Origin of the sequence: Periweissella ghanensis, from assembly GCF_918814755.1 — a bacterium.
GTDB classification, from domain to species: domain Bacteria; phylum Bacillota; class Bacilli; order Lactobacillales; family Lactobacillaceae; genus Periweissella; species Periweissella ghanensis.
Genome location: NZ_CAKKNT010000003.1, coordinates 1 through 57,671 on the forward strand (window position 1 = coordinate 1; position 57,671 = coordinate 57,671).

Annotated in this window: 48 protein-coding genes and 2 pseudogenes (1 of these 50 running past the window's edge); 12 read left to right on the forward strand and 38 right to left on the reverse strand. The window is 41.3% G+C overall.

The annotated features are described in order from the left end of the window. Positions 1-169: 169 nt before the first annotated feature. Both LQZ76_RS01700 and LQZ76_RS01705 read right to left on the reverse strand, forming a co-directional pair. Positions 170-619, reverse strand: a complete 450-nt coding sequence (locus tag LQZ76_RS01700) for a universal stress protein (RefSeq protein WP_230098037.1) — start codon at positions 617-619, stop codon at positions 170-172. 12 nt (positions 620-631) lie between these two features. Beyond that, positions 632-1,996: an Nramp family divalent metal transporter gene (locus LQZ76_RS01705; RefSeq protein ID WP_230098038.1), complete on the reverse strand. Its 1,365-nt coding sequence runs from the start codon at positions 1,994-1,996 to the stop codon at positions 632-634. Positions 1,997-2,405: 409 nt separating this feature from the next. On the opposite strand from LQZ76_RS01705, the gene LQZ76_RS01710 reads away from it, so the two are divergent. Continuing rightward, the gene (locus LQZ76_RS01710; RefSeq protein ID WP_230098039.1) at positions 2,406-3,257 is read left to right on the forward strand and encodes a hypothetical protein; all 852 of its coding nucleotides are present in this window, start codon (positions 2,406-2,408) and stop codon (positions 3,255-3,257) included. 107 nt (positions 3,258-3,364) lie between these two features. After that, positions 3,365-5,061 (forward strand): annotated as a pseudogene (locus LQZ76_RS01715) (glycoside hydrolase family 13 protein). 33 nt (positions 5,062-5,094) lie between these two features. Here the strand turns inward: LQZ76_RS01715 and LQZ76_RS01720 are convergent. The 9 genes from LQZ76_RS01720 to dcm all read right to left on the reverse strand — a co-directional run bounded on the left by LQZ76_RS01720 (position 5,095) and on the right by dcm (position 15,564). Beyond that, positions 5,095-6,186 carry a YdcF family protein gene (locus LQZ76_RS01720; RefSeq protein ID WP_230098040.1) on the reverse strand — a complete coding sequence of 364 codons (1,092 nt, stop codon included), beginning with the start codon at positions 6,184-6,186 and terminating at the stop codon, positions 5,095-5,097. Positions 6,187-6,250: 64 nt separating this feature from the next. Further along, positions 6,251-7,267: a YdcF family protein gene (locus tag LQZ76_RS01725; protein WP_230098041.1), complete on the reverse strand. Its 1,017-nt coding sequence runs from the start codon at positions 7,265-7,267 to the stop codon at positions 6,251-6,253. A gap of 335 nt (positions 7,268-7,602) precedes the next feature. Then, positions 7,603-8,145 carry a hypothetical protein gene (locus LQZ76_RS01730; RefSeq protein ID WP_230098042.1) on the reverse strand — a complete coding sequence of 181 codons (543 nt, stop codon included), beginning with the start codon at positions 8,143-8,145 and terminating at the stop codon, positions 7,603-7,605. Positions 8,146-8,276: 131 nt separating this feature from the next. Beyond that, the gene (locus LQZ76_RS01735; protein WP_230098043.1) at positions 8,277-9,578 is read right to left on the reverse strand and encodes a UDP-N-acetylglucosamine 1-carboxyvinyltransferase; all 1,302 of its coding nucleotides are present in this window, start codon (positions 9,576-9,578) and stop codon (positions 8,277-8,279) included. A 206-nt stretch (positions 9,579-9,784) separates the two neighbouring features. Then, a complete protein-coding gene (locus LQZ76_RS01740; RefSeq protein WP_230098044.1) occupies positions 9,785-9,979 on the reverse strand; it encodes an immunity protein in 195 nt (64 codons plus the stop codon). Between the two features lie 93 nt (positions 9,980-10,072). Beyond that, positions 10,073-12,598 carry a MucBP domain-containing protein gene (locus LQZ76_RS01745; RefSeq protein ID WP_230098045.1) on the reverse strand — a complete coding sequence of 842 codons (2,526 nt, stop codon included), beginning with the start codon at positions 12,596-12,598 and terminating at the stop codon, positions 10,073-10,075. A gap of 155 nt (positions 12,599-12,753) precedes the next feature. Beyond that, positions 12,754-13,278, reverse strand: a complete 525-nt coding sequence (locus tag LQZ76_RS01750; RefSeq protein ID WP_230098154.1) for a DoxX family membrane protein — start codon at positions 13,276-13,278, stop codon at positions 12,754-12,756. Positions 13,279-13,483: 205 nt separating this feature from the next. After that, entirely contained in the window at positions 13,484-14,068 is a 585-nt protein-coding gene (locus LQZ76_RS01755; protein WP_230098046.1) for a hypothetical protein, read from the reverse strand. 227 nt (positions 14,069-14,295) lie between these two features. Next, positions 14,296-15,564, reverse strand: a complete 1,269-nt coding sequence (gene dcm / locus LQZ76_RS01760) for a DNA (cytosine-5-)-methyltransferase (RefSeq protein ID WP_230098047.1) — start codon at positions 15,562-15,564, stop codon at positions 14,296-14,298. A 148-nt stretch (positions 15,565-15,712) separates the two neighbouring features. Between dcm and LQZ76_RS01765 the strand changes: the two genes are divergently transcribed. After that, positions 15,713-17,170, forward strand: coding sequence for a MutH/Sau3AI family endonuclease (locus LQZ76_RS01765; RefSeq protein WP_230098048.1), 1,458 nt, complete (start codon positions 15,713-15,715; stop codon positions 17,168-17,170). Positions 17,171-17,257: 87 nt separating this feature from the next. On the opposite strand, the gene LQZ76_RS01770 is transcribed toward LQZ76_RS01765, so the two are convergent. From LQZ76_RS01770 to LQZ76_RS01795, 6 genes are all read right to left on the reverse strand, one after another. Then, on the reverse strand, positions 17,258-22,753 hold the full coding sequence (locus LQZ76_RS01770) for an ATP-binding protein (RefSeq protein WP_230098049.1): 5,496 nt from the start codon (positions 22,751-22,753) through the stop codon (positions 17,258-17,260). Then, complete coding sequence (dptG, locus tag LQZ76_RS01775) at positions 22,734-24,071, reverse strand: DNA phosphorothioation-dependent restriction protein DptG (RefSeq protein ID WP_230098050.1); 1,338 nt, start codon at positions 24,069-24,071, stop codon at positions 22,734-22,736. Before dptG ends, LQZ76_RS01770 begins: the two co-directional genes overlap by 20 nt. Next, positions 24,071-26,452, reverse strand: coding sequence for a DNA phosphorothioation-dependent restriction protein DptF (dptF, locus tag LQZ76_RS01780; RefSeq protein ID WP_230098051.1), 2,382 nt, complete (start codon positions 26,450-26,452; stop codon positions 24,071-24,073). Before dptF ends, dptG begins: the two co-directional genes overlap by 1 nt. A gap of 368 nt (positions 26,453-26,820) precedes the next feature. Further along, positions 26,821-27,687 (reverse strand): DUF3427 domain-containing protein, encoded by an 867-nt coding sequence (locus LQZ76_RS01785; RefSeq protein ID WP_230098052.1) that lies wholly within the window; start codon positions 27,685-27,687, stop codon positions 26,821-26,823. Positions 27,688-27,851: 164 nt separating this feature from the next. Beyond that, positions 27,852-29,165, reverse strand: a complete 1,314-nt coding sequence (locus LQZ76_RS01790; RefSeq protein ID WP_230098053.1) for an N-6 DNA methylase — start codon at positions 29,163-29,165, stop codon at positions 27,852-27,854. After that, positions 29,165-29,779, reverse strand: a complete 615-nt coding sequence (locus LQZ76_RS01795) for a restriction endonuclease subunit S (RefSeq protein ID WP_230098054.1) — start codon at positions 29,777-29,779, stop codon at positions 29,165-29,167. Before LQZ76_RS01795 ends, LQZ76_RS01790 begins: the two co-directional genes overlap by 1 nt. Before the next feature lie 409 nt (positions 29,780-30,188). Here LQZ76_RS01795 and LQZ76_RS01800 point away from each other — a divergent pair, with 409 nt between their 5' ends. Genes LQZ76_RS01800 through LQZ76_RS01810 form a run of 3 tightly spaced genes read left to right on the forward strand, consistent with a single transcriptional unit; the run spans position 30,189 to position 32,993 of the window. Then, positions 30,189-30,626, forward strand: a complete 438-nt coding sequence (locus LQZ76_RS01800; RefSeq protein ID WP_230098055.1) for a CopY/TcrY family copper transport repressor — start codon at positions 30,189-30,191, stop codon at positions 30,624-30,626. A 42-nt stretch (positions 30,627-30,668) separates the two neighbouring features. Next, the gene (locus tag LQZ76_RS01805; RefSeq protein WP_230098056.1) at positions 30,669-31,040 is read left to right on the forward strand and encodes a cupredoxin domain-containing protein; all 372 of its coding nucleotides are present in this window, start codon (positions 30,669-30,671) and stop codon (positions 31,038-31,040) included. Between the two features lie 24 nt (positions 31,041-31,064). Continuing rightward, on the forward strand, positions 31,065-32,993 hold the full coding sequence (locus LQZ76_RS01810) for a copper-translocating P-type ATPase (RefSeq protein ID WP_230098057.1): 1,929 nt from the start codon (positions 31,065-31,067) through the stop codon (positions 32,991-32,993). Between the two features lie 310 nt (positions 32,994-33,303). On the opposite strand, the gene LQZ76_RS01815 is transcribed toward LQZ76_RS01810, so the two are convergent. From LQZ76_RS01815 to LQZ76_RS01895, 17 genes and pseudogenes are all read right to left on the reverse strand, one after another. Further along, the gene (locus tag LQZ76_RS01815) at positions 33,304-34,650 is read right to left on the reverse strand and encodes a transposase (protein ID WP_230098058.1); all 1,347 of its coding nucleotides are present in this window, start codon (positions 34,648-34,650) and stop codon (positions 33,304-33,306) included. Further along, positions 34,650-34,835 (reverse strand): annotated as a pseudogene (locus LQZ76_RS01820) (transposase); the annotation flags it as partial. The gene LQZ76_RS01815 and the pseudogene LQZ76_RS01820, both read right to left, overlap by 1 nt. Before the next feature lie 64 nt (positions 34,836-34,899). Continuing rightward, a complete protein-coding gene (locus tag LQZ76_RS01825; protein ID WP_230098060.1) occupies positions 34,900-36,018 on the reverse strand; it encodes an ImmA/IrrE family metallo-endopeptidase in 1,119 nt (372 codons plus the stop codon). A gap of 263 nt (positions 36,019-36,281) precedes the next feature. Next, the gene (gene aroE, locus LQZ76_RS01830; RefSeq protein ID WP_230098061.1) at positions 36,282-37,082 is read right to left on the reverse strand and encodes a shikimate dehydrogenase; all 801 of its coding nucleotides are present in this window, start codon (positions 37,080-37,082) and stop codon (positions 36,282-36,284) included. Positions 37,083-37,094: 12 nt separating this feature from the next. Continuing rightward, complete coding sequence (gene aroC / locus LQZ76_RS01835; RefSeq protein WP_230098062.1) at positions 37,095-38,273, reverse strand: chorismate synthase; 1,179 nt, start codon at positions 38,271-38,273, stop codon at positions 37,095-37,097. Positions 38,274-38,307: 34 nt separating this feature from the next. Further along, a complete protein-coding gene (locus LQZ76_RS01840) occupies positions 38,308-39,531 on the reverse strand; it encodes an MFS transporter (RefSeq protein ID WP_230098063.1) in 1,224 nt (407 codons plus the stop codon). A 12-nt stretch (positions 39,532-39,543) separates the two neighbouring features. Next, positions 39,544-40,332 carry a shikimate kinase gene (locus tag LQZ76_RS01845; protein WP_230098064.1) on the reverse strand — a complete coding sequence of 263 codons (789 nt, stop codon included), beginning with the start codon at positions 40,330-40,332 and terminating at the stop codon, positions 39,544-39,546. Further along, positions 40,329-41,156: a prephenate dehydrogenase gene (locus LQZ76_RS01850; protein WP_230098065.1), complete on the reverse strand. Its 828-nt coding sequence runs from the start codon at positions 41,154-41,156 to the stop codon at positions 40,329-40,331. The genes LQZ76_RS01845 and LQZ76_RS01850 overlap by 4 nt, the downstream gene beginning before the upstream one ends. Continuing rightward, positions 41,149-42,459, reverse strand: coding sequence for a 3-phosphoshikimate 1-carboxyvinyltransferase (aroA, locus tag LQZ76_RS01855; protein WP_230098066.1), 1,311 nt, complete (start codon positions 42,457-42,459; stop codon positions 41,149-41,151). Before aroA ends, LQZ76_RS01850 begins: the two co-directional genes overlap by 8 nt. 349 nt (positions 42,460-42,808) lie before the next feature. Continuing rightward, complete coding sequence (locus tag LQZ76_RS01860; protein WP_230098067.1) at positions 42,809-43,387, reverse strand: anthranilate synthase component II; 579 nt, start codon at positions 43,385-43,387, stop codon at positions 42,809-42,811. Further along, positions 43,384-44,748: an anthranilate synthase component I gene (gene trpE / locus LQZ76_RS01865; protein WP_230098068.1), complete on the reverse strand. Its 1,365-nt coding sequence runs from the start codon at positions 44,746-44,748 to the stop codon at positions 43,384-43,386. Before trpE ends, LQZ76_RS01860 begins: the two co-directional genes overlap by 4 nt. Further along, positions 44,735-45,511 carry a tryptophan synthase subunit alpha gene (gene trpA, locus LQZ76_RS01870; RefSeq protein WP_230098069.1) on the reverse strand — a complete coding sequence of 259 codons (777 nt, stop codon included), beginning with the start codon at positions 45,509-45,511 and terminating at the stop codon, positions 44,735-44,737. Before trpA ends, trpE begins: the two co-directional genes overlap by 14 nt. A 2-nt stretch (positions 45,512-45,513) precedes the next feature. Beyond that, positions 45,514-46,083: a phosphoribosylanthranilate isomerase gene (locus LQZ76_RS01875; protein WP_230098070.1), complete on the reverse strand. Its 570-nt coding sequence runs from the start codon at positions 46,081-46,083 to the stop codon at positions 45,514-45,516. Positions 46,084-46,088: 5 nt separating this feature from the next. Continuing rightward, positions 46,089-46,886, reverse strand: a complete 798-nt coding sequence (trpC, locus tag LQZ76_RS01880; RefSeq protein ID WP_230098071.1) for an indole-3-glycerol phosphate synthase TrpC — start codon at positions 46,884-46,886, stop codon at positions 46,089-46,091. After that, positions 46,883-47,908, reverse strand: a complete 1,026-nt coding sequence (trpD, locus tag LQZ76_RS01885; protein ID WP_230098072.1) for an anthranilate phosphoribosyltransferase — start codon at positions 47,906-47,908, stop codon at positions 46,883-46,885. Before trpD ends, trpC begins: the two co-directional genes overlap by 4 nt. After that, positions 47,901-49,094, reverse strand: coding sequence for a tryptophan synthase subunit beta (gene trpB / locus LQZ76_RS01890; RefSeq protein ID WP_230098073.1), 1,194 nt, complete (start codon positions 49,092-49,094; stop codon positions 47,901-47,903). The genes trpD and trpB overlap by 8 nt, the downstream gene beginning before the upstream one ends. A gap of 642 nt (positions 49,095-49,736) precedes the next feature. After that, positions 49,737-50,033: a hypothetical protein gene (locus LQZ76_RS01895; protein ID WP_230098074.1), complete on the reverse strand. Its 297-nt coding sequence runs from the start codon at positions 50,031-50,033 to the stop codon at positions 49,737-49,739. 195 nt (positions 50,034-50,228) lie between these two features. On the opposite strand from LQZ76_RS01895, the gene LQZ76_RS01900 reads away from it, so the two are divergent. Next, positions 50,229-50,579, forward strand: a complete 351-nt coding sequence (locus tag LQZ76_RS01900) for a hypothetical protein (protein ID WP_230098075.1) — start codon at positions 50,229-50,231, stop codon at positions 50,577-50,579. Between the two features lie 91 nt (positions 50,580-50,670). Then, entirely contained in the window at positions 50,671-51,024 is a 354-nt protein-coding gene (locus tag LQZ76_RS01905) for a hypothetical protein (RefSeq protein WP_230098076.1), read from the forward strand. Positions 51,025-51,076: 52 nt separating this feature from the next. On the opposite strand, the gene LQZ76_RS01910 is transcribed toward LQZ76_RS01905, so the two are convergent. The 4 genes from LQZ76_RS01910 to rpe form a co-directional block, all read right to left on the reverse strand. Then, a complete protein-coding gene (locus tag LQZ76_RS01910; protein WP_230098077.1) occupies positions 51,077-51,574 on the reverse strand; it encodes a YbhB/YbcL family Raf kinase inhibitor-like protein in 498 nt (165 codons plus the stop codon). Positions 51,575-51,653: 79 nt separating this feature from the next. Beyond that, on the reverse strand, positions 51,654-52,892 hold the full coding sequence (locus tag LQZ76_RS01915; protein ID WP_230098078.1) for an MFS transporter: 1,239 nt from the start codon (positions 52,890-52,892) through the stop codon (positions 51,654-51,656). Positions 52,893-53,061: 169 nt separating this feature from the next. Next, entirely contained in the window at positions 53,062-53,982 is a 921-nt protein-coding gene (locus LQZ76_RS01920) for a ribokinase (protein WP_230098079.1), read from the reverse strand. After that, the gene (gene rpe / locus LQZ76_RS01925; RefSeq protein ID WP_230098080.1) at positions 53,969-54,652 is read right to left on the reverse strand and encodes a ribulose-phosphate 3-epimerase; all 684 of its coding nucleotides are present in this window, start codon (positions 54,650-54,652) and stop codon (positions 53,969-53,971) included. Before rpe ends, LQZ76_RS01920 begins: the two co-directional genes overlap by 14 nt. Before the next feature lie 252 nt (positions 54,653-54,904). Here rpe and LQZ76_RS01930 point away from each other — a divergent pair, with 252 nt between their 5' ends. From LQZ76_RS01930 to LQZ76_RS01940, 4 genes are all read left to right on the forward strand, one after another. Then, complete coding sequence (locus tag LQZ76_RS01930) at positions 54,905-55,855, forward strand: PTS transporter subunit IIC (protein ID WP_349304826.1); 951 nt, start codon at positions 54,905-54,907, stop codon at positions 55,853-55,855. Then, a complete protein-coding gene (locus LQZ76_RS10045; RefSeq protein ID WP_349304827.1) occupies positions 55,824-56,171 on the forward strand; it encodes a hypothetical protein in 348 nt (115 codons plus the stop codon). The genes LQZ76_RS01930 and LQZ76_RS10045 overlap by 32 nt, the downstream gene beginning before the upstream one ends. Positions 56,172-56,435: 264 nt before the next feature. Next, entirely contained in the window at positions 56,436-57,389 is a 954-nt protein-coding gene (locus LQZ76_RS01935) for a LacI family DNA-binding transcriptional regulator (protein WP_230098081.1), read from the forward strand. A gap of 86 nt (positions 57,390-57,475) precedes the next feature. Then, positions 57,476-57,671: the 5' end (the start) of a sucrose-specific PTS transporter subunit IIBC gene (locus tag LQZ76_RS01940; RefSeq protein ID WP_230098082.1), read on the forward strand. The gene runs 1,781 nt beyond the window's last position; only the first 196 of its 1,977 coding nucleotides appear in the window; it begins with the start codon at positions 57,476-57,478; the stop codon falls past the right edge of the window.

Here is a 57,671-nt window from a genome sequence, read left to right on the forward strand (position 1 = left end):
TTCGCTATGAATTACAAAAAAGCGACCAGCTCGAATTTCGAGCTAGTCGCTTAACCGAATAAACGGATTTATTCAATTTTTAGGTCCATCAGTACCATTTGACTTAGAACCTAAAAAAGACCAGGAAGTTAGCCTCCTGGTCTTTTTACAGCTCTATTCTATTCTATTCTTACCGCACAACCATAACGGTTACCGGTGCGTACTTGGCAATATAAGCCGCTTGGCTCCCCCAATATTTACCAAGGCCAGTTTTAGTTGCTGAACCGACAACAACGATATCTGGTTGTACATCAGGAATAACGTCTTTGACAATCGTTTCCCCAGGTTCACCTTCAGCTAAGACGACATGAACTTCCTTGACACCGGCATCAAGGGCTTGTTGTTTATAGTCTTCTAAGCGCCGTTCAATTGCTAGGCGCCGTTTAGCTAATTCATCTTTGTCTAATGCTTGGAAAACGTTAAGTTCATCGGTTTCAAACACGGTGACAATGTGTAATAGCGCATCATCTTCCAAAGCATGACTAACTGCTGCTAAAAATGCATACTGGGCATCAGCTGAATCATCGACCCCAACTAAAATATTTTTGTGTTTTGGTAATGCAAAATGTTCATCACTCATTATTAACTCCCCCTATAGTGCGTGAATAAATTGTTGAACGATACTTACAACTAATTGGAAATTTAAAATGGTCAACCCAATGGCTGAAATCCATGCCAATATGGAAATCCACAACGGATTAACATATTGACCCATGACTTTCTTTGAGCCGGTAAACCAGATTAATGGAATCATTGTAAATGGTAAGGCAATTGATAAGAAGACTTGTGAGTACACAAGCAAATTATCAAGCGCCCCTTCTGTACCACCCCACACAACAGCCGCAATGACCACCGGAATAACCGCAATTAAACGGGTAATTAACCGGCGGGCCCACATTGGGATTTTTAAGTGAATAAAACCTTCCATAACGATTTGCCCAGTTAAGGTTCCCGTAATGGTCGCATTTTGTCCGGATGCTAATAAAGCAACCGCGAACAAGGTTGATAAAATTGGTGAGGCGATTCCTTTAGCAATCTCGTTATTACTTAGTGCATGGTACAAATCCCCAAACGCTTGCAATTGATCACCGTGGCCGTAGAATAAGGCTGCTCCTAAAATTAATAACAACGCATTAACAATCGTTGCCCCAATTAATTGGATGTTTGAATCCCATGTACTAAAACGTACAGCAGCTTGGACTTCGGCTGGATCATCATGATTAACTGCCCGCGTTTGAGCAATTGAAGAGTGTAAATACAAGTTGTGCGGCATCACTGTGGCACCAATAATCCCTAAGGCCAATAATAATTGATCGTGGTGGAAAATTTGTGCTTGCGGGACAAGTCCGCCAGCAATTCCTGCAATACTTGGTTTTGAAAGTGCGACTAAGTAAATAAAGATGACAAATATCGTTGCTATTAATGTTACAACAATTGCTTCAATTTTGCGGAAACCGAGCTTGGTAAGCAGTAATAATAAAAAGACATCAAGAACCGTCAGCATAACCCCGCTAACTAAAGGAATATTGAATAATAGATTTAATGCAATTGCTCCCCCAATAACTTCAGCAATATCGGTTGCCATGATCGCTAACTCCGTCATAATCCAGAGCATAAAGCCAACTGATTTATTCGTGTGTTTACGCATCGCTTGTGCCAAGTCCATTTGGGTAACAATCCCTAACTTAGCGGCCATGTATTGCATAATCATGGCGATAATTCCTGAAATTACGACAACTGATAATAATAGATACCGATACTGAGCGCCTCCAACAATTGAGGTAATCCAGTTACCAGGATCCATGTATCCGACCGCCACTAAGGCCCCCGGACCACTAAAAGCAAATAATGTGCGCCAAAAGCCGGCGTTTTTGGGCACTGCAACCGTGCTATTTACTTCTTCCAGGCTGGCGCTACCAGCGGTTGAAGCAAACGCTAAATGAGTATCTTGTGTCATGAACTCCTCCTTCATGTGACAGGAGATTCCTAGTACGTGTCGACCAAAGCTCGTCGCCTTGCAATCTAATGCGTTTCGTGAACATTCGTTGCATAACCAAACCTACTCTGAGTTCGACAAACTAAGATCTCCTTCAGGGTTTTATTTGCGCTAAGTCAATCACTTAGCAGCCTAATTATAACCACGTAGATTGTAAAATGTCAAGTTTTTTATTATTATTAAAATTGATATAAATGCCCTTTCATTTGCATATGTGTTGTGATTTTATTATTCGCTGTTAAATAAATTTTTCCATAATGCAAAAACTATTTGTAATCTTACATAACCCTTAATATACTTAATGCAAGTTTTAGAATATTCAAAGTTGTGGTTTTATGTTATTGTCAGTGATAATTTAGGAGCAAATGCTATGAACATTTTTTTAAGTTTCCCTTCCCCGAATATCCACTTATTGATTCGCTTAGGAATGATGAAATATCAACATGTCATGTCTGATTTTACGGGCCTATCAACGACTACCTTATTAATTGCACCTTCCCACCTTGGCGCTGAATATGCCTTTATCATTGATCAACGTTATCCAACGCCATGTCATATTAAAACTAATGTTGCCCAATTATTGGGCCGACATGAATATCACAATTTTGCACAGTTAAATCAATATTTGTTAAAAGAAAGTAACTGGGCTTATCAAAGTGCGCGCCTTGCGTTTGCCACTCCAAGTGTGATGTTAATCCCGCTTACCGCTAGTGGTGGCAGTAGTCCCGCAATTTGGATTAGTCCCTTATTGATTGAGCAAATCAGTGAAGCTACTACGGAAACGACGCTACAGATTGTAATTTTATTAACCAACTATGGCTTTAGTGGTCAAATCAAAATTAGTACCGCCTATCCCTTAACTTGCCAAATGATTAGTGAAGCAGTTATTTTACATGAATATTGGATTAATACGTTTATTGCGCAATTACCCGTGGCCAGCCACCATATTCAAACGCAAGTTAATCCATTTAAACAACTATCCCCTCGGCTTAAACACCAATTAATGCCCTTTCGACAATCGTTTTATCAAGTGGCTCATGCTGATTTTACTAGATTGCAGGCAGTCCGAGCCGATGCGCTATTAACGACGTATCGTGATTCAATTTTAAACGAAGCCGAAAATGGCTACATAAATGATGGGCTTAAACATCAAATGCATAACATCATCAAAAAAGTTAACCGAAATCAATGTCGGCAACGTTGGAAAATCACTGACAACTAATGTCATCGACACGTAATTTGACACCTTTTTTGCAATCGCTTACAATGATGCCAAACCAACAGATTAATCATATTAATAAGCAACTAATAATTAAGGAGCATTTTTATATGAAAGCAAATATTAAATGGTGGCAAAAGGCCGTTGTATATCAAATCTATCCGCGTTCATTTCAAGACTCTAATGGGGATGGGATTGGCGATTTAGCAGGTATTAAGCAACACTTAGATTACTTACAGGAACTAGGCATTGATGTGATTTGGCTTAATCCCATTTATGCTTCACCTAATATTGATAACGGCTACGATATTGCGGATTACTTAGCTATCAATCCGGAATTTGGCGATATGGCGCTTTTTGAAAGCTTGTTGACGGAAGCGCATGATCGGGGCATTAAAATTGTCATGGATTTAGTCGTTAATCACTCATCAGATCAGCATGCGTGGTTTGTTGAAAGCCGAACTAATACAACTAATCCCAAGCGTGATTACTACATTTGGCGTGACCCTGTCGATGGTCATGCACCAAATAACTGGGGCTCATTTTTCTCTGGGCCGGCATGGACATTTGACGAAACGACTGGTCAATATTACCTACACTTATTTGTACCAGGGCAGCCAGATTTGAATTGGCAAAATCCCGATGTACGCAATGCCGTCTATACGATGATGAATTGGTGGGTTGATAAGGGAATTGATGGTTTTCGAATGGATGTAATTTCATTAATTTCTAAACCAGCCGGCCTCCCCGATGGCCCTGTCCCAAGCGGTGGCACATACGGCGATGCCAATCAAGCGGTTGCTAATGGGCCACATGTGCATCAATATTTACAAGAAATGCGGGCCCGGGTGCTTAATAATGCCGACTTAATGACCGTTGGCGAAACGGCTGGCGTGGATATTGCCAATGCTAAAAAGTATGCGGCCAATGATGAATCGGAATTGAATATGATTTTTCAATTTGAGCATATGGCCCTAGATGATAACCCCAACCCAGCTCTAGGCAAATGGAATGACCAAAAAGTTGATTTGGTGAAGTTAAAAGCCAATTTATCAAAATGGCAAACGCAGCTCGCGGGTCACGCATGGAACTCCTTGTATTGGAATAATCATGACCAACCTCGGGCAGTTAGTCGGTACGGGACGATACCGATGAATACCGTGTCGTGTCCGCTAAAATGTTGGCCACGTTATTACATGGCATGCAAGGTACGCCGTATATTTATCAAGGTGAAGAAATCGGTATGACCAATGCTTATAATCTTGACCGGGCCGATTTTAATGATATCGAAATTAAAAATGCCTACCAATACTTGGTTGAAACCGATCACTTAGTAGACGCCCCAACTTTTTTGAAATATGTTCATGCCAAAGGCCGCGATAACGCCCGCACCCCTATGCAATGGAATGCCAATGATCAAGCAGGCTTTACAACTGGTACACCATGGTTAAAGGTTAACGATAATTATCCCAATATTAATGTCGCAGCTGCACTGGCTGATCCAGATTCAATTTTTTATCACTACCAAAAACTAATTGAATTACGCCATACCCTACCGATTATCACAACTGGTGAATATTTCTTGCTCGATCCCGATGATGCGCAAGTCTATGCTTACAAACGGCTTGGGGCGACTGAAGAATTACTGGTGGTCTGTAATTTTACGGATGCAGGTCAGATTCGGTTGTACCCAATGCCCGAGGAAGCCGAGTTATTAATTAGTAACTATTTGGATGACCAATATGAATTATTACGTCCATTTGAAGCAAAAATCTATCGGTATGCAACACCTAAAATTAACCCATAATAAAAGACCGTGAGCCTGACTCACGGTCTTTTATTATCGATATCCAATGCTAGTTGCCCATAGTGCTGCCCCAACAATGGCGATGAGATGCACATATTTATAGCGGGCTAAAATTGCTAAGTATTCCCGAATTAACGCATCAAACCAAAAATGCCGCCGTGTTTTGGCCCCAATACCATTAATCAAGAGGCCATTATCAAGAGCATGCACACTGGCACGAAAGACGTGATACCCGCTAGTTACAAAAATCCCGCGATTTAGGGCGATACCTTTTGTGACTAATAGCTGTTTAGCAAAAGCCATATTTTCAAAAGTATTTCGGGAGGTAGTTTCTGTTAACAGATACGCTGGCGGAAAACCTTGTTGCAGTGCATAATTTGCCATGGCAACCGCCTCAGGTAATTCTTCATCATTACCCTGTCCACCGGCCATCATAACTAATGGGTATTTACCAGTCAATTGATATTGACGGTGAGCAAATGCTAAGCCCTTTTGAACGCGATGGGCTAGAATGGGTGAAACAATTTTGCCGTTCGTTAAGCCGGCCCCTAAAATCAAGACATATTCTTTGTCATACCGCGGCTGAACCAAGTAATAGGTCAAAATGGCAAACAGTAACAGTGTAAGCCAAATGATGACATACCCGCCGATTATTTTTTCAAAAGCAAGGAGCACCTGATCCAATTTTGGGGGCAACCAGGCTTTACTAATCGTGATTAGCAATGGCGCAAGCCCCACAACAATTCCTAAGCTTAATAATAAGTTATGTTGCAACGTCCGTGCTGATTGATACCACAAGCCCACCGCCTGGAATATTAGTAACAGTAATAAACCAAGCTCACAAAGCCCACCCACTACTAGCAGACTAATACCGAGCCATTTACTTAGGCTAATTAGTAGCGCTAAATGTAAGCTTAACGCGGTATCAATAATACTTAGCGCAAAACTCGCGATTCCCAAAGCCACAATTAGGCTACTAAACAATGACATGGGCCGATATTTAAACCACCAATATAGGCCCATCCCAATGCTAACTGTTACTAACCACACACCACCGAGCGAATATAGTATGCCAGTATTTTGACTTCCAAACACAATAACTTCCTCTAATCGTTTTACTATCAATAATCATAACATTGTCGCGCAAAACTTGCATATTGTTATTGGAATTTGCAAAAAATGTAAGTACTTAACGATAATTGTTCAACCACGGTATCAAGGTTACATCCACTAAAGCGAAGGTAATAATAAGCCCTAACACAATTAGATGGACCTTTTTGTGGCGGGCTAAAATGGCGACAAACTCACGAATCAAGGCATTAAATAAAAAGTATAAGCGGGTTTTTGCTCCAATCCCATTAATCCGTAAGCCATTATCGAAGGCAAAAATCCCGGCACGGAAAACATGGTAATCACTAGTTACAAATAGGCCCTTCGTAATATCAAAACCGTGAGCAAGAATTTTTTCTTTTGAAAACTGCATATTTTCAGTGGTCGTCTTTGACTGATCCTCAACAATGATTTGTGTTTCAGGAAAACCGACAGATCGGGCATAGTTGGCCATCGCAACCCCTTCCGGAATCGTTTCATCCCCACCTTGACCACCTGACATAATTACATATGGGTACATCCCGGTTTTAGCATATTGATGGTTGGCAAAATCCAAGCCCCGTTGGACGCGTCTTTTAAGTAGTGGTGAGATTTGATCACCATTCAATAGCCCGGCCCCGAGGACAATTAAATATGCTTTATCGTGTTTAGGCCGAATAAACCGATAGATAAAAAATGATAAGCCATAGCATACTAACCATGCCATTAAATAAAAGAAAATCATGCCTTCAATGTCAATTAAGAACCGATATAATAAATGTGGTAAAGTATTGCGGAGTAAATTTAACACCAGTGGTGAAACTAAAACATAAACTCCTAATAGTAAGGTTAAGGAATTAGCAAGCGAATGCTGTTCTCGTCGCCACACAACCGCTGCATTCCATAATAATAAAATCCCGATAAAGTAGCTTAAAATGGCAATAATTATCGCAATCCCAATTAAAACTGCAAAAATAATTCCTAATAATACCAACCAGTTAAGATAGCCAGTTGTTAAAATAATTGCCCCTAAAATACTACCAACAGTTGCAATTAGTAACACCCCATTAAAAAGTGAAATTGGTCTTCTTTTAAAGAATAAAATTAAAGCAATCATAAAAATACATGCAACTACCCAACTAAGTATGACGACGGATATTGCTATATTTTGACTAGATATGTTCATCATAATCTCCCTTTTTTCTAATTAATACACTTACCATTAATAATAGCATTATTAACTATCAATTTCGCTGATTCGGGGTCATTATATGCAAAAGACGCCGCGGTCATTAAATTTCACTGACGCGACGTCTTTAATCGACTTATTATTCAGTTCAAAGTACCAACATATTTTCTCGGGATACTTAAGCTTACATCACCAGCATCCGTACTGGCGTGGACACCAGATATTGTGGGAGGCCGCATTTCCTGACTAGACATAGTTAGCCATTATTTGGTACTTGAACTGTCACTCGCAGTCTGTTGCTCGGCGATGTCATCTTCAACGAGTACTTTATCCGTAAACCCTTTGAGTTGCTTGTTAGAAAAATTGGTATTCAAGTAGTTGATGATGGTCGGCATTTTGACGGTGGCAACTTCTTCACCAGTAGCTGTATAGTATTTCGCGGTGGTTTGGTTATCACCGGCAACGGCAAAGTATGGTTGGCCATGTTTACCCGTGGCTAAATGATATAGCGTCAACTCATCACTGGGTTGGCTTTTAACAAATTTAACGCCATGTTCAAACGACAGTGGCTTGAAATCAGCACTATTAACCCGATGAATGCCATACGATAATAAAGCCATTGCCATAAGTTGATCATCATGTTGAAGCTTTGCGTGCGTCAATGTCCCCTTTTGAATATCAATACTAGGCTTGTTGGGTGCGGTAACGTTTTCCTTTAAGTACCCTTCACCTAGGATAACGCCCCCAACCGCTAATATTAACACGGCTAAGCTTCCTAGAATTAAATGATGTTTACGTGTTTTCATCTGCAAATCCCCCCTGATTTATGAAATATCACCAATAATAGGTTACTATGCGCTAAGTCAAAAAACAAAAGATGTGCTTAAACCAAAAATCTCGTAGCACTATATGCTACGAGATTTTTAGGTGCGTTAAATTAATAGTAGCTAAATTGGGCTTCAGCTTCTTCGCGCAATTCAATGTTAATTCCCAGACTTTGTAGATTTCCAACTAAATTTTCATAACCACGGAATAAGTGCTTAACATCGTGCAACCGAGTTTCACCCGTTGAGCCCAGTGCGGCAAATAATAAGCATGTCCCCGCCCGAACATCCCGACAATTAACATCAGCATCCCCGACTAAATCGCGGTATTGATTGCCATGAATAAAAGCAATGTTATTTTGACGCCCTAGTTGCACGCCCATTTTGGCAAGTTCTTCGACATGGCTAAAGCGATTGTAATAGACATTATCTTGGACGGAACTAGGTGTGTTGGCATATAGCATCAATGCAGTCAGTGGCTGTTGTAAATCGGTTGCAAATAACGGGTACATCCCAGTCACTAAGCGCATGCCGTTAATTGCATTGACTTTGCGGGCAGTAATACCGGTATCAGTACGCGTAATTTCAAGGCCCATATCTTCAAGGGCAAACAATACACTATTTAAGTGTTCTGGAATAGCATTGGTGACGGTGATTTCTCCACCCAAAATCCCTGGTAACATCAAAAATGAACCCGCAATCAAGCGATCGGGGATGACGGTGTATTTAACTTCTTTAGTGGCCGCTTGTGGGTTGGGCGTAATTGTAATGGTATCTGTACCAGCTCCGACAATGTGATGGCCCATCAAGTTTAAGAAATTAGCGACATCAACCACTTCAGGGTCACTTGCACAATTGGTCAGCGTGGTACTGCCACTTGCTAAGGTTGCAATCAACATCAAATTAATCGTGGCTCCAGATGTAACCACTTCAAAGTGAAATTCTGTCCCAACTAAGTTATCCGCATAAACCGTGTAGTGACTACCGGCTTCTTCAATCCGGGCACCTAACTTTTTCATGCCTTTAAAGTGTTGGTCAATTGGGCGGGAACCAAAGTCATCCCCCCCGGGATATGATAATGAGACTTTTTTAAATTTTTTAAGTAACGCCGCGATGAAATAATATGACGCCCGAAAATCAGCCGTCAGTGCGTAATCGAGCACATAATCGCTAGCTAAGCGGGCATCAACATAAAATCCCTGGCCTTCACGGTACGTCAAAATCCCGACTTTGGTGAGCATCGCTTCAATTAAGCGAAAATCACGTAAATCGGGTACATTATTTAATTGGACTAATTGATCATTCAAACAAGCAGCCGCGACTAATGCTAAAGCACTATTTTTGGAACCTTGAATAGCGATTTTACCGTTAATCGCTGGTGATTTTTTAATAGCAATATATTGATTTTCTTGCATGGATAACCCCTATCTTTTGGTTTCATCTAATCAATCTCGTGTTAACGTCCCCCGATTAATCAACACGTTGCGATAGTGGCAAACCGCGTAACGTTGTTGCCTCTATTATAGTTAATTATTAAGAAAATGTATAGTTATCTGCCGAGTACGTAAAAATAGGTTTCCAGAAGAATGTTCTTCCAGAAACCTATGCATGTAATTTGGTATTAGCCGAGTGCCAGTGGAATACCGATAATCAGTAAGACTATCCCAAAAACGATACTGCTCCAAAGGCCCATTAAACTAAAAGCGGATGTGTTTTGATTACCTTGGTGTTTAATTAGTTTAAAATACTGCCGAGCAAAATAAAATTCACCAAGACCAATAATAATCGCCACGATACCGGCGATATGTTCAAACATAATGGCGCTCCCTTCAATTAAGATTTTCTTAATCAAGTCTTTCTCAACGATTAGTATAACCCTTTTTTTAGTTGATAGCTAACCAAAACACGACTAATCACGCTTATGTTTGAGTTTGAGTGCTAACCAACTAAAGCCGGCCACTAGCAAACCAATTAAACCAATAATGGTTAACTTAGCACCATTTTGTTGATCGGTTTTAGGTAAAGTGGTTGCTTGGTGATTAATTGGTGTGGTGGTGTTATTTACTGGCAATGGATTCACAACCGGCTTAGGTGTCACCACGTGGATAACTGGCTTAGGAGTTGGTTTAGGCAATGGATTTGGTTTAGGGGTTGGCTTGACATTATCAGAAGCATTCTTCTGGTAAATATAAGTCACCGTTTGCGCCGCATCAGTAAATTGACCAGTTGGTGAACCAACGACCTTTAGGAACTTGTAACCAGCAATTAGTTGTTCGTTAGTAGTATATGCTGCATCAATATTCCCGTTCAAGACGACATCTGGGGCAATTGTGTTCCCTTGCGCATCTTGATAATGCACAGTTACCGGTTTACCGGCTACTACTGTAGTAGCACGTTGATAAACAAAAGTTACTGATTGCGCATCATCGCCAAGCATCCCAGTTGGTTGGCCAATGACTTTGACAAAATTAAAATCGGGGATGTTCTTTTGTTCAGCAGCATAAGTGTCCCCAACATGACCGGTAAAACTAATATCAGTAGCTAATGTCTTCCCATTTTCATCTTGGTAGTGCACTGTCACGGGTTGAGCGACTTTAGCATAGACGTATGTGACCGTTTGCGCATCATCGCTGAAAGTACCATTTGCATTACCGGTTACTTTTTGAAAATCATACCCGGCAAATGTTTTTTGTTCGGTAGTGTATTTATCACCAACATTACCATTTAGAGTCACGGGTGCTGCAATTTGCTTGCCTGTAGCATCTTGGTATTTCACAGTGACTGGTTGACCAATTTTATCGTAAACATACGTAACATTTATTGGGTCACTGCCATTTTTGGTTAGGGTAACTTGCTTAGTATTATCGGTAGCTCGTAACACATACCCTGGAATTTCCTTAGGCGTTGGTAAGGTATAGACATCGCCAACGTGTAGTTTTGTGTCAATGCTATCGGCATCAGCAATTTTATTACCCGCCCCATCCACATAGTTAACCGTTACTGGTTGGGCAAAGCGTTTGTATGAAATGGTGTAGGTGTGACCAATCAAAATCTTATCTGGATTATTAGTAAAGGCATCAGTAGTTGTTAAAATCGCACTAGCTGGAATTGGTTGACCATCCATAAGGAGTGTTGATAAGTCGACAGAACTATCTTTACTCAAAACATCCCAGTTTTTAATAAAGCCCAAACTATATGGTTCAAAACTGCGGTCAGTGTGCGTTTTGGTATCGATAATCGTATTCGGTTCATCGGCAGCCACTAAATTAAAAGTATCGCGGACTTTTGGTTCAAACATGGTCATCGTCCGTTGGATGCCAGGATAGACAATTCCACGTAGATATTGATCGGCGCCTTGAATCCCGACTGACGCTGCTGAAAATTGGTGATAACTTGAACCTGCATTAAATTTGACAGTCCCATCTCCGGCACCAACGTAAAGGACATCATTAGCTGCATCAGCATCGGTATTGGCATTCATCACAATTTGATTAATACCTGAATCACGCGTTGGTGTTGCAATAATTAGATTTAGATAACTTTTATCGAAGTCACCAATATTAGTAATATATGTTCCTTCAGTTGGCGTAATTTGATAAACTTTACGTCCTGTATTCGTATCCGCCAATTGAGATAAGGCTAAATTACCATGAATTTTTGCTGATGTAACATAATCGGCTAGCGCTTGCTTAAAGTTGGCCATACGATCTGCATCATCCGTCCCCGCTACAGTCACACCATTAGGGAGGACAATATACATCCGGCCAAGGTAGTAGCTAGCTTCTTCACTGTACAAACGTAAATGGAAGTTTGCCGTCCCGTTATAAGCGGCATACTTATTGTTTAATTCAACGTACATGTTTGATAAATGAATTGGTGTATCTTTACTTGGTGCATTCGGATCATCAGTTGGTTGCACTGGTGTATCGGTAGCAGCTTTTAAAACCGGTTTAGCTTTAGCAACTGGTGCTGGACTCTTAGTAAGGACTTTGACGTCTTTTGCATCAGCGACCTTGGCGGGTGCTGTTACTTGAGTGCTAGCCGTACTAGCTGCCACAGATGCTGGTGCCGGACTTGCTTGCACTGGCGCTGCCGAACTTGCCGGTGTACCACTAGTTACGGTTGATGCAGCACTTTGGGTAGCTGCACTACTAGTTGGACTTGGTGCAGTGCTTTGGGTAGGTGCATTATTAGTTGGACTTGGTGCAGTGCTTTGGGTAGGTGCATTATTAGTTGTATCATGTGTGTCAGTTGACGTTGCTGTCGAACTAACCTTCGTTATTTGAGTAGTTGGCGCAATGTTGCTTGCTGTTGGTGTATCAGCATGTGCGGTTGTACTTACCCCCATAAGTACAATTGTTCCAGTGAAAGCCACGCTAGCAATGACCCATTGTTTACCACTTTTGTACATTTTAAAATAGCGTTTTTGTTCCATAATTAATCACCCCATTATTCTTAAATAGTAAAATAGATTACTACCAACGATATAATAGCATTATTATAGAATTTAAAATAATAATTGGTTTTAGATTAAGAAATTTAAATTCACCAAAAAAGCTCGCCTCATTTGAGGTGAGCTTTTATAATTTTTTATTTCATCACACGATTGAAGTCAAGATCCTTACCATGGTGACGGTTGCCGATTAGGTTACGGAAAAATGGTGTGACCCAGTAATCCAACCCAATCTTAGCTGAGTTAAATCCACCAAGTAAAATAATGAATTCTAAAATAATGTAAGTTGGGTTGATTGAAACCGTGCCAGCTAGTAAGTAAGCAAAGTTCAAAAATAGTCCAAAGAACGCCGCTAATAATGTTAAAGTTCCAAAGAGTAACCCTAGACCGACTAATAATTCCCCCCAAGAAACAAGGAATGAGAACATAGCGGTGTGAGCCCCATTACCAGTCATAAGCTTGAGAAAAGCCGTGTACCATGGAAAAGCAAACCCGGTTGGTGATTGAACTGGATGGGCAATGGCATTGTTAATGAACCCATGGGCCGAGAATTGACTAGTGATCTTTTGAAAACCATCGATGGTCCAATTATACCCGAGCCAAACGCGAATAATGGTTAAAAGCGCTGTGCAAACTTTGTTGGTCCGTAAGAAGTTGATAATCATAATGAGGTCCTCATTTCTTGTGAAGTGATTATTTGTTATCTATTTCACAATTATCATAATCCTTACTTATTGAAAGTGCAACCACTTATTTTGCTTTTTTTCAATACCTTAATTAATTATAAGATATATTTAAATTACTAATTACAAATGATTGGACAAAAAACATCCACCTCGAATTGAGATGGATGTGGCAAAATATAAGTTAATTACTAGCATCATCATCACTCGCACTATCGATGATGGCATCGAGTTGTGGTTGATAAGCTGCATACCGTTTGTTGATAGCACTAACACTCACCGATGTTGGTTGAATTGAACCTGGGGTGGTAAAAGTTGGATCAGGCCCTTCGTTAATGGTATCGCCATTAAACTGAAAAATCACCGTACTAGCCGCGGTACCACTATCAATGGCAATCGTGCCATCGCTTTGTGTCTTAAGGTTTAATGTTGAGCCGGCCCCGAACCGTTGTAAGTTAGCCGCTGGGGTCGTACCGTTGATATCAAGATACGCGGCCATGGCTAACTCCGTATTACTTAATGTTGGTTGCGTTGAATTAGCGGCAGTAACACTGCTAGCAAAACTCGATGCATCCTTAAGACTGCTAATTGAGGCACTTGCTTGTTGATTGGTACTTTGTAGCTTACTAATCGATTGCTTGGCTTTTGACAATTGTTTGGCTGTGACGGCATCAGCAGCATCATTGAAATGATAGCCGATCAACGTTCCGGCCCCCACCCCCATTGCGAGTACTAACAGCATCAAAATCGTATAGACGAATTTTCGCATACGTCCCTCCTCGAAAAATTAATTGTTTGATTAATGCTTATTGTACGGCAGGATAGCCTGAGATGCATTGATGGGGCTTGAAGAACATAAAAACACCGCATGAGAATGAACATCTCGTGCGGTGTTTTGGGTTTATGGTAGTAATAAATGATCTGTATTAAATAGTTCGTTATAAATTAACGTTCTATTTCTAACTTGAAGAATTAAGTACCATCATACTCAACTTATTAATCTTTTATTTTCTTTAGTTCGATACCAATACGCTCTACAACGCTGGTAACCAAGGCGTTACCCATAAAGAACATTCGCATACGATCACTAACTTCGGTTACATTGCCGTTAGTTAACTTAAGCTTAGTCCAATCATCTGGGAAATCTTGTAGTCGTTCTGCTTCAATTGGTGTAATCAATCGATATTGATCATTAATCTTAATAAAGTGAGTTGAACGATTAACAGACCCTTCTGAAGTTAACATAGTTCGACTAGGTAAGTTTAAATCTTCATATGGACTCATACCACCTTCACTGTACATATATGTATGACCTTCAGCAGTTTTACGTTCAATCTTCTTAGGACCACGTAAGTATGCAAATTTTTTCAATTTATCTTCATCGGTGATGTAGTACTTTTCATCAACCTCATTTTCAGGTTGTAAAGTATCTCGCATTGGGATTGGTGTTTCTGCGCCAGTCGCTTCAGTATCAATCGTAAAGTAGCGACCATGACGCATAATTCCCGTATTCCAAACTGTTCCAGTAAAATTATCAGAAACCTCGACGATATCATCTGATAATTCATAGTAAGCTTGGCGGCCCTTATATGGAACTTGATTGATTGGGAATTGACGAGCAAATAATCCATCTTGGAAGAGATATTCGTCATACATGTTTTCATTGATAAGTAACTCATCAACTCCTTCAAATTTTGAATCTATCCGTTTTGCAAATGGGACATCATTCCGATATACAAAAAAGTAAACACGACGGCGACGTTGCCGACGACCATAGTCAGCTGCATTGATTACACGCCATTCAACTGAATAGTTAAGTTGATTAAATGCTGCTAACATAATCGCAAAGTCCCGACCACGTTGCTTTGATGGAGCTTTCAACAAACGATCAACGTTCTCAAGGATTAGGTACTTGGGATTAATGTTACGAACAGCCCGAATAATCTCCCAAAAGAGCACCCCTTTTTTCCCTTCAATACCCATTTCATATTTCTTAGAACGCGCAACTGAGTAATCTTGGCAAGGAAAGCCCCCAACAATAATGTCCGCATCCATCTTTTGAAATTCTTCATCAGTTATCAATGCAATATCCTTGTTGATATTTTCTGAATCAGAAAATTGATAATCATATACTTCAAAGGCATCCTGACTTTTACGAGATGGTTCAAATTGATTAGCCCATTTAGTTTGGTAGAGGTCAGCGTCAGCGTTCTCTAAGCCAACACGAAAACCTCCTACACCGGCAAAAAGTTCTAGTACTTTCACAGTTTTTACCTCAATATCTTTCTTTCAATAGCTACAATTATACCGTAATTTGTTTTAAAGATCAAGATCAAATTCAAAATTTATTCCGTAGTTTGAAGAATTAATCATATAATATATATAACATTAATACAAATAGGAGAGCTTTGATATGGCTGGTCACGTATATACATCACAAGAATTAATCACCCTCTTAGATAAATGTAAAGGTCTTTCTTTGGGTACGTTAGATACTCAACATTTATTTGATAAAGTTGATGTCGATAGAATTAATGGGATTGCTGGGAATATTATCGAACAATCGGTACTACAATACGAAAGTAATTCAAATCAGACACCAGATTTAATAGTGGATGATCAGCCCGTTGAACTTAAAACAACTGGCTTAAAGAAAACTACCCGTAAACCGTATTATGCAGCAAAAGAGCGTTTAACAATTACGGCCGTTTCGCCGCGAAATATAATCAATGAAGATTTTGAAACCTCGCATTTTTACCAAAAAACAAACCGACTTCTATTTATTTATTACTTTTACAACTCAACTAAAGTCGTGCATGCTACTGAATATGCTAATTTTATTTTTCAAGATTATCAGTTCTTTAGCTTTACAGGAAATGATCTCGCCGAAATAAAACGTGAATGGACAATGATACGTGATACATATCAGCAATTTGTGAATGATTACAAATCTGACGCTGCACGAAATCAATTACGTAATTTGAACTATTTAGAAGTGGTTGCAAAAAAAACTAACCCGCGAATTGCTATCTCCCAAAAGTACTTTAACGTTATTGTTCGCCAATTCTTTGGAGAAGAATTCGAACCTATCTTAAAAGAAGTTACCAGTACTTCATTTGAAGATACAGTCATCGCGATGTTTAAACCTTTTGTTGGTATGACACAAGCTGAATTAGGCCTCAAACTGGGCGTGGTTATTCCAAAACAAAATCCCAAAGCAGTTAATCCACAAATAGCTCGTAAAATATTGAAACTTCAAACCAATGTTGAAAATGCTGAAGAATTTCAAAAAGCCGGAATTGCAGTTAAAGTGCTCACAATCACTGAAAATACCGGCCGCATACGACGGACCAAAGAAGCTTTGAAAATTGAGAATTTCTTTGATTTTACTGAAATAGTTAATGGAGAATGGGATGAATCAAAATTACATGATTACTTATTTGATACGAAATTCTTATTAGTAGTCTTTGAACTTGTTAACGGCGTTCAAATTTTTAGAGGAGTTAAATTCTGGCAGGTACCATTTGCAGACTTAGATGGTCTAATTAAGCAAACTTGGTTACGAACCCAGAATACACTCAAACATGGCGTCACTCTGACTTACAAACCAGCTAATTCAGAAAAAGGATATACCGTGTCAAATGACTTACCTGCAATTGCTGACAAAACTATTATGCATGTACGACCTGATGCAGCTAAAGCAGCTTATCAAGAGGATAAACGAAATGCAATGTATCTCCCCACACCAGCCCACTGGGTTAATCGACCTGATAACTTACACGAAGAACTGAGCAACGATTATATGACCAAGCAAGCTTTTTGGCTAAATAACGAGTATATGTTTAAACAAGTAAGTGATTTAGTAGAATAAAACTGTAATAAAAAGCTCACACCAATCTTTATTAAATCGGTGTGAGCTTTTTTCGAATATTTAACTGCCCATTTCAAAGATAACAAATTATCTTTGATCAAAACCTAAAATCTGTACAACATCTGCATAAGATGGAGTTAATTGTCCAGAACTATTAAGCTGCGGTCCGTTAACTACCGCCCAGCCCCGACGTAACAGACTCAACTCTTGCATCAAATTTGCACGTGTATTAGAATCTGTTGCCATTAGTTTCGCAACATTTGCAACTTGCGATTCAGTTGGTTTGAAGTGAACTTGCGTACCAACATTAAATAGTGCATCTTTTGCATCTCCATTAACTGAATCAATATCTTGCGTCGCAAAAATTCCAGACCAGCCAAATTTACGTCCTTCTCGCAAAATTTTTACAAATGGTGACGTACTACTAAAATCAAGATTTTGTACTTCATCAAGAACTATTGGGATTGGTTTATCCTTCGAACCGCCTTGGGAGTACTGATATAAATCCCACAATAAAAATTCAATCATCGCTTTTTGAATGGTTGGTTGTAATAAACTTAATTGGAAAATGTGTACAATTCCATGATTTGTCAGTAATTGGCTCCAATTAAATTCGTCTGTGTAATTAAACGGATCGCGTTCAATGAGAGGTTCTAGCCGTCCTCTTAATTTTTTTGCCTCAGGTATTTCACTATCTTCCAAAATAATTTTAAGTTTTGTAAATGTCATTTTATTATTATTTATTTTACAGCCCTCAAGGATCAATGACTTTAAAAGGGCCCGCTGTTGAATGCCTAAATTAAATACATAATCTAAAACTTGTACAACCCGATCAGCCATATCATTTACATTTTCTTCAAACTCATATCCTTCCAAAGATTTCATTTGTAACTTGAAAGGATTAATTGGTAATCCTTCGAAATAAACTAACTTAATATTAAGTTTATCATCTATAAGTTCTAAAAATTCAGGATCAAGTTGCTCTGATAAGAATCCATCCGTATAGTCGACAACAATCGTATCAAGTTGATTTTTGACAAATTCAGCTAACATCGTTTGGATGAAGTAAGTTTTTCCTTGACCAGACTGACCAGTAACTAACATATGGCGATTAGCTAATCCTGGGTTACCATATTCCCAATATGTTCGATGAGTCGAACCTGCACTTTGTCCAATTAGCATCCGTTTTGCTTCAAGTGGTGTAGATGTAATGACAGAAATGTTGTCTTGTTCAACACTATCATTTAGATTATCATCCTCGGGCTTAATAATTCCGGAAGTCATTTCTAACGTATCATTTTGATTATCAATAGCTTCAACTTGCTCCACATTACTAGCTTGCGTTGACTCACTAATATTCGTTGTTACTGGTTCAATTTCTGGCAATTCATAGGCGTTGACTGTCTCAGCCACTTCAGGCACGACTGGCGCCTCTTCAGATGAATTTTCATCATAAGTAATGTCTTTATGGATTTCAGTTGTGCTATCGGCCATCGTAATAGTCAAAGCACTACTTGCAATATCGGCTAACTCGCCTTGCTGTAAATCAGAATCAACCGCAAGGTTTGCAATTGGATTTTGCAATATTTTTTCGCGTAGTAATTCATTGGTTGGAAAACCAAATTCGCCAGCTTGAATTTTGGTAACCAACGGTTCAATATCATCAGTCACAATATTGTAGGCATCATCTTCGGGAACATTAATTAAGGTATAGTTACCTTGCTGTTTGTATGTCAATTTACGATTGTATACCCCATTCGTAAATTCAAAAATAATACCGTTTCCTAGCCATTGATCCATTTCAAATGAGACAGTAAACTCATCCGCCATCAATTGATTTTTTAGTTTTATAAAATCAAATTCAGAACTTGTGTAATACAAGTCACTAGCCAATAGCTTTTCGAAATTACCTAATACTAATGCTTTAAAGAAATTCACATAGTAACGACGCATAAATAAATCATCATTAGCATCTGTTAAAAAGGCTTTAAGAATCTTATTGGTATGCGCAAGTTGTTGCTCCGCCTTATCCGTCACTTGATTACTATTCAAACCAATTTTAACTTCAACCGGTACGAAGTGCATTTTTAATGCTGAACTTCGCGTATCAATTCCTACAAATAATAGATCATCACTAATTGGCCCAGTCTTATTTGAACCACCTAAGTTCTTAGCTGAAAATAAACCATCATCTTTACTCATTCCGACCATGGTAGAAACTCGTAGAACTTCTTCCAATGAGATCGGAATCCAAAAAATCCCAGGAATATCTAAGATACCGTAAGCTTGTTTGTATGCGGTAATCAAACTTAGTTTTTCACGTAATACATTTTCTGTATTTACATGATTACTTACGTTCGCCACTAATCGTAACAGCCAATTACCATTGAGTAAATTGAAATTCTTGATAACATTTTGCGTATCATGGGGACTAATTTCACCATCGGTACGTTCTTTTAAAATATTTTCTTGTAAGACATGTTCATAAGTGACAACCTTATTGGTTACCGTAACTGCTTCGTACTGATTAGTTGCACTTTGATCCATATAGTGAATAACGAGCATTTCACCGTTATGGTCATTATAGAAATAAGAAAGGCTAACGTCTGGCTTAATGAATGTTACCCAATTACTTAACTTCAAAATAGGAGCAATTTCTGATTTTGGCAAGTTCCGTAAATAATTAACAAATGTCTTACCACTTTCGTATTGTTGCGTTGCCGATTGTGCCGCGAGCATTAAGCTATTCCATAAACTCGTGAATTTAATTAATGGCGTTTCCGCATTACCTAAATCACTTACTCCAAATCCATTAATAAAGAAGTCATCACTTTCCTTAAATTGCGGTCCGCTAATTAAGCCACCTAATGAGTAGTTTTTGTCTAATAAATCAATATTTTTAAAATCAATTTGTTTTTCTTGCGTAAATTGATTGAACGTAATATCAAATGATAATGTTTCAGGAATATCTTCTAAGCCAGCTGGCAGATGATATATATTAATTTTTGTTTGTAATAAATCTAAAATTTGATAATCTTCAAACTTGTCTTTAATTTTCTTCGCTATTTTCAGTGGTTGTGGTAAAAGCTCATCCAGTCCCTCAAGTACGTTAAGCTTAAATAGCTTGGCAAATAATGAGTTTAACTTGAAACCAATTTTATCCAAATATAAATTGAGTGGATTAAGTTGTTCAATTGACGTTACTTTATCATCACTCAGGCGTTCCATAAAATATGCAACAATTGCATCAAAGAAATTACTTTCATCGACAATGTTTACTGCTGCAATGTTTAACGGCATATCCCGATTAGTTGCGAAAATCGTTCCATATTGCTTAATGTAATCACTAATACGATTATGGATGATATTACTTGCCGTATTTGATAATTGAGCTTTTTCCACTTGGTTATAAAATAGCCAACGAGGTGCGGTCACATCATATTGAGCAATAAAGTCTTCATTATTAATTTTCAAATATGGTATTAAGTTTTGCGGATTCAAAGTTTTTAAGACATTAAGGTGCGGAACTTTACCATCCAATGCACGGTCTAATTCAAGTTGATAGGCAATTAACAAGGGATTGAACGGGGTTAATAAAATATTCCCTTGCTTCTTGAATTGGCCAATTTGAGTAATTTGGCGAACACCGTTTTCAAGTGCTTGATTTTGAACCAAAGTATCAGTCAAATAACTATTAATTTCATCAAGGATGTTTTGCAATAGTTGTTTATGTTCCACATCCATAATTGCAAGCGATGGTAATGTTTCTTCACTGCGATAGTATGCAAACAGTTTGTGATACGCATTCACTACGCTACTAGGTACACCATCATTATCATCAAATACTTCATTATTAATAATCCGACCAAATAAGATACCTTTGTCTTCAGCAATCATCTGTTGCTCTAATTCAAGGAAGTTCTCACGGTATTTAATTTCAACCGCATGGGCATTACTTCCCTGAACAATTTTATTATCCAAGAATTGTAACTGGTAACCATCATCAAAAGCTGCTAAACGTAATTTTTCAATTTGCATAGCTGATGATGGTGCCGCCTTAACTGCCCGATTTTCAAAGACAACTGGTAGCACTTGGCCATTATACTTCGCTGTAAACTTTGCAATATCACTATCTTGATCTTCAAAACTGGCATTATCACTAAAGACAATTTGTTTATTAGCAATTTCTTGATTTTCTAACGCCCCCAAAGACTCAGCTTCTAGGATCGTTGCACCATTTCCAAAGATATATTCAGTAATATTATCTGAAATTGAAAAGCCAACAAAGCGGTTGTTCTTTTTGTTAACCGTTTTAATTGAGAATCCAGGTTTTAAGCGATCTAAGTTATCAAGTTTAAACGGTACAATCATAAATGAAATCCGGAACGTTAAGCGATTGATTTTCCGATGTCTATAAGTAAATTGACCACCATAAGTTGTATTACTTTCAAAATTATGAATGGTTACAATTAGCTTCTTATTTTTAGTATCAATTTCAGTGCGCACATCTTTTTGTTGATTTAAATTTAGCGACATAATCGTTGATTCGGCAATTGATGATTTAAATACCTTATCATCAAATGGAATTTCAAAAGTAAACGTTGGTTGATTAAAATCATACGACGAGATTAATACATTTAGTTTGCGTTTTGCAGCCTGGGATTCACCATCTGGTCGCACCCAACTTTGATATAGGTTATCGAGCTCATGAAAATCCAAATTTAATTTAACATCTTTGTCTTTATTGAGTTCTTCAATTCCCTTTTCAATTTTAGTAAAATCCGTTTGCGCCCAAGTTTCATCTTTGAGGTCTTTGATTATTCCAGGACCAGCAACTCGATTACTAATACGTTCCTCAACATCTCCAAAGTCATGGTCTTGTTCGATAGCTTGAAAGAACTTATGATTTTCAGCAATTCGTTCGGTCAATGCCTTTCCAGACATCGTATCTAAGTTTTTATCACTGAATAATCCCATTTTGTTATAGTCATGTGTTGAGATTGTTGCTTGGCTTAAGACAGAAAAAATTGTTTCGTAATCCTTCAACGCAGTACTTTCATCTTTTAATAACTCAGCTAAATAATGATTAACAACTGCTTTATCAGCTTTTGAAAGTTCTGTTCGTGTAATCCGATTACTCAAATTTTCCTTGATTAAGTTTAAATCAAATGGCGCCCCACCCTGAGACAAATCAAATGATCCGCTAATAATTGAATCTAAATCTTGGTAAACAATAAAAACGATATTGGTATTTTGCCAAATACCATTGTTTTCACTTACGCGATTACGCAAGGTTACCAGAAAATCATGTTTAACATTTTCAAGTGCAGCCACAAACAGCACTTTTTTATCAGAATTTGGAATATTAAAAGCAATTGTCTTGAAATCAAGCCCATCATTTTGTGCATCAAACACTTCTTTCCCGGGGAAATCACCTTCCACCAAGTATTGATTAAATGCTTGTACATCTGTTTCTTCATCAAACATTTCAAAGAAACGTGATCCTGCTGCAAAAGTCCCTTCATTCTCACTTAACCAATTAAGTAATTGTTCGACTAAAAATTTATAATATTGATTTGACATACTGAGCATCTCCACTATCACTTAATTTCTCTAGAATATTGACTTCATCATATAAAGCCACGATATGATCACGTGTTTGCTTATCCATGTTTATTCCACGTTTAGCAAATTCATCAAACAATTTTGATACGAGTAACCGTTTCTCTGGTACACTACCCACAATTGCAGCTGTTAATACTAAAATCATTTCTTGCTTTAGATTTAAGGTCCGACCAATCCGGCCACGTTTTTTAACAAAGCCCAAACGTTCAATTTCATCAAACGGCTTCCGGAATCGAGTTTGAGTTGCTTGATCAATATCCTCATTTAACCATGTCCGTAGTTTTTGAATTTCCTCATTCAAAGCACCCGGGGTATTCTCGGTCCGATCGGTTGCTTTAGCATAGGCAAAATTAAATTGCTTTAAGTTCAAAAGTAAATCATCCGAATTTAAGCTGATAAGTTCACTTAAACTTTTATACGTCGTCGCATCATTATTTCCAGCCAAAACATTCAAATAGTCAAGTAAGTTTAAGGATACTAGTAATTTCTTAGTTTCATTATTAAGTAAGTTGTATCCCTTAGCTACTGCCATTCGTGAAGCACTAACTTTTTCTTTATCATAGGCAAAATACAATGGAATCTCTTTATCTGCGACTTGAGATATCAACATCGTTTGCCGAATTAATGACAAGAAGTAATAGAAACCAAAGAATGTTTGAATATGTTGTAGGAAGAAGGCTTTATTTTGTAATAAAACATGTAAATCTTGAATCATATATTTTCGTAAATTATCATCATCAATCGTAATAAAATCTTTGTCTTGCTTTGCTGATTGTAAGACTGGTAAGTTTTCAAGAATAATACTGGTGTAAATATCTTTGCTTTCTTCATGATCTACGAATTCACGCCATACTGTATCACTTTCCAAACTAGCATAATTAACAATATAAGCTGCTGCTTGGGTCATCCCAAGTATTTGTTTTTCTTCAAAACCAAATTTATCAGTTGGAATATATTTAAGCAGTGCTGGAATTTTATCAGCCCCCGTCTCAATCGAAAATAACGTCGCAATTTCTGACGCTGTAATCCCGTCATCAATCGTAACGTTTTCCAAAATTTGTGCTAAAAATGTCTCAGCTACATTATCAACCTTGGCTTTCAGGCCAAGTGATAATCGCACAATGATGCCGATAATTTCCGAAAAATCATCGCCAAAAGTATATCGTTCAGGATTACGTGTCCCAAACGGTAAAACCATTCCCGCCCAACCACGATTATACTTTGGCTTCTTGTTGTGCATTTTTAATTTATCAATTAAATCTTCGGCAGGTGTCATTAAAGCTCCCCTTTACTCAATTTTGTTTCCATACGACTTTGCCGTAATTCAAAGAGTGTATTATCTTTGGTATTAATTAAAATATTATCGCGCATGGCACTCACTGAATTAATTACTTCATCAACAAATGCGGCAAAACGAACAGCACTTTCTCGATCGGTCTTCTTTAAAACATACCCACTTTCTGCTAAAGCAAGTAAGTTATATAATTCAAAGTCAATCACAATTTCAAATTGCTTTTCTGTACCCATTACATTAAAAGTAACCATGATTTCTTTATTAGTTAAAAGCCAGCTTTCAGGATCCAATTCAACCTTAATTGCTAGTTTGATAATACTGTCACTATCATTTTTTATCACAAATGATTCATAATCATCTGTTGTACCAACTTTTCCATTCCATGCGTAAAAATTATTTAAAATCATTGAGATAAATGATTTTAATTTAGGTGTAAAGCGATTTCCATTTTCACGAATATCTACAAGTAAGCCTAAAAATGATTGATAATTCGCATCTTCAAATAGCTTGGTATCTTCATTTGTAAAATACAAAGCTCGTAACAAAGTATTTAAATATGCTTCATATCGTTTATTCATTGGTAACGTGTCAATATAGTTAAAGATATGTTCGAATTTCGCTGCATTGACTGTTAACTGACGACTCACATACGTATGCATGTCAATGGATTGAAATAAACCAATACTCATATCGCGACTGGTTCTTGTCAGCATATTAATTGGATCTACTTGACTAATGCTATTAATTAAATCCGACTTAGCACTATTTACAAAAATTGAATTTGGAAAGAAGGCTGCACTACCATCAAGGTCACTACCAACAATTACTTCATAGATAAAATTAAACAGTGTTCGCGTTGAAATAATTTGTTTTTTGGCAATTTGTGCTTTTAAGATTAGATTGATAGCTGCTTGTTGAATATTAGTATCCATTAAAAGCTGATAGTTTTGATGCGTAATCGTCTCAACGTTGGCGTGTTTATCTAACATGTATGCTTGATAAAATGGATTACTATCTTGTGGGGCAAAGATTTTTGCAAACACTTCATTGTAATAGTGACTAATTACTTGGCCATCTGCCAAATCATATTCCTTCTCAGCGAAGAACGAAACATTCGCAAAATTATCAGTACTGTATTGGTCATCGCTGGGATTAGTGAGAATATCACTATCGTTAAAGTAAGTAAGTAAATTGGTAAAGTCAGTACGTTCCTTAAGGACTTGCACCAGATTGGTAAGGACTCCCAAATTAATTGCCACAATCAAGCGAGCTTGTTGACCATTATTGATATTAGTATCTTGATAAGGCTGTAAACGTTCAATCAATGTTTCAATAGCTGTCTTATCAGGGGAATTACTCTCAGTGGCATCATTATGAATCGCGATATCTTCACGTTCAAATTCATCCGCATGCTTGTCACGCAAATATGAAATTAAGTGACTTTTACCATCACCAACATTCCCAATTAAAAATACGATACCCTTAGTACCGTTAATTAGAGTTGCTTGAATTTTTTGCCAGAAACGATCTTCAATTGGACGTTTAACGTGCATATATGCTTCAAAATCGTTAAAGGCTTTTTCATTGGAAATAGCTGCTCGTGACTTAATTGAAAGTTTTTCTAATTCCACCTCTAATTTTGTTAAATTGGCAGCTTCTGTAGTTTGTGCATTACTAACCGTAATTTCAATTGGTTCAAAACCTTCATCCGTAGCTGGTGTAACTTGTTTTTTTATCGTTGTATTTGTAGGATTAACTTTAATTGAGTCGGCAAATGAAGCTTTACGTACTCCATCTGAGGTAAGTGTTTTTTCACGAACATCAATATCTTTTGGTGTTACTTTCTTACCTGGTTCATATCCGTATTTATCAACATATGGTAATAATACAAATAAAATCTCTAATTTTTCTTCAAAGGTAAACAATGCTGTATTAAAAATTTTCCCTAGTCGATCACCGTTAAGCATGTATACATATTTTACATTTTCATTTGTAAAAAAATTGAATAATTTTGTATGAAGTGATCCATCTAAATTAAAAATCCCTTTGGGAGCTTGCATTGGTAATACCGCACGAATACACCACATAATTTCATTGGCAACATCAAATAATGTATGGTTTATTTTGATATTTGCTAAAAGTGCATTACTAATAACTGCCTTTTCTTCACCAGTTTTATTGAGCCATACGTGTTGTACATCGATTTTGGAAAAATCAGCAAAAGTATTAACACCCTCTGCGTTTAATTTTTTCGTTAATTCCGCATCAAATCCCGTCTTTTCGTCAATTCTACGATAGGCCATTGATGGTGCTGCGGCTAATTTTATAAGTTTAAGAATTTGACTAAATTCAGTCCCAACCATTTCTTTCTCCTACTATTTATGTTATTTAATATTTAATTATACACAATTATTGTATTTATTATTTGAGATTTTAAAGTAAAAAGGCAAAATCATTTTGATTTTGCCTTTTTACTTCATAATACATTAAATGTTTTCACTAAGTTCATCTGATTTGTAAATTAAACATAGCTTTTACATTTTTTGATTTATCAGTATGTTTAGATTTTAAAATTAGCGCTTGATTACCTTTAATAGCTTGCCCCCGACTCAATTTCAAAATAACTAAATTTACCATTTTCAAAATTCGTTTCATATATAGCATATTATTGAATTAATTCATATGCCCATCCTCTTATTCTGTAATGTACAAACTTAGTTTTGAATCGCCCCTAATCCCGCATCAACTGCATTGTTGTCTTACGTAATGCCGCCATTTGTGCGTTGACGGCTTCGAGGCGAGCTTCGGCAGCTGTGATGTCAATGGGTGGGAAAAGCGTGTTAGGCACCGTAGTGTGATCAATTTTGATTACATATTTGGCAATCTTACCTTCCTCACCGGTTTCGATATTTTCTAAATGTAAGGTACTGTCTTGAACCAGCTTACCGCTACCAAGATATTGATACATGCGGCGGTCATTTTCATCCGGAATGGGTTCTTTTAAGAAGACCTGTAATTTCCCAAATTCACGCATTGAATCCAACGCTACCCGCTTTTGTTCATTAAATGTGCTATTACGCGTTCCATACCAGACTAACGTGTCGACACTGGTAAAATGAGGTTTAAATGGGTCATCGTAATTACTAGCTTGCGTTGCGGGATTAACCAATAGCACACAGTAACGATCATCATAGCGTGTTTCCCAGTCACGTTTGCGACCAGCGAAATTGGGACGCCGGCGCCAGTTAAAGGCCTGTACGATATCAGAAGCATAGTATGTCTTACCGAGTTCAAGGCGTACACTGACATCGTTGTCTTTTAATATCTCGTCCTTGGCGGCCCGGACTTCTGCTAGGACCGTTGCCATTTCCTCAGCGTGGGCTAACATTGTGGCGACTTTAGCCCCTAATTGCCATTGCTTGCCAATACGGTTAACGAAGCTCCATGAATTAGGCCGCGTCGAAACAGCCATGCCAACGTATTTTAACGACAACAAGTCTTCAATACTGCCTAAAGTCTCTTCATCATAAAAATACCCGTGTTGTTCAAACGCCGCAATTAATTGTTCATCCGTAACTGCATCATGCGTTAGCAACATTTCTAAGGCCGCTAAATCAGTAATCCGCTTACTAATAAGAATAAAGCGTTTAAGGCGATCTTGTAGCGCTTCAAAATCATTAAGGCGCTTTGCATTTCACGTAAATCAAATTTTAATTCGTCCATCTTCATTCCCCAATAAATTTCAATTTTAAATTAGTTATTTTAATCCGCACCATGCAACTGATCATTTTCCGCTTTCAACGCGGCCAACGTCACTGCCAAGTGGTCAAGTTTTTCCTTGGTACTTACAATATCCACTTGGGGCTTATTAACATACGTATCGACATAGCGCGGAATATTGAGATTAAATTCATTTTCAACGATGGTTGCTGTCGATACCACTTGGGCAAATGTTGCGACGTTTTCGCGGGCTTGATAAGTATCCGTGATTTTATCGATGGCCGGCTTCGTTAATTCTTGTTGGCCCCGCTTTTCCCGATCACCTACTTGGGCTGCGTCAATGAACAAGATATCCTCAGTGGCTTTATGTTTGTCTAATACAATTACGGCTACAGGAATACCAGTATTAACAAATAAGTTCGCTGGTAACCCGATAATGGCATCAATTAAGTTAGCAGTAACCAATTGTTCACGAATACGTAATTCACTATTCCCCCGGAAGAGGATCCCCATTGGCAAGATAACTGCCATGCGCCCGTGGTCATTTAAGTGATACAACATGTGTTGAATAAACGCCATATCCGCTTTAGATTTTGGCGCCATCCCAGTGGCAAAGCGCGGATCATTTTCGACATTTTGCGTATTCCAGCTAAGTGAAAATGGTGGCACCCCGACGGCAATATCGACTTTTAAATCATCAATTTGATCGATTGCTAAAGTATCCCCGGTAATTAAGTGAAAATGCTCGTTATCAATACCGTGCAAAAAGGCATTAATGCGAGCCAAACTTGCTACGCGCAAATTAATTTCTTGGGCATAGTATTGCGTATCTGGATAGTCGGACCCCAACGTTAATAACGTCCCAGCTGACCCACTAGTTGGATCCAAAATGGTCATACCTGCTTGAACGGCCAAGATTTGGTTTAGCAATTGGTTAATCGCAATTGGGGTCACATATTCGGCATCCTTGTTGTAGCTTGCTTCAATCTCTAGTAAGGTCGCAAAAACTTCCACTGCCGTTGTTTGGGTCTTTGTATCATACAATAAACCAATGAATTGTTGATAAACTAATTCATGTTCTGCTTTACCAGTTAACGTTGTCTGCACAAATTCCCAGCTAGCAGCATTGGCTGAATCAGTTGCTTGGGCGGTTGTTGTAATTGTCAAAAGCGGCGTCACAGCAAATGTATTAACTTGCATGTATGGGGCAATTTCTTGACTTACCGGCGTTTCGCGTCCGGCCACGGTTGCCAAAAATAACACAGCAATTAACTGATCAACTAGGTTTGCATCCTTAATTTGACTATGTGCATCACGATAAAAGTCATTAAATTGCTGTTGCGTTTTACTGTCCATTAGTCTTGCCCTCCTTGTGCTAATTTGGCGATTGAAAGTTGATATCCGAGTTGAGTTTGCTCTTGTTCCAACGCCCGAATCATTAACGTATTTTGGTAAATGCGCCCAATCCGTTGTTGTTCATCCATCACAGGTAACGTAATATCAAAGTCTAAAATCTTGGTCACGTTCAACCGTTTTATCGTTGCCCCTTTAACTTCATTGGCCAATTCCAATTGCCGGCGGGCAGCATCAGTTTCATTAAACCAGTAATTGAGATAGCGTAAATCAAGCAGTGCATTTGGTTGCAAAGTCACTTCCGCATAATTTGCCGTTAGTAAGTATGGAATATCATCATTATCGTAGCCAGTTGTGATGGCACTCTCAGTACTCATAATCGAGATTAACAAACTACCTGGTTCAACCGGTTTGAGGGTTTTACCCGCCTCTTCATAAACTAAATACCGTGGGACTTCATCAGCTACGTAAAACCCAGCCTCGCGGGTAAACGTTGCTTTTTCATATAAGTGTAATTGCTTGGCATCTGGTTGCACTTGGTAGCCAATCTTTCCCCGCTTGCCAATGCGAGTAATGATTTCACCAGTTCGTAACTTTACTAAATCATTTAACTTCATACCGAACTCCATTTATTTAATTTTGTACATCATGTGTACGGATATGCTTGGTGATAGCGTCGAACCATCATCCCTACCGACTAGGCCAAGCACGCAACTATGTGCGCTGCATATGTCTGCATTGGTGCTATGTGAAAATGCAGTTATGTGTAAAATGGCGCTAACTTTCGGCTAAAAATAGCTAAAAAAGATTCTTGATAAAACGAAAGTTAACTTTATTCCAGTTATTAATATACCAAGCCAACGCATTAAATGCAAGGATTCCTTTTGAAATATAATTATATTTCTTAAATAAAAAGAATCCCCTAATTCGCTTATTTAAGCATTCTAAGTTTATTGGTTTACAAATGTAGACAATCATGGCACAATAATGTTAGCAAAAAGTCTATAACGAAAGGAGCTCATTACGATGGAAGTTAATGGTACGGAAATGACAAGTGCCGAATGGGAATTGATGCGGATTGTTTGGACTAAGGGTCAAGCGAGCAGCACTGAGATCATTCAGCTGATTCAACTCAAAAAAGATTGGTCCGAATCAACGGTCAAAACCTTGTTACACCGGTTGGTAAGTAAAAACTACTTGAGCACGGTTAAAGAAGGTCGCCGCTTCATCTATACCCCACTCATTGATGAAGGCCCCGCGGTCCAACAAATTACCACGGACCTTTTCAGTCAGATTTGTGACATGGAAAAAGGCCCTCTTCTGCTTAAGCTACTAAAGGACACCACGCTTAGTCAAGCTGACATTGCTAGCATGCAAGCGGCTTTGACGGTTAAGCTACCTAATGCCCCAACTGAGATTCACTGTCATTGCCTACCCGATGACACTTGCGCCAAATGTTGTTAATTTATCTACCTATATTTAAATATTTAAACGGAGGTCATTATCATGACTAAAATTATTGTTCTTATCGTCGGTATTGCGCTAATTGGTTTCATCATCTGGTGGTTCTTTGGTAAACATGAAATTGCGACGGGTACTGCCAAAGTTACCAACAATCACCAAGATATCGATATTGAAGTTAAAGGTGGTTACTCACCTGAAGAAGTTGTCCTTGAACACGGTGTGCCTGCCACTTTGCACTTCACACGTAAAGATGCGTCAAGTTGTCTTGATCACGTGGTCTTTTCTGACTTTGGGATCAACCAAGCCCTTCCCCAAGACAAGCAAGTTGCCGTTAACATCGACACTAGCAAGCCTGGTGAATACACGTGGGCCTGTGGGATGGACATGTTCCACGGTAAAGTAATTATCAAATAAATTACATAAAATGGAGGCTAAACCATGAAAATTGCGACCCGTTTCTGGGTATCATTAGTTCTGTCACTGCCAATGTTGATTGAAATGATTTTGATGCCCTTCACCAACTTTATGCTCCCCGGTGGTCACTGGACGATGTTTGTCTTAACCACCTTAGTGATGCTGATTTCTGCCCGGCCATTTGTCACGAGTGCCTGGGCCTCATTCCAAAAGCACCATTCTAATATGGATACGCTCGTCGCCATTGGAACCGCGACGGCCTACATTTATAGTATTTACGCAATGTTAACTGGCAAAGCGGTCTTCTTTGAAAGTGCCGCGTTCGTAATCACCTTCGTCTTACTTGGCCAAGTGCTGGAAGAAAAGATGCGCGATAATGCTTCAGATGCGATTGAAAAACTCGTTAACTTACAAGCAAAAGAAGCCGAAGTGCAACGGGATGGTCAATTCGTCAAAATTCCGTTAGCTGAAATTGTGGCTGGTGATTTGATTCGGGTGAAGCCCGGTCAAAAAGTGGCTGTTGATGGGACAATTGTCGAAGGAACTTCAACGATTGATGAATCAATGGTTACCGGTGAAAGTATGCCGGTTTCAAAGGCTAAAGGTGATAACGTCATTGGTTCAACGATCAATAGTAACGGGACGTTCATCTTCAAAGCCGAAAAAGTCGGTGATGACACGATGTTGGCCCAAATTGTTGAACTCGTTAAAAAAGCGCAAAATAGTCACGCCCCTATTCAAAATTTAACTGACAAAGTTTCAGATATTTTCGTACCGGTCGTCTTAATTATTGCGATTGCAACCTTCTTAGTTTGGTATGTTATCCTTGGTGCCAATGTGGCCGATGCGTTAATCTTTGCCGTTTCAGTGATGGTGATTGCCTGTCCTTGTGCCCTTGGATTAGCGACACCAACCGCCTTGATGGTCGGAACTGGTCGCGGGGCCAAGATGGGAATTTTGATTAAAAACGGTGAAGTTCTTGAAGCCGTTAATGATGTGAAAACGGTCGTCTTTGATAAAACCGGAACAATTACCGTTGGGAAACCTGAAGTTACCGATGTGATTGGTGACACTAAGCAAATTATTGCTGTCGCGGCTGGGTTGGAAGAATCATCCGAACACCCCCTTGCAACCGCGATTCTCACGTACGCAAAAGCCCAAGCGATTACTGCCAAACCAGTCCAAGACTTCCAAGCGATTGAAGGTAAAGGGGTCCAAGCCCAAGTCGAAGGCCAAAAAGCCTTTGTTGGGAATGATAAGTTACTCGCTGATGTCCAAATCAGTGCTGATTTAAAAGCCCAAATGCAAACGCTCCAAAACGAAGCCAAAACGGTTGTCTTTGTTGGTTTGAACAATCAAGTCATTGGTTTGATTGCGATTCAAGATGCGCCAAAAGCAACTTCAAAAGCTGCGATGGCCGCCTTACATGCCCGCGGACTTAAAACCGTTATGTTAACTGGTGATAACCAACGGGTGGCTGAATCAATTGCCAAGCAAGTCGGAATTGATGAAGTCATTGCTGATGTCTTACCAGCTGATAAAGCTGATCACATCAAGCACTTACAACATAGTGGCTCGGTCGCCTTTGTTGGGGACGGAATTAACGATGCCCCCGCCCTTACAACCGCCAATGTTGGGATTGCGATGGGTTCGGGGACTGATATTGCGATTGATTCTGGTGGGATTGTCCTCATCAAAAATGACTTACGCGATGTTGACACAGCCTTAGCTTTGAGTAAGAAGACCTTTAACCGCATTAAGCTCAATTTATTCTGGGCCTTCATCTACAACGTGCTCGGCATTCCGGTTGCCGCTGGGTTGTTCTACGGCTTAGGTTTAACCTTAAGTCCGGAAATTGCCGGCTTAGCGATGGCCTTTAGTTCATTATCAGTTGTAACTAGTTCAGTACTTCTAGGTAAGACTAAAATTTCCGCTCATCCAGCAACAGTATAATAGAAGCGAAATACCCTTATTGCATGGCATAATGTCTGCAGTAAGGGTATTTTAGTGTGTTTCACTTTGTGGCCCATTGGATGATTTGATAAATACCATATCCCACTCGATACCAGGTGAACTACTCGTCCATGAATGAACGAGCTTCAATTTTTAATTGAAAACGTTTAGGCAATGCACTCTGACGAGTGGTTTCCGCATTGGAACTCGTTGGATATATCGCACTTGTTTTGCATGCTCAAAGTGATACGCACATATCCGCCCTCAAAGCCTTTAAAGACGACCAGGTTCTGTTTCGCCTATCTTAAAACTAATTTATTGCAATCAGACTACTTGGCTTAATCGCTGGGTAGTCTTTTAATTTGATGTGTTTTTCTGGGTCTAAGCCCCATGCCAAAATGTTCTTTGAAGCGTTTAAATCTCGTGAAATCATGTTACCAGTGTATTTTGAGATCCATTCACGTACGGCCACGGGGTGCTTTTCTGCAAATTCGGTGCCATATTCAACTTGTGACGTTTTGTAACTATCGACGCGGATCAACGTTTTACCACTTTTATTAGCTCGCATTTCAATTAATTCCATGAGCCGATACGGTTTGATTTTGGCGAGTTTCCGGTTTAACCCCGTATTGGTTCGCTTTACGGCCCGCATTTCTTTACTATCCAGCTGTTCAACAACAACTAAATCAGTAGCTTGGAACAGCGCCCGTGCTAATTTTTTATAAGCTTCATCCAAAATATTGGTCCGTTTAATATTTAAATATTTAATCTGCTGATTTAGCTTAATCAACCGTTGGCTAGTGACTCCCAACCAAATCAGTTTGTCGCGTCTGGATTTTAAAGTATTAATTTGGGCTTCTAAATAATCTGCCTGGTCTGCAATCGTAGTGGCAAGATAATGTGTTTGATCAGTCGAAGTATGAAAAATTTTATTATCTTTCATATTCCAATCAACACCGATTTTGCTATTAGGTTGCTTACGCGTAATTTGTTCACGGATTACCAATTGTAATTCGTAGTGTCCATTGCCCTTTAGCTTTAATTTAGAAATCACAATCTGTTTATTAGCCAGATTTTTAATATTTTCAACAACTTGTAGTACCCCAAAATCTTGTATCTTAATACCGTGATTTGAAACCACTTTAATTTGCTTGTTATCAGGCAATGAAATCGTTTTGTAGGAGTTGTTTTTACGTAAGAAGTTGAGTGAACCTTTGCGATACCACGACCTATGCTTTGCGTTGTTACCATGTTCATTATTTTTATAGTCGCTCTTTTCTTGGCTACTCATTTTAAAAGCTTTAAACAAGGTTTTGCGGTACTGGCTAAAATTAGTTAGTAATGTCAGCAAAAACAACCGTGCACCTTGCGAGTGCAAGCCGATTTTATTAGCATTCCAACGATCTAAAGCATAGCAATCTTTAGCAAATCTTTGAGCGATTTCTGCAACTAAAAACTGTTTAGCGGTTAATGTTCTGGGGAAAGGGCGTAACACGTGTTTACGTCCGTATGTTTTTTCCAAATATTTAACGGCATAGTTATGCAATTCATTTTGGACATGTAACCCCCGTTGATGTTTTAACACCAACGCTGGAGTAGTTACGATACGATAGTGTCGTACGTACACATATTCAGTTGTTGGTGTTAATTCAAGCATTATTCTGGTAAGTCCTTTTCTTTTTTTCGTTGATTGTCGATATAATTAGCAATTACATCTTCATTCGTTGAACCAACGCTCTCAACAAAGTAACTGCCTGACCACAAATGGCGGTCTTTTGTTTTCCAATAGTGAGCTTTTAATTCAGGGTTACTACGAAATAGTCGAAAGGCACTAGTGCCTTTCGCCCCAAAAGCAGTAAAAATCAAGATAGATATTTGAATCTAAGAGATATTTTTTTGCCATTTACTAAGCATCTCCTTGCAGTGTCTGATATCCTTTATAGCCAACGCCAATTATATTCATCGCATCCGTTGGTGTAAGCGTATTACTGTTAACGGCATTTTTTACATAGTTTACGAAGGTTGCATCAATTCGAAATTTTAGATTGTTGCGATAATTACCACCACCTGGTAACTTTTGGCTGCTGTAGTGCGCAAATTCGGTATTTAAAAGTTCGACTTGCATGTCATACATCACTTTTGTGATTAATTGATTATCTAATAAGCGCCGAACAATCGTAAATTTACTAGCTGGAAAACGATCACTGAGTATCTCTAAATCGAGGGTTTGAGTTGCCATTAATTCATTACTTGGCACCAATAAATTAGCTGTAATCTGATTAACGTATGCTTCTAAAGGCGAGAAAGCATAGTCCTTAGTCTCAATTACATTAAAAATCTCATTTTGGTTAAGTAATAAATGCACAAATTCATGAATTAGCGTGAACAGTTGCCCATTTTTGCTATCGCTTTGATTAATAAAAATAATTGGCGCTTTCATATCACTTAACACTAAACCACGAAATTCATCAGTTGTTAATAGTCGATGTGTATTATCTCCAACCTTACCATTAAAGAAAATAAAGACACCAAGTTCACTAATTCTTTGTCGAAAAAAGTTAAGCGGATTTTTTAAAATACTGCGATTACCATCAATTGCTAAATTGTCAATTTGGAGTAATTGGCGAGCTTGCTTTAGGACTGCCTTGATAGGTGTGTCAATTGTAAATGTGCCAATAAAGGCTAACTCTTCTTCAATTTGCTCCCGTAAAAACTCTTGCTTTGATTCAAGATCAAGAATGGTATCACGTAATTCGCTAGACATTTGGCCAATTCCATGCGGATCAGCAGTTCGAAAGTTAGCGGTTTCAGGGATTAAATCAATCGGTTCCTTCAATAGCAATAAGCCCATCGGAATTCGAACTCGCTTTGCAAGGTCTGTGATTTGGGTGAACGTCAAATCCTTGTCACCTTGTAAAACTGCGTGCAATGGTTGGATTTTAGCTTCAAGTTCCGCAATTGTAATATTGGATTTTTCAATGTAATGCGCTAATACTTGTGGGTTAATTTTAATCGTATTTGCCATTGTTGCCTCCTTTCAATAACCTGTTCAACTGGGGGTAATCTTTGTAAGAAGAATACCATATCGTTAAAACAAAGCCTAGTAAAAGTACGTAAAATTCTCGAAAGGTACCACCCCATTTCACCCCCTGCCGACTTGGTTTTGACTTTGGAGATATTGTACGGTGTGTACTATTACATTAAGGATAATTTTTAAACAAAAAACTACTAGCCCCCCGTCACTGATGAGCTAGTAGTTTTGCGTAATGTTGTTATTTATTAAATCTCCTAATCTGCCAACGCCGCTGTCATGCTTGCGATTGGCGTTACTTGTTGCTGCCAGATTTCAAAACTTAACGCCCCTTGGTTGACCAACATTGGTAAGCCACCGATAACTTGGTGACCAGTTTGACGCGCGTAGGTCATCAGTAACGTTTCCTGTGTGCGATAAATTAAATCGACAACCACGGCTTTGGCTGGTAACTGGGCGACTTCGGCTTGCGTCAAAATGCTTAGATCATCAGTTAACCCGACACTGGTGGCATTGATTAGCATATCCAAGGCCCCCAACTTGGGCGTAAGCGCTGGTAACGGTTGTAATTCAATCCCAAATAATTGCTGCAGTTCTACTTTGTGTTGCGTGAAATGCGGGCTTACGTGATTAAACACAACCAATTCCACATTTGCCGGCCGAGCACTAATGATGGCTTTAACGGCTCCTCCCGCCCCCAGCAATGCGACTTGCATCCCCGGCGTAACGGTGATACTCTGCCAAAAGCCGGCCCCATCCGTTGAATAGCCAATCCATTTGCCGGCGACATTTTTAACCGTGTTAACCGCTTGAATCTGGGCCGCTGATTGATCTAAGCCAGCTAAAAATGGGATAATCGCTTGTTTAAACGGCGTCGTCACATTAAACCCTTGGACATTATCAGCTCGTAAGCGTGCTACAATTTGCGCTAACTCCTCGCCTGGGGTATTCAATAAGCGATACTCCCCTTTAATTTGGCAAGCTTGTAACGCCGCATTTTGAATCGCTGGTGATTTAGAGTGACTAATTGGATCACCGATTAAACCATATTTTTGCATATCATCCCCCCTTTAGAATGCTTGAACTTCTTGCCGGTAGACCGCTACTTGTTCCTTTAAGCGGTCAATATTATCGCTATCAAATTTGTCTAACACGGCTTTTGCCAATTCAATTGCGACCATGTGTTCAGCAATGACGGCCGCAGCAGTGACGGCTGTGGTATCCGAGCGTTCAATACTGGCTTTATGCTCCGTGTGGGTATCGATATCTACGGAACGCATTGGTTGGTAGAGCGTTGGAATCGGTTTGACGACACCGCGAACAATAATCATTTCCCCGGTCGTCATCCCGCCTTCAAAGCCCCCCATATTGTCAGTTGCTCGGTAAAAACCTTGCTCTTCATTCCATAAAATTTCATCCATCACTTCACTCCCAAAGAGTTGGACATGATCAAAGGCTGCCCCAAAATCAACGGCTTTAAAGGCATTAATGCCCACAATGGCCCGCGCAATTTTCGCATCTAACTTCGTATCGGCACTAACGTATGAACCAAGACCCGCGGGCATCCCCGTGGCAATAACTTGCACCATCCCGCCAACGGTATCGCGCTGGCGTTTGGTTTCATCAATCACCGCTTGCATTTGTTGATCAACTTCCGCACTTAATGCCCGGGTTGGTAAGCTTTCACTCATGGCACGTACGGCGGCTAAATCTTGGAAGCTAGTTAAGGCATCCGCCGCATTTTTAACGGGGCCAAGTTGTTGCACAAAGCCATGGACATCGACACCAATTTCGGCGAGTAACTTCTTGGCCACCGCTCCAACCGCTACCCGCATCACGGTTTCACGGGCTGATGAGCGTTCCAAGACATTGCGTAAATCGGCTTGATGGCGGTATTTAATTCCCCCAACTAAATCAGCATGACCAGGTCGTGGGCGCATTACTTTACGGACTGAATTTTCAGGCGTGGCTGGTTCATCTGGGGCCATAATCGCAGCCCAATTATTATGGTCATCGTTATGAACATTTAAGGTAATCGGCGAGCCCAAAGTTACTTGATGACGGACCCCCGTTAAAATGCTGACCGTATCGGTTTCAATTTTTTGGCGTTCACCACGGCCGTAGCCATGTTGGCGACGGGCTAACTCCTGATTAATCTCGGCACTACTAATAGCTAACCCAGCCGGAATTCCTTCAATAATCGCAACTTCTTCGGGGCCGTGGCTTTCACCGGCAGTCATGTATTGCATATGCGTTTCCTCATTTCAATTTCAATTTTAAATTTTAATTTGCTAAACTTTCGTGGCCGTGTTGGCGTTGGTGGCGGAAGTTAATCACGACAATCACGATATTAATCAGGGCAACAATTACTAAGCTGCGCATCACAAGTGCTAAATGCGTGGCGGCAAAGGCTCCGGTCAACGCAGGCATCACCAGAATCGCAATCCCCCCGCAAAAGAAGTACCACCCGGTCACCCGGCCAGCAAATTCCGGATTGTGGGCAATAAATTGACTCAAGCCTAATTGCAGTGCTCCACCAGCCGCAGCGGTGCCAAAGATGAAGCTGCCCATTCCGGCTAAAGCCATCGTGTGACTAACCAAGACGAGGCTTAAACCGACTAACGCGCTAACCGCCGTAATTAACAATAACGTCGCTTCTTGTAACCACACGCGTTGGGTGATCACAAAGATAGTCCCCACGCCCGTCAGCGAACCAATACTGTAGACACTCAAAAGTAATTGCGAATGGGCGACTGAGAATCCTTCGAGCGTCTTAAAGTAACGTGTCACCCACTGGGTAAAGTGAATCATTAACCACATCGCCGTAAAACCGTACACCATAAACAAGATATTCAAGAGATCCCAGTGCCAGTGTTTCGTGGTCGTGGTTTGGGCTGGTTTTTTAGGCGCAATCGTTAAAGTTGCCAAGACACGACTATCGATTGTTAATGCAATTAATAATGTGATAATTAAGACCCCCGCGGCTGTCCAAAAGGCCCACCCAAACCATAGTTGGCGATGTAATAACACCACTAACAGGACTGGTAAAATTGCTTCCCCGAGTGAAATCATTGCTTTGATAAAGACATTCCCATTTGATTTCCCATGATTAATCGCTAGTAACGTTGGGTAGGCAATTGAATCAAGCGTTGCATTAGCGACCCCTGCTAACCCAGTTAAACCAAAAGCAAGCCAAACGGTATGGGTAAGTGGTAATAAGCTAAAGAATGTTAAGTACGCCAGTAACGCGACGATCAGTAATCTCTTGCGGTTTACCCGGTCAGCGAGTTCACCCAAAATTGGGTACGCGACTAACTTCCCAAACCCAATGGCGGAAACGACGGTCGTGGCACTGGCTAAGGATGCGTGCCATAAGCCGGTTAGTTGACTAACAGTTTGCGCTAAGATAATCAGCGTAAATCCTTGGACAAAGTAGCCGAGGTAGATGGCAATTTGAATTAACAGCCGGGACGGATTCGCTTTGATATGATCGATAAGTTTGACCATGTAATCCCCTCCTTAATGCATGCCAAACTGGGGCATGTTTTGCTGATGTTCAATGGCGGTGCGCGTCACTAATTGTAAGTATTCGTTAATGAGCTTAGCGGGTAAGGCCGTCCCAAAGCGGGCCATAATATCAGCTTTGGCGGTGGTCATGCGGCCGTTTTGCACAATTGGCAGCTTGTGTTGGGCTTTGATTTCACCAATCCGATTGACAACGGCCATCCGTGCGGTTAAGGCTTGGAGGATTTCGTTGTCTAAGGCATCAATTTGGCTGCGTTCAAAGGCTAAAACGGAATCTTGCTGAATTTTAGCGGTAATTTCGGCACTAATTTGGGCGGGCGTTTTAAAATCCGTCACAATATGTTCGTTCGCGACGGCCGCAAAAGCCGGTTGGCGGTGGTGCCATAGTGCTTCTAGCGTCACGATATTATTGTTCAACAATAATGGCCGGTCCGCCGCATCCGTCCCAAGTAACCGACTGACATTATTAGCAAACGTGCTATCAAGCCAAATGACATGTGCATCACTATTTTGAATTAAGGCTTGTGATTCCGCTTGTTCAAGCACCCCACCACCCGTACTTAGAATAAAAGCATCTTGGTCCAGTACTTCGGCTAACAAGGTAAATTCGACGGTCCGAAAACGAGCTTCCCCGGCGTGGTTAAAAAATTCAGCAGTCGTTTGGCCAATATGTTCGGCAATCCGGGCATCTAAGTCAATAAATGGTTCATCCATTTGGGTAGCGAGCTGTTGGCCAATCGTTGTTTTACCAACACCCATAAATCCGACAAGGATAATTTTCATGATAAGTCCCCCCTAAAGGTTTTGATAGTTTCAAGTAACGTAATTAATTCGGTGGCATCTGGTTCGTGAGTTAATGTTTCAAGTTGAGTTAATTTGGCTTTTAAGACGGTAATGGCATCTTGGATGGCTGGCGCATTCGCTTGATAAATATCGGCCCACATCCGCGGATTTGCTTGGGCAATGCGAGTCGTATCGCGAAAACCACCACCGATAAACGGCTTCACCTCAGCCGCATCGCCTAATTCCATAGCCGTTAAGACTAAAGCATCGGCTAAGATATGTGGTAAATCACTCGTATACGTCACGCGCGCATCATGGTCACTTGGTGTTACGGTTTTAAAATTGGCTTCCAAGGGCGCTAATAGCCGTGCGACCGTCGCGATATCAGCGGGATTGCCACTCAAGAAAAAGGTCTTTTCACTGTAGGAAACCGCCCGATGCCATGCATAACCAGCGTGATCAGTGCCGACCATTGGATGGCCACCGACAAAGTGTGGTAAGGCCTGCCCGGCTGCCATAATCTCGGTTTTCAATGAACCAAGATCCATAATCAATGTGGTGACTTTAAAAGCAGCTAAGGCGTGGATTTGTTCCAAAATAATGTGCGGTGGCGTTGCCAGAATAATTAAATCAAACGGAGTATCAATGACCGTCGTTAAGGTCAAACTGGTGTGATCGATAATGCCATCGGTGTGGGCTTGGGTTAACGTTGCTTGATCGGTATCAATCCCGGTAATTTCAATCTCACGACTGACTTTAAGTTGACGGGCGACAGCCGCCCCCATCACGCCAAGGCCGACAATGGCAATCTTTGTTTTAGACATGTAATAATTCCTCCAAATCACGGATAAAGTTTGGGTATGAGACATTGACGTTGGTGGTTGCACGGGGCTCTAAGCGCGCACCAGTCATTAATTGGGCAATAATAATGAGCATCGTAATGCGGTGATCACCAAAGTCATCAACGGGGGCTTCTGGGACATGTAAACGCGTTGGTCCAGTTATCGTAAAGCCATCATCGTTGACTTGAATGTTAGCGCCAAATTGCGTTAACACCTGGCCAACGGTAGCTAAGCGGTCACTTTCTTTGAAGCGTAATTCCTGGGCGCCACTAATCTCAGTGGTCCCCTGGGCTTGGGTGGCGAGTAAGGCAATGATTGGTAATTCGTCAACGAGCTGTGGAATTTCGGCTTTAGTGATGCTAGTTGCTTGCAAGTTGGCAGTCGGCCGGACGGTGATATCCGCCACCGGTTCACCATTAACTTGGTGGCGGGCCCTTAACTTAACATCGGCGTGCATGCGCTCAAGCACCGCTAGAATCCCCGTCCGGGTTGGATTGACACCGACATTGGCTAGGGTCACGGTACTTTCAGGAATAACCGCCCCGGCCACCAACCAAAAGGCCGCCGATGAGATGTCACCCGGAATAGCGATTAATTGCCCGGTTAACTGAATTTGAGCTGGTAAATTAATTGTCGTGCCGGTAACCGTAATCGAGGCACCAAACGTAGCCAACATAATTTCGGTATGATCACGGGTCTGGAAATCATCGACAATCGTGACCGGCACATTGGCACCTAAGCCGGCGAGTAATAACGCGGTTTTGACTTGGGCTGAGCCAACTTGCAGCCGTTCATCAATTAAGCCATTGGTAATCCCACGGTGGATTGTCAGTGGCAAATGGCCCCTGGTCATCGTAATTTGGGCGCCCGCCTGCGTTAAGCGATCAACAATGCGATCCATTGGGCGCCGTTGTAAACTGGCATCTCCGGTAATGGTGGCTGGCACGTTTAAGCCGGCGAGTAAGCCAATCATTAAGCGCGTTGTCGTGCCCGAATTACCAAAGTCAAAATGGAGGGGCGTTGCTAAATCTTCGACGTAGGCCTTAATACCTTCCCGGCCAATCCCTTGAACTTTAATGCAGTGGTGTTGGGCATCGATGGTAATTGGTACGCCTAACATTTGCAAGGCATGCATCGTTTGGGTCGTATCCGCCGCACGTAATGGATTGACAATCACTGTTTCCCCCGTCGCAAGGGCGGCTAAAATTAACGCGCGGTGGGTCATGCTTTTATCATTGGCCGGTTTGATTGTGCCGGCTAAGGTTGGTGTTTTGAATGTATTCATCGTCATACTCCTGTCTTCATCGGAAAAAATAGTGATTTTTGGTATAAAAAAAACGAACCGGCCGCTAGTTTTAGCGTCGGTTCGTTTAAGAAAAATCAATATTAGCCGATTATCCCTATTCCAGACCGAGCGCTTAAAAGTTACGCCCGATTCGTTGCAATAGAAGTTGCTTCTATTTCGGGCACGTCATGATTGACGTGCCCTGCACATGCAATCATGAGATTAGAAATAGAAGTAATATGAGTTATTAAATTGGGTTTTATTAATTTGCATAATGAATTCCTCTTTTTAATAATTTAATCGTGCACTCATAATATCTAAGATAATCTCCGGTGTCAACTATTAATTTTTAGTAAGTATCTTTTTGGGCGGTCAGTGCGATAAAATTGCTAATCATTTGACTCCCGGTTGGCGTGCCAATCGATTCAGGATGGAACTGCAACCCGTAGATTGGCAACGTTTGGTGGGCCATCGCCATAATTTCACCATCATCACTGGCAATTCCGGTGACCGTAAAATCAGCTGGCAGATGCTTAGGATCAACCATCAACGAATGATAGCGCATAACTTCAATTGCACCCCCATTAGGAAACAGTGCACTGGCTTGCGCCTGCATCGTTGAAACTTTGCCGTGGCGAATGGTCGGGGCTTGAATAACCTGCCCGCCAAAGACTTCCGCCATCGCTTGGTGCCCAAGGCAAATTCCCAACATTGGCTTGGTAGTCGCAAACTGTTGAATTAATGCTTCCATTTGGCCGGCTTGGTCGGGGGTGCCAGGACCGGGTGAAAACACAATTCCAGCGGCCGCTTGCGCAGTGGCAACAAGCTGAGGATCATCATTGCGTAATACTATGACTGGCGTTTGTTGGCCAATAATTTGCGCCAAATTGTACGTAAATGAATCGTAATTATCAACGAGTAAAATCATCCTAAGCCTCCCACATTTAATAAACCGCGTGCTTTATTGCGCGTTTCTTGGTATTCATTAGCGGGAATTGAATCATACACTATCCCGGCTCCGGCTTGGACATAGCCTTTGCCATCTTTGACAATCATTGTCCGAATCGCAATCGCAAAATCCATTTGGTTGTCTTGAGATAAATAGCCTACCGCGCCAGCATAGACGCCGCGCTTAACTGGTTCCATTTCATAAATACGTTGTAAGGCGCGGACTTTGGGTGCCCCCGAAACGGTCCCGGCTGGTAAGGTGGCTTTTAAGGCGGCGATCGCTGGCGTGCCGGCTTTAAGCTGCCCTTGGACTTCGGACACCAGGTGCATTACGAACCGGTATTTTTCCAATTCGAGTAACCGCGTGACGTGCACTGAGCCATATTCACTGATTTTCCCCAAATCATTCCGGCCCAAATCAACTAACATCCGGTGTTCGGCGAGTTCCTTTTCATCGGTTTGCAATTCATGCGCCATTGCTTGATCATGGGCGGGATCAGCACTGCGTTTACGGGTCCCAGCAATCGGATTAGTGGTAACAACATTATCACGGACAGTCACGAGACTTTCTGGTGAGGCCCCAATAATTTGGTATGGGCCGTAGTCCAGAAAATACATATATGGTGACGGATTTGACCGCCGTAGTTGGCGATAAAAATCAAACGGTTGATCAACAAACTCAACTTCAAAGCGTTGTGATGGCACCATTTGAAACATATCCCCCGCCGTAATTAACGCTTTGGTTTTATCAACAATCGCGGTAAATTCGTTCATGGTTAAATTGGACTGCGGGGTTAACTCATGTAACTGGACCGGTTGCGTTTCGGCGGTGGTGGCTTCGTGGAGTTTGGCTTCGATTGTGGCAATCACGGTGCTTAAATCGGTTCGGCCAGAGTATACATCATCAGCGACAATCGTGATGGTTTGCGCTTGGTGGTCAAAGACAATAAACGTTTCATAAATGAACAAATGCGTATCCGGCATCCCCAAGTCATTAACTGGTTGCGGACCTAAATCTTCATAGACGGCAATCGTATCAAAGCCAACATAGCCGATCGCCCCGCCTTGAAATGGCAACCCGGGAATTGGTGTCGTTTGATGGACGACTAAAGCTTGTAATGCCTGCAAAGGATCCGTGGTTGCTTGTTGCTGCCCATCGATATAAATATCCGTGCCCGTTGATTGAAATTCATGAACCGGATCAAGGGCAATCATCGAGTAATTGGCACTCGCCGTTTGATTGCCTTTGGATTCAAGTAAAAACGTCTGCTCCCCGCGTAACCGAAGATAGGCACTGACGACCGTGATCGTATCGGCATCGATAACTTTAACTTTGCGCATGTTGGGCCTCCTTCATCGCGGTAATAAATTGCGTTAAGTATGGCGTGGCATCATATGGGTGTTCGGCGATGATTTTGACAATCGCTGAACCGACAATAATCGCATTGGCGGTTGGAAATTGGCGCGCGTGTTCGACTTGACTAATCCCAAAGCCGACCCCCACCGGAATATCACTGTACTGGCGAATTTGGGCGATAATTTCATTAGCTTCATTGGACAACGTTTGACGCGTGCCGGTAATTCCAAGCGATGACACAACGTATAAGAAACCAGATGCATTTTGCAAAATGGCGGGTAAGCGGTCATACGACTTGCTTGTCACCAATTGAATTAAATCGCGGCCATATTGTTGCGCTAATGGTAAAAACGCGGCTTGTTCTTCAATTGGCATGTCCGGTAAAATCAGCCCTTGAACGTTGTGGGCTTGCATTTGGGCCAAAAACTCAGCATAGCCGTATTTGAAAACAATATTGGTATAGGTCAAAAAGACGAGCGGTACATCAGTTTGTTGGCGAATGCGCGCCACCGTCGCAAAAACTTGCTCAGTCGTGGTGCCGTTATCTAATGCACGTTGGTCAGCACTTAAAATGGTTGGGCCATCCGCACTCGGGTCACTAAAGGCAATCCCAAGTTCAACCACGTCCGCGCCGGCTTGAGCCATGGCAACGACGTACTCCACGGTATGGTCTAAATCGGGATCACCGACGACCGTAAAGGCGATAAATTTTTCTTTAGCTTGTAATGTAGCAGTTAATGATGGCATGCTTATTTCCTCACTTTTTCGACTAAAATTTGCATTTGGACGAGGTCTTTAACCCCGTTAATTTCACTGCCAGATGAAATATCAACAACAGCTGGTTGGACTTGGTGGATGGCTTGTTCGAGATTCGTGGCATTCAAACCGCCGGCTAACATGGTGGGCGTGGTACTAGGCGTTAGTTGCTGCCAATCAAAAGTTTGCCCACTGCCGGCGCCGGCATCAACTAAGCGATACGCGGCTTGCGTGCTAACTTGCTGATTGGGGGCCATTACTTGGATGACTGGTAACCCGTGGGCTTGCAATTCCGCTACGAGCGCTTCGTCTTCTTGGCCATGGAGTTGGGCATATTGAATAATGCCTTGATAACTTAAAATTTCGGCCAGACTTTGATTCACAAATACCCCGACGAGTGGAATATTGCTCGCTAATTGGGCCCGCATCATTTGGGCTAATTCGCGGCTGACGCTGCGGCGATGGCCGAGAGCTAAAATAATACCGGCAAAATCTGGTTGGACTTGATTTAAATACGCCACATCTTGCAAGCGAAAATTGCCACACAGTTTAATTTGCGTCATCTATGCTACTCCTTAGTATGTTGGCCCCGCAGTTTGGCAATCATGGCGGGTTTATCCGTGGCACGCATGAATGTTTCCCCCACTAAAATCGCGTTAATTCCAGCAGATTCTAGTTGTGCCACATCAGTACGCGTTTGAATGCCAGATTCCGAAATCACGGCAATATCAGCGGGAATGCTAGTGCGCAAGCGTTGCGTATTATTAAAATCAACGCTGAAATCTTTGAGATTGCGGTTGTTAACACCGATAATCGTCGCTCCCGCAGCAATCGCGCGTTGGATTTCGTTTGCATCATGAGCTTCAACCAGGGCAGCTAAATCAAGTTCTTGAGCTAATGCGAGGAACTCCTTGAGTTGGGCATCGGTTAAAATAGCGACAATTAATAAAATCGCACTCGCCCCTGCCACTTTGGCTTCATAAAGCATGTACGGATCAATCGTAAAATCCTTACGTAAAATGGGCAGCGCCGTCGTTTGGGCAACCGCTGATAAAATAGTTAAAGACCCTTTGAAGTAGTCTTCTTCCGTCAAGACACTAATCATGTCAACGTGAGCCGCCGTATAATCACGGGCAATTTGTTGGTAATCGAATGTGACCGGATCAACAATTTGGCCTTTGGATGGTGAGGCTTGCTTAATTTCCGCAATTACCTTAATCGGTTGGTCACTGGCTTGTGCGTTCAACGTAAAACGTGGCCGTGGTGGTAACGTGGCGAGTTGGGCTTGCAACACCGCTAATGGCACTTGGGCTTGGCGTTCCTGTAAATGTTTGCGCGTGGCAGCCACTAATTCATCTAAAATCATGCGCTTACCTCCGTGGTCGCGGCTTGGAGCTTCACTAATTGGGCTAATGCCGCTCCACTAGCCAGTAAGCTTTGGGCGCGGTCAATGCCGGCTTGGATATCAGGGACTTGATCAGCAGCATATAAATCCATCGCAGCATTTAAAATCACGATATCGGTTTTAGGTCCGGTGAGTTGACCCGCTAAAATCGCCTTTGTAATGGCGGCATTTTCCTGGGGTTCACCACCCCGTAAATCAGCAAGGTGGCAGTAATTAAAGCCATATTCCGCCGGATCAAAGACGGTTGTCGTCACAATGCCATCCCGTAAAATGGCTAAGTCCGTTTTAGTTGTTAAGGTCACTTCATCGAGGCCGTCTTGACCGGTCACTAAAATCGCTTGTTGCACCCCTAGTTGGGCGAGCACATGGGCTAATGGCACGAGTAAGTGTTGGGAATAGACGCCCATCAACATCGTTTGTGGTCGCGTCGGATTCGTCAATGGTCCTAAAACGTTAAAGACCGTTCGTAAACCGAGACTATGGCGGACGTTAGCAACGTATTTCATCGCGGGATGGTACGTGCGGGCAAATAAGAACGTTTGACCGGTCGCTTGTAAAACTTGCGTTGCTTGGGTGGGATCTAAATTGATATTAATCCCCAAACTTTCCAAGGCATCAGCCGTTCCGGATTTCGAACTCGCCGCGCGGTTACCGTGTTTAACGACGGGTACGCCAGCAGCTGCCACAATGAAACTTGCTGTTGTCGAAATATTAAACGTATTGGCCATATCCCCACCCGTGCCGACAATATCCATCGCTGCTAATTCAGCGGGGATTTTAACACTGTGGGCAATCATCGCTTGGGCGGAACCGACGATTTCAGGGATTGACTCGTTTTTAACCGCTAAGCCCATCAGGTAGGCGGCAATTTCAATGTCACTTGCTTGACCGGACATAATCTCGTTCATGACCGCAGCGGCTTGTTCAGTCGATAAATTTTGGCGTAATGATAGGTTTTTTAAAGCATCTTGAATGTTACTCATGTAAGTCAACTCCTTTATAACGGGCAATGGCAGCGACATCTTTATCACCGCGACCACTTACGGTCACCATGATTTGTTGGTCGGGGCGCATCGTGGGGGCTAGTTGCATCGCATAGGCAATGGCATGCGAACTCTCGATAGCAGCAATAATGCCTTCTTGTTTAGCAATGTAATCAAAGGCCGCCACCGCTTCATCATCGGTAATTGGCACATATTGGGCACGGTCAATATCGCGTAAGTATGCATGTTCCGGGCCAATCCCAGGATAATCAAGCCCAGCGGAAATACTGTAAACCGGATCAATTTGGCCATCGCTGGATTGTAAGAATTGCGACTTCATGCCATGGAAAATACCAACACTCCCGCGTGTCATTGTGGCGGCTGTTTGGTTAGTGTCGACCCCTTTACCGGCCGCTTCAACCCCAATTAATTGCACGCTGGCATCATCAATGAAGTTGGCAAACGAGCCAATCGCGTTGGAACCACCCCCGACACAGGCTAAAACGGCATCAGGTAAGCGGCCCGTTTGGTACAAGAATTGCTCACGCGCTTCGGCACTAATAACTGATTGGAAATATTTAACCATTTCCGGGAATGGGTATGGTCCAACCGCTGAACCAAGCACGTAAAAGGTATCGTCAATGCGTTTAGTCCAATCTTGGAAGGTCGCATTAACGGCGTCTTTTAAGACTTGCGTCCCGGTGGTAACGGCATTAACCTTAGCGCCGAGCATTTCCATCCGATAGACATTTAACGCTTGGCGCTCAGTGTCTTCTTTGCCCATGAAAATCTCACATTCCATATCAAACAAGGCAGCAGCGGTCGCGGTGGCAACCCCATGTTGACCGGCCCCAGTTTCAGCAATCAAGCGCGTCTTACCCATTTTTTTAGCAATTAAGGCTTGGCCCAGGACGTTATTAATTTTGTGAGCGCCGGTGTGATTTAAGTCTTCGCGCTTTAAATAAATTTGGGCACCACCAAGGTCAGCGGACATGTTCTTAGCATGATATAGCAATGATGGGCGGTTGGCGTAGTTGATAAACAAATCCTTGAGTTCCGCTTGAAAAGCCGCATCGTGTTGGTAATGGTGAAAAGCATCGGCGACTTCGGTAACAGCCGGTATTAATAATTCAGGAATAAATTGGCCGCCATATTGGCCAAAGTAGCGGTGATCGTTAGTTGTCATAAGTTCAATCCTCGTGAGTTCGTAAAGTGTTTTGTACGCAAAAAAACCGCCCAGAAATTTGCATACGCAAAAATCAGGACGGTTTCCCGCGGTGCCACCTGTTTTCAGTTACCCTTCGATAACTACTCTCCACAGCTTGCAAACACAAGCCTGACCACTGACGCGTGTCGTACGTTCTGACTTACTCGCAAAGCTTTCAGCAGACCCTCAATGGTCCATTTGCCAATCTGCGTTCGGCCCGGCTCTCAGTACCCCGGACTCCCTGTGCGTGCACAATTGGTTTGATCTCCATCTCATCGGTTTAATTTGGACGATTTAAATTAACCATATTCTAATCACGCTTTAATCACTTGTCAACGCTTTTTAATTAAAAAAATTTTAGTGCCGCGGTAATTAGATCGGCTGAAGGTTCTTATTTTTCCGCCGTAACCTTTGCTATGACTGCTTTTGGTTACGGTAATTAGTTGGACGTAAAAATGCTGCAAAATTTATTTTTCGGTCGTAGTGATCCCCCCATTTCACCCCCTGCCGACTGGGGCTTGACCTTGAAGATATTGTACTGTGTGTACTATTACATTTAAAATAATTTTTAAACAAAAAACTGATGACCCAGATTAATTTCTGAGCCATCAGTTTTTATTATTATTTACTACTTTTACTTTTTAATTCGTTAAGTTCTGCTTCCAACGCATCAGCTTCTTGGGCATAGCGGTCAGCATCACGGCCTTCAATTTTTTGACCAATTAAATAACCTACCAACAACATACAGGGAATATTCATAATGCTAACAAAAGTTATTTTTCCGCGGCTAAGTGGTTCCACAAAGGCATTCCACAATAACCATAAGTTGGGACCCATGCAGATCAAGATAATAATGATTAGGCTAATTTTACTTAAAAAGTGGCCGGACTTTAATATTTTTTTACTTTCTTCGTTCACAATTTTAACTTCCTTTTCGCTATATATTTTGATATATATTTTACAATTTTTACACGTGTAATCAATTTGATGATTGCATCATAACTTACAAGTCGTATTACTAACATGATAACGTTCCTCGCGGTATACTTGCCGTGTGAAACCGGAATAATTTTAAAATTATTCAAGTACAGCAGCGTATTCGGGGGAAAAACAATGGCTAAAAAAATTCTGTTCATACCAATTTTACTCAGCACACTTTTAATCTTAACTGGCTGTGGGGCACCGTCTTTGCATGGTACTTATCGTGGCCATTTAAATCTTATTGGAACCAAATCAACCGAAACACTCGCCTTTAACGGGCATCGTGTCAGAGTCTTGAAAAATGGTGTTCCCGCTGGCCCAACGGGGACTTATGTCTTAACCGGCAATAAGGTTACTGTCAACATTGACAATGTTCATACGACTTTTAATTTGGTTAATCATCAAAAAGCGCTCGTCGTGACCGATGCTGATGGTATTAAGGCGTTAGCGAAAGGAACCACGTATCATGAATTAAGCAAATAATCGTGATTAATGAGGCGTTTTACTTTTTAATTCAGGCACATAAAGTTATACTTTATCTAAAGATATTAACATTTAATAAAGGAAATACGCAATGAAAAAGAAAATCCTCGCCCTTTTAATGACTTTTACTAGCTTATTTTTGTTAACGGCGTGTAGTTCAACTAATCAATTAAACGGCACTTATCATGGCCAATTTGAGTTACTTGGGGCTAAAACGACCGATACGCTAAAATTTGATGGCGATAAAGTCACCGAAGCCGCTACCGGTGGTAAAGCCCAAACTGGAACGTACACCGTTGATGACGAACGTATTACCATCAAGTTCAAACAGTACCAACTGACTGGTGACCTCGCCAAAGATCATAAATCATTCATTATTACTAAAGCCAATGGCCTTGCGTCTGTTCTGAAAGGTACGAAATATATCCGCGAAGAAACGAAATAGTTCCACAAAAAATCCCTCACAGTTAGCTGTGAGGGATTTTAATTTGGCTTGCTTAACTACGTGAGCGAATTTCAGTTGTCGCAGTTGCCAAAATGTGGCCAACTAGTGCTTTGCGAAGTTCGTTGACGTAAAAACCTTGGGGTAAATCTAACTTCGTATCAAGCGCAAAAACTTGTAACGTGTAATCATGATCCTTATCAGGTGGTGTTGGACCAGCGTAGTGTTCCGTCACGGCCGGATCAGTTGCCCCACCCAATGGTGAAATTAAACTATTTTTACCTTGGACAATCCCCGTCGCCGTCCGACTAAAGTCTTCAGGGATGAGCGTTGCCGGCGTCAAGTTAGCAGCTGACCAGTGAATCCATGGGAACCCACACACTGGAATGGCATCATAATCAATCATGATTAGCGCCAATGAAACGGTTTCCGCGGGAATATCACGCAATTCAATCGGTAATGAAACAACTGGCACTCCGTCGTTAGTAAATTCAGGGGCGGCGTATTTACCGTATTTATCGGCTAAATAGCCTTCGTAAGCTTTAATTTGCATTGCACAATCCTCCTCGTATTTACTATAGCGTACCAATTTCCATCACATTTGTCAGGCATTTTTTTGCTAGCTAGCATAACTATGCAGTAACGTAAAATAGCCCTCGCTTGCGCGCATACATAAACAAACTCAAGTTAATAATCATCAGTATACTACTACTGATAAAGACGCCACTATACCCGGTGGCATTGGCAACTACGGCTCCAATGAGTGGTCCGAGCATCGCCCCAAACGCTTGAAAACTTTGGTTGTAGGCAAAGACGAGACTCGTTTGCGCAACGGTGGAATTTTTGGTCAAGAGACTATTAACGGCCGGTAAAATGGCAGCATCGGCAATCCCGGTAATAAAACGTAAGCTCATCAAAGTTGGAATATTGGGCGCAAAGCTAGTTACAAAAAAGGTCACCAACGCCAAACTAAAGCCAAAAAAGGCAATTTTGTGTGAGCCAATTTTATCACCAAAACGGCCAAAACGGGGGGCAGCAATGACCGTGGCAATTCCCGGCATCGCCGCAACCAACCCTGCCACAAAGCTAATCGTGTGCGGATTGGCATTTAATTGCCGGACGTACAAACTCAAAATCGGACTAATTGACATGTTCACGATTTGGACAAACATCGTCGTAATAAAGAGTATTAAAATCAAGCGGTTTTGAATTAAATCCCCAAATGAGCTTTTGACGGCGAGCGTTGGTTCATCGGTGGCCGTAGTTGGTGTAGCCACTGGGTCTTGAGGGGCTTCTTTAACCCACCCGACGGTCAAGATAAACACAATAAACATCAACGTGCCGGTAATAATGAATGTGAAGCGATATGAGAAAATCGTGGCTAACGTCCCACCAAGCAGTGGTCCTAAAAGCGTCCCACTAGTCATCCCGGTCATTAAAATCCCTAAGGCTCGTCCGGCGTCTTTTTTGGGTGTTTGCGCGGCAATCAAGGCATTGGCATTAGCGACATACCCACCAAAAGCCCCGGAACAGGCCCGTAAAAAGGCTAATTGCCAAATATTAGTCACAAAGGCCATTAAGCCAAATGAGATAAACATCCCAATTGCGGCCCGAATTAGCATTAACCGGCGCCCTTTACGATCGGCTAAGCGGCCCCAGATTGGCGCCGTTACAGCCATGGCGATAAATGAAACCGAATAAATGATACTACTGTAAAGCGTTAATTGATGGGCGTTAAAATGCCCCAATTCGTTGACGTACAATGATAAAAATGGCATCACTTCACTCATGGCGACCCCACTCATGAAGACCCCAAACCACAGTACAAATAAATTGCGTTGCCACATGGGCTTACCGGACGATCCTTGCATACCACGGTTCCTCGTTTCTTGGTTTAATTTTGGTATACACCCTTCGGTAGCGAATATGAAGCCAATGTCAATTTATTTTACCTGCAATTAAGCGCTTTAAGGCTATTTTTAGTGATTTAAACAAATAAAAAAGAGCGCAACGCTAATTGGTCACACTCCCTGTGAACTGCTATTTACTTAATTTGGCGGTTAAGACTTCTTTGCGCGTTGGCATGGCTGCTTGCCCGCCAGCCCGACTAACTTTGAGGGCGGCGGCTTTATTAGCGAACTCAACGGCGGCTAAGAAATCCCCCGTTCGGCCGTACTCAACCGCTAACGCTCCGGCAAAGGTATCACCCGCCCCCACGGTATCAACTGCATGAACTTTGTACGGCGCAATAACGGTGCTCACCCCATTGCGATAGACGACACTACCAGCTCGGCCAAGTTTCACAATCACGTTGGCCACCCCTTTGGCCGCAATAATCTGGGCGGCTTCCTTAGCTTGAGCGACGGTTGTAACCTTAATGCCAGTAATCCGTTCAGTTTCTTGTTCATTAGGCGTGACACAATCGGCATATTGGAGCGCTTCTTCAAAGTAATTATCGGCTGGGGCAGGATCTAAAATGACAAACATCCCCGCTTGCTTGGCTTGCTTTAAGGCCGTGAGTACCGATGGCTGACTGGTTTCCATTTGCAGTAAAAAGATTGGCGCATTAACATTAGCCAAGGTCGCTTCAACTTTACTAACATCTAAATCAGCATTAGCACCCAGCATCCCAACCATCGTATTTTCACCCGCCGCATCAACCATTACCACAAAGGTCCCCGTGCCAGTGGTCCAACTTTGCTGAATGTATTGTGTATCTATCTGGTGGTCTTCTAAATTTTTGAGCATTTGTTTACCTGCTGAATCAAGGCCCACGGCACCGATAAAGGCGGTTTGCGCGCCTAATTTGGCACAGGCAATCGCTTGGTTGGCCCCCTTACCACCCGGGATTAAATCAATGGTTTGGGCGGTGGTGGTGTGACCGTATTCAGGGTATTTTGCGAGTAAAACTTTAACGTCTAAATTAATACTCCCCATCACAACGACATCAAATTTTGGCATCAAGATACCCCCCGTTAAGTAAGTGTTGGGTCATGGTGACATTTTCTGTCAAGGTTTTACCCGGATGATATACCGAGCTTGTGCCACCCACAAAATACTGCGCGCCAGCCAACTTGCATTTAGGCAACGTATCGGCGCCAATATTACCGTCGACTTCAATCGGAATCGTCAGTCCACGCTCATGTAAAATGGTATTTAACTGGGCAATTTTGCTATACATGGCTGGAATGAAGGCTTGCCCCGCAAAGCCCGGATTAACGGTCATAATCACCACATAGTCTACAACGTCATAGACATAATCTAACACATTTAGTGGTGTGGCCGGATTTAGCGCCACGCCAGCTTGCATCCCCGCGGCTTGAATTTGAGCCAAGGTGCCTTGGAGATTCGTTGTCGCTTCAGCATGAATCGTTAAGCGATCGGCGCCCGTTTGGCGAAACAGATTAATAAAATGTTCGGGTTGTTCGACCATTAAATGGACTTCAATTGGCTTGGTCGTGATTTCGCGCGTCCGTTTGATAAAATCCGGTCCCAACGTAAAATTGGGCACAAATTTGCCGTCCATAATATCGATATGATAGCCATCAATACCGGCACGTTCTAATTCCGTAATGTCGCGTGCCAGATTGGCTAAGTTACCACACATTAATGATGCTGATAGTTCATTCATCTTCGTTGCCCCCTATTGATTGCATGTAAAACGAGTTGTTTTTTACAATTGTCACCACGCTTTTGAAAACTTAACAAACCACTAATCCTCTAAACACCTCACATTATAGCGAACCTAAGCTCATTGTCAAATAATAATGTAAGCGCTTAATCAATCCTTGCCAAGCCGTTTTGAGTTCGGTATACTGTGGGCGTCATTAACAGTTGAAAACCCGCCACCCTAAACAATCAAAACTAAAGGAGTATTTTTTTCATGTTAGAAAATATACAATTTGGCTTTAATTTCTTTATTGGTCTCGGGGGTGCGGCGATGATGTTTATTATCATCACGCTCCTCTCACTGTGTTTTAGAGTCTCGATTTCCAAAGCCCTCGAAGGTGGTCTGCGCATGGCAATTGCGTTGACCGGGATGTCAGCGATTATCTCCTTGCTAACGAGTACCTTTGGCCCGGCACTCGACGCCTTTGTCAAAGCAACCGGCGTGGGGTTAATCATCACCGATCTGGGGTGGGCCCCGTTAGCCGTCATTACTTGGGGTTCAATTTATACGCTGTATTTTGCGGTGTTGGAAATTTTAACCAATTTGGTGATGCTTGGGTTAAAGCTCACCAATACTTTGAATGTTGATATGTTTAATGTTTGGAATATTTCAATTTTAGGCTTGTTAGTTAATTACTACGCCCATAATATTTTTATCACGTCGCTGTTTGTTGTCGGCATTGTGATGTTGATGTTATTAAATGCTGATGTAATTAAGCCGACCGTTAACCAACTCCTCGATTATGATGCCGATAACATAACAACCACCGCGCACCCATCGCTGCTAATTATGCCATTAGCGCTCTTGATTGATACCATCATTGGCAAGCTTTTCCCAGCGATTGATAAATATGATTTTGATGCCCAAACATTAAATGACCGGATTGGCTTTTGGGGCAGTAAGTTTGCGATTGGGGCTTATCTAGGGTTATTTGTCGGTATTTTAGGCCGCCAAGATGTTAGTAAAATTCTGGCACTTGCCTTTACCGCAGCCGTGGCGTTGGAATTATTTGCGTATATCGGTGGTTGGTTTGGCCCGGCTATTGAACCACTATCAGAAGGTATTAAGCACATCATGACTAAGCGGCTGCACCAACGTAAATTATTTGTCGCCATTGATTGGCCAATTCTCGGTGCCCGCACCAGCGTTATTGTTGGTTGCTAAAGGCAAAGTCATTCGGATGACCTTAAACGGTATTATTGTAATTCCGTTATTCCTGTGGGCGGCTACCGCAATTGCCCCCTTTATCAGTCAGACGTCCAAAGCCATGGGCACCTTCCCCAAAGGCTTGCGAGCCAACCAACTCTTTAGCTCGATTGATTCCGATCCGCTGGAAAAATTACTCGCTATTTTGATTGGTAAAACCGTGGCTAGTCCCACCATTCTGCAAGGCGGGCTTGTCGTGGGAGCGCTAGTTGCGTATAGCCTATTATTTGGTTGGTATTTACGGACGATGCGCCAACGCAATGTGTCAAATTGACTTAGTTGATGGCTAATTGAGGTATTAAAAACTAACTAAACAAACCTGCCCAGCGAATTAGCATTTGGGCAGGTTGTTTTATTTTGCTTACTTTTGAAGCGAAATTTGTTGGTATTTTCACAGATATATAATTATACTTACTTTAGTTTCAATCCACGCACTGACGCAAAGTGTGCTTAAAAATTGATTGGCAGTGAATTATTCCCTGTCTTTTTTAGATTTGCTATGATACGTTTAATTAAATACATTACGGGGGACTATGTAATGGCAAAAATTACAATTACTGATATTGCCAAACAAGCTGGGGTGGCCAAAAGCACCGTTTCACGCTATTTAAATGGTGGTTCGGTTTCAAAAAAAACACGGTTAAAAATTGACCAAGTTGTTAAAGATGCTGATTATAAACCCAACGCGTTTGCCCAAAGTTTGAAAAAACAAACCTCACACACCATTGGGGTTATTGTGCCACGCTTAGATTCATTTGCCCAAACTGAAATGTTACGGGGATTAGATGCTGCTAACCAAGACGACATTTTACTTATTCTAAATACGTATCAAGATGATGACTTAGTTCAAAATGCCATTGAACAAGTTGATATCCTTGGTCTGGGCGGTGTGATTCTTTTTGCGACCAACTTAACACCCACTATTAAGGATGCGCTACATGCACTCGATGTTCCAGTGGTTATTCAAGGTCAAAATGACCCTGCTTTTGCACGGGTTATCGTTGATGACAATTTAGCCGGCTCAGCAATTGGTCACGTGGCTGCAAACTCAACTAACACGCTTATCATCAGTGTTGATCCCCAGCAAGATTTTGAAGTTGGCGCGGTTCGCTATCAAGCCGTGACATCCCAACTTACGAAGCATTATGACACGGTTTACGCTGATTTTTCTTTAGCCACGGCTAAGCAAGTGACTACCCAAGCCTTAGCGACAACCCGCTACGACACAATTATCGCGCTGTCGGATTTAATGGCTGCCGGGGCGCTTCAAAGCCTTAAGAATGCGAATGTGAATGTCCCGGAAGATACAAGCGTGTATGGTTTTGGTGGCACGCTGATTAGCGACTTAGTCTCACCTAACATTACAACTTTTGCTTTCGATTACTTTGCTGTTGGTCAACAACTATACCACCTCTTCAAACAACAACAAATTAAACCCGAACCGACCAAAATTATTATTGGCGGCACATTAGTTAATAAGCAAAGCAATTAATAATCATTTTAATTGCTTTATTTTTTGTTAGCGCTTACAATGGTGTTGTTGAAAAATGGAACCGTTTCCAAAAGAGAGGTGAAAATATGAAGCATGCTGAAGTTGCTCAAAGAATTATTGCTGCATTAGGACCAAACAACGTTATTACGGCCGCCCATTGTGCAACCCGTTTGCGCTTAATTGTAAAAGACCGCGATATCATTGATCAAACGGCCTTAGATAATGATCCTGATTTAAAAGGAACTTTTGATTCAAATGGCCAGTTCCAAATTATTGTTGGAC

Bases quoted from the DNA above. Each gene is read 5' to 3' on its own strand.
- LQZ76_RS01700 (WP_230098037.1), bottom strand. From the start codon at position 619: ATGAGTGATGAACATTTTGCATTACCAAAACACAAAAATATTTTAGTT.
- LQZ76_RS01705 (WP_230098038.1), bottom strand. From the start codon at position 1,996: ATGACACAAGATACTCATTTAGCGTTTGCTTCAACCGCTGGTAGCGCC.
- LQZ76_RS01710 (WP_230098039.1), top strand. From the start codon at position 2,406: ATGAACATTTTTTTAAGTTTCCCTTCCCCGAATATCCACTTATTGATT.
- LQZ76_RS01725 (WP_230098041.1), bottom strand. From the start codon at position 7,267: ATGATTGCTTTAATTTTATTCTTTAAAAGAAGACCAATTTCACTTTTT.
- LQZ76_RS01730 (WP_230098042.1), bottom strand. From the start codon at position 8,145: ATGAAAACACGTAAACATCATTTAATTCTAGGAAGCTTAGCCGTGTTA.
- LQZ76_RS01735 (WP_230098043.1), bottom strand. From the start codon at position 9,578: ATGCAAGAAAATCAATATATTGCTATTAAAAAATCACCAGCGATTAAC.
- LQZ76_RS01740 (WP_230098044.1), bottom strand. From the start codon at position 9,979: ATGTTTGAACATATCGCCGGTATCGTGGCGATTATTATTGGTCTTGGT.
- LQZ76_RS01745 (WP_230098045.1), bottom strand. From the start codon at position 12,598: ATGGAACAAAAACGCTATTTTAAAATGTACAAAAGTGGTAAACAATGG.
- LQZ76_RS01755 (WP_230098046.1), bottom strand. From the start codon at position 14,068: ATGCGAAAATTCGTCTATACGATTTTGATGCTGTTAGTACTCGCAATG.
- LQZ76_RS01765 (WP_230098048.1), top strand. From the start codon at position 15,713: ATGGCTGGTCACGTATATACATCACAAGAATTAATCACCCTCTTAGAT.
- LQZ76_RS01770 (WP_230098049.1), bottom strand. From the start codon at position 22,753: ATGTCAAATCAATATTATAAATTTTTAGTCGAACAATTACTTAATTGG.
- dptG (WP_230098050.1), bottom strand. From the start codon at position 24,071: ATGACACCTGCCGAAGATTTAATTGATAAATTAAAAATGCACAACAAG.
- dptF (WP_230098051.1), bottom strand. From the start codon at position 26,452: ATGGTTGGGACTGAATTTAGTCAAATTCTTAAACTTATAAAATTAGCC.
- LQZ76_RS01785 (WP_230098052.1), bottom strand. From the start codon at position 27,687: ATGTTGCTAACGCATGATGCAGTTACGGATGAACAATTAATTGCGGCG.
- LQZ76_RS01790 (WP_230098053.1), bottom strand. From the start codon at position 29,165: ATGGACAGTAAAACGCAACAGCAATTTAATGACTTTTATCGTGATGCA.
- LQZ76_RS01795 (WP_230098054.1), bottom strand. From the start codon at position 29,779: ATGAAGTTAAATGATTTAGTAAAGTTACGAACTGGTGAAATCATTACT.
- LQZ76_RS01800 (WP_230098055.1), top strand. From the start codon at position 30,189: ATGGAAGTTAATGGTACGGAAATGACAAGTGCCGAATGGGAATTGATG.
- LQZ76_RS01805 (WP_230098056.1), top strand. From the start codon at position 30,669: ATGACTAAAATTATTGTTCTTATCGTCGGTATTGCGCTAATTGGTTTC.
- LQZ76_RS01810 (WP_230098057.1), top strand. From the start codon at position 31,065: ATGAAAATTGCGACCCGTTTCTGGGTATCATTAGTTCTGTCACTGCCA.
- LQZ76_RS01815 (WP_230098058.1), bottom strand. From the start codon at position 34,650: ATGCTTGAATTAACACCAACAACTGAATATGTGTACGTACGACACTAT.
- LQZ76_RS01825 (WP_230098060.1), bottom strand. From the start codon at position 36,018: ATGGCAAATACGATTAAAATTAACCCACAAGTATTAGCGCATTACATT.
- aroE (WP_230098061.1), bottom strand. From the start codon at position 37,082: ATGCAAAAATATGGTTTAATCGGTGATCCAATTAGTCACTCTAAATCA.
- aroC (WP_230098062.1), bottom strand. From the start codon at position 38,273: ATGCAATACATGACTGCCGGTGAAAGCCACGGCCCCGAAGAAGTTGCG.
- LQZ76_RS01840 (WP_230098063.1), bottom strand. From the start codon at position 39,531: ATGGTCAAACTTATCGATCATATCAAAGCGAATCCGTCCCGGCTGTTA.
- LQZ76_RS01845 (WP_230098064.1), bottom strand. From the start codon at position 40,332: ATGAAAATTATCCTTGTCGGATTTATGGGTGTTGGTAAAACAACGATT.
- LQZ76_RS01850 (WP_230098065.1), bottom strand. From the start codon at position 41,156: ATGTCTAAAACAAAGATTGCCATTGTCGGCCTTGGCGTGATGGGGGCG.
- aroA (WP_230098066.1), bottom strand. From the start codon at position 42,459: ATGAATACATTCAAAACACCAACCTTAGCCGGCACAATCAAACCGGCC.
- LQZ76_RS01860 (WP_230098067.1), bottom strand. From the start codon at position 43,387: ATGATTTTACTCGTTGATAATTACGATTCATTTACGTACAATTTGGCG.
- trpE (WP_230098068.1), bottom strand. From the start codon at position 44,748: ATGCGCAAAGTTAAAGTTATCGATGCCGATACGATCACGGTCGTCAGT.
- trpA (WP_230098069.1), bottom strand. From the start codon at position 45,511: ATGCCATCATTAACTGCTACATTACAAGCTAAAGAAAAATTTATCGCC.
- LQZ76_RS01875 (WP_230098070.1), bottom strand. From the start codon at position 46,083: ATGACGCAAATTAAACTGTGTGGCAATTTTCGCTTGCAAGATGTGGCG.
- trpC (WP_230098071.1), bottom strand. From the start codon at position 46,886: ATGATTTTAGATGAATTAGTGGCTGCCACGCGCAAACATTTACAGGAA.
- trpD (WP_230098072.1), bottom strand. From the start codon at position 47,908: ATGAGTAACATTCAAGATGCTTTAAAAAACCTATCATTACGCCAAAAT.
- trpB (WP_230098073.1), bottom strand. From the start codon at position 49,094: ATGACAACTAACGATCACCGCTACTTTGGCCAATATGGCGGCCAATTT.
- LQZ76_RS01900 (WP_230098075.1), top strand. From the start codon at position 50,229: ATGGCTAAAAAAATTCTGTTCATACCAATTTTACTCAGCACACTTTTA.
- LQZ76_RS01905 (WP_230098076.1), top strand. From the start codon at position 50,671: ATGAAAAAGAAAATCCTCGCCCTTTTAATGACTTTTACTAGCTTATTT.
- LQZ76_RS01910 (WP_230098077.1), bottom strand. From the start codon at position 51,574: ATGCAAATTAAAGCTTACGAAGGCTATTTAGCCGATAAATACGGTAAA.
- LQZ76_RS01915 (WP_230098078.1), bottom strand. From the start codon at position 52,892: ATGCAAGGATCGTCCGGTAAGCCCATGTGGCAACGCAATTTATTTGTA.
- LQZ76_RS01920 (WP_230098079.1), bottom strand. From the start codon at position 53,982: ATGCCAAAATTTGATGTCGTTGTGATGGGGAGTATTAATTTAGACGTT.
- rpe (WP_230098080.1), bottom strand. From the start codon at position 54,652: ATGAATGAACTATCAGCATCATTAATGTGTGGTAACTTAGCCAATCTG.
- LQZ76_RS01930 (WP_349304826.1), top strand. From the start codon at position 54,905: ATGTTAGAAAATATACAATTTGGCTTTAATTTCTTTATTGGTCTCGGG.
- LQZ76_RS01935 (WP_230098081.1), top strand. From the start codon at position 56,436: ATGGCAAAAATTACAATTACTGATATTGCCAAACAAGCTGGGGTGGCC.